The sequence below is a fragment of the Paenibacillus sp. 2KB_20 genome, assembly GCF_052115765.1.
Taxonomy (GTDB): Bacteria; Bacillota; Bacilli; order Paenibacillales; family Paenibacillaceae; genus Paenibacillus_AQ.
In genome coordinates, this window is record NZ_JBFRHH010000008.1 from 1 (window position 1) to 57,671 (window position 57,671).

Genomic DNA, 57,671 nt, shown 5'->3' on the forward strand with positions numbered 1-57,671 from the left:
CGGCTGGATGCCGCGGCAGCCGAGCTGCGCGCAGCGGCGGCGCTGCTGGCGCCGCACCCCGCGCTGGCCTCGGCCGCGCGGGATCTGACCGCCCGCGCGGATGCGCTTGCGGGCGGCTCGTTCACGTTGGCGCTGTTCGGCGCGTTCAGCGCCGGGAAGTCCTCCTTCGCCAATGCACTGCTTGGCGAGTCGGTCCTGCCGGTGTCACCGCACCCGACAACGGCGGCGGTGAACCGGATTCTGGCACCGGCTGAAGGGAAATCCCATGGTACCGCAGCCGTGCGCATGAAGAGCCGCGATATGTGGTGGGACGATCTGAAGTACTCCTTCAGCGTGCTGGGTCTCCAAGAACCGAATCCGGGGAATTGGCGAAGCGTGGCTGAAGAATTGAATCCGGCCGGTATTCACCCGGCCGGCTTGCCGCATTACGGGTTTCTGAAGGCCGCCGCCGCGGGCTTTGATGTGATGGAGTCCAAACTGGGTACGACAGAAACAGTAGAATTGGTGGAATATCGAGGCTATGTGGCGGACGAAACCAAATCCTGTTTTGTCGACGGGATTGATTTGTATTACAGCTGTCCGATGACAGAGCAAGGGATCGTGCTGGTGGATACGCCTGGAGCCGATTCCCTGCATGCTCGGCATACGGGCGTAACGTTTAATTATATTAAGAATGCGGATGCCATCGTATACGTAACGTATTACAACCACGCCTTCTCCAAAGCGGATCGGCAATTCCTGTCCCAGCTGGGCAGGGTTAAAGACAGTTTTGCTCTGGATAAAATGTTTTTTATCGTCAATGCCGCAGACCTTGCACAATCCGAAGAGGAGCTGGATGAGGTGGTGAAGCATGTTCGTACCAACTTGACATCCAGTGGGGTAGGCAGCCCGCATATCTTCCCTGTTTCCAGTCTGGCAGCGCTGGATAGTAAGCTCTATGGGGATGAAACAAAATTGAAGGAATCGGGGTTCCCTGTATTCGAAGGAGCGCTTAGCCGATTTGCGGTTGAAGAGCTGCCAAGGCTTTCAGAGCGCGCGGGTTATGATGAACTGGCTTCGGTGAGGGATCGAATCAGGGCATGGGCCGATATGGCAGCCCAGGATGAGACCACGCGTGAGCGTAAAATCGTGGAGATGGAAGAGGTTCATCAACAAGCCTTATCCCGCCTTGCGGCTTTGACGGAGATTAACATGTTCCGCGATATCGCGCAGGAAAGCAGCGAACTGCTGTTTCATGTACGGCAGCGGCTGGATTATGCCATGAACCGTTTCTTTCAGGAGTCGTTTAATCCTTCCGTGCTCCGGGAGGATGCAGGTCACCTGAAATCGGCCTTTGCGGCATGCGGACGTGATTTGATGCGGACGCTATCCTTGGAGCTGGATCAGGAGCTATGGGCAACAACGCTTCGATTAGAGATGGCCGGTCGCAAATTAACCGAAGAAGCAGCGCTTAAAGCAGCAGCGGATATCAAGGGTATGGGCGAAGGCTTGTCTCTTGCTATCCGGCGGGATAAGGACTGGTCACCGCCGGAGCTGGAGGAAACGGAATTGCAAATACAGGGGGACTGGTTGTCCTTCTGGCCGACCTTTAAGAACCCGAAACATTTCTTTGAGGGCAGCGGAAGCTCCAAGCTTCGTGAAGCAGCAGAGCCGAAGGTGAAGGAAGCCGTGGCGAGTGTGGTGAGCATTCGGGAAGAGCAGCTGACGGACCACTATGTTCGGATGAGTGAGCGTTCATTGCAGCATCATGGATCGGTGTTGGAGGAACAGCTGAAGGAATCCATGGCTGCCATCCTCGGTTCGCTTCAGGACGGTCAATCTCCGTTGATGTGGAGTAAGCTGGCAGATGAGTTGGATGTTATGATTCAGGCAGCTCGGTAATGGCGGATTTTATGCCGTCAAGAGCATGTATGCATAACGAATAGTATAGATGTTGGAGTCTGGAGCTCCTAGACGCATAACGATTTTATGCAGGTGAACTCCAATCATACACTCCTCAATCCAAAGGCGTTCCCTATGCCATCATGGCGGGGCGCCTTTTTTCCTATGTTTATCCGGGCTAATGAAGGTCAAGAGGATGGTATGACGTATTTTAATCCGCTACAACGTTCGTGACTAGGATGAAATCAGCTTAGGATATTACCCTTTTGTAAGCATGTTCAAAAAAGTCGAATAGAGTGGATGAAGCCTGATGGTTGAAGGGACTGACAATGTGATTATATCCCCTAGTATTAATGAGAATTCCCGATGATTTCATTATGAAACAAAGATAAGTTCTACTATTTGCCCCCTTTAGGTCCTTTTGGCTCATTTATGACGGTTTTCCCTCTTTGCCGCGGGTTCAGCTCGATGATAAACTTCATAAATGCTACATAACCTGAACGAAAATAATCCAAAGGAGGATAAACATGAATGTTCTCAGGCAACTGCAGGGCTTCTTTTGGGAGAAACGAAGTTATCTTTTTCTTTCCATGCTGTGTCTGGCGATTGCAACCGCTTTAGGACTTGTCTATCCGCAGCTGTTGAAGGTGCTGATTGACGATGCAATCAAGCTGGAGAATTACGGCATCGTACCGCAGCTGGCGCTCACTGTGCTGGGTGTGGTCATCCTTAAAGCTTTCATGCAGTTTTTGCACGGATTTTTTGGAGGGAGGCTGGGTAACTACCTGGCTTACGCGTTGCGAAACGCCTGCTATGAAAAATTGCAATTTCTATCGTTCCGTTACTATGACACGGCTCGGACCGGGGATTTGATGTCACGGCTGACAGGCGATTTGGAAGCCATCCGAATGTTTATCGGCTTCGGTTTCGCTCAGCTGCTCAATCTGGTATTGATGGTGACTTTCGGTTCCATCATGATGTTTACCATCAGCTGGCAATTGACGCTGGTAACTTTGGTAGCGATGCCATTTTTGGTTGTGGCAGCTCTAAAATTCGAATCCAAGATCCATCCGGCTTTCCAGGAAATGCGTCTGGCACTAAGCTCGCTGACGACCGCGGTTCAGGAGAATATTACGGGTGTTCGTACCGTTAAATCTTTTGCTCGCGAGCCGCACGAAGTGGAGAAATTCTCTGAACGGAATGAGCGTTACAAAACCAACCAGATTTTTGCCTCTTCACTATGGGCACGGTACTTCCCGATGATGGAGCTCTTTGCGAATATCAGTGTCGTCATTTTGCTTGCCATCGGCGGAGGGATGGTTATTCAAGGCTCCATGACGGTAGGGGAACTGGCAGCTTTCTTTACTTTGATTTGGTACATAATCGGCCCGCTTTGGGGGATCGGGTTTCACATTAATAACTACACGCAGTCCAAGGCATCGGGTGAACGGGTGCTGGAGCTGCTGAATCAGCCGATTGATGTTGAAGACCGTGAGCGTGCGGTAGATTTGGTGTCAAACGAGGTGAAGGGCCATGTCGTATTTGATAATGTCACCTTTGCTTACGGTAACAAGATGGCAGCAGTCAAAGATATTAATCTGGATGCTCGTCCCGGCTCCGTGATCGGTTTGCTTGGGGGAACGGGGTCCGGTAAGTCGACCATTATTCAACTCTTGATGCATGCCTATAATGTGAATCAGGGCAGCATCAAACTAGACGGCATGAACATTAATGATATTAAGATCCGGAGTCTGCGCAGTCAGATTGCCACGGTCTTCCAGGAGACCTTCTTGTTCTCGTCCAGTATCCGCAACAATATTTCTTACGGCATGAAGGACGTTAGCATGGAAGAAATCATCCGTGTTGCCAAGCTGGCCAAAGCCCATGAGTTTATTATGGAAATGAAGGATGGTTACGATACCATTGTCGGTGAACGGGGGATGGGACTCTCTGGCGGACAGAAGCAGCGGATTGCGATTGCACGTGCCCTTCTGAAAGATCCGAAAATCCTGATCCTGGATGATGCCACCAGTGCAGTGGATATGGAAACCGAGCATGAAATTCAGTCCGGCTTCCAGGAAGTCATGAACGGCAGAACGACTTTTATTATCGCTCACCGGATCTCTTCCTTGCGTCATGCGGATGAAATTCTCGTTCTGGATGAAGGAAAAGTCGTGCAGCGCGGCAAGCATAACGATTTGATTGCGGTGCCGGGGCCTTACCAGGATGTATACAAAATACAATATGCGGACCTTATTGCGAAGCAAGCTCAAGCAGGAGGTACGCAAGGGCAGGTGCAAGCATGAACGCCAATGTAAATACTGAACCGCATCAGAAGCAAAAGATTCCGAGGCCGCGGAAGCCCTCGGAAGAAACCAATGAACGTTTTGTATACAAGGACGACGATGCAATTGAGAAACCGTTTAACTGGATGCAGCTGACACGTCTGATCTCGTATATGAAACCATACGCGAAACAGATTCTCCCTTTGATCGGGCTTATGATGGTCATCGGTACCATTACGAAGCTGGCCATTCCGTTCTTGACCAGTTTGGCCATTGACCGGGCTATCGAACCGAAGAGTGGGAATCCAAGTCTGACCTTGTTGTATCAGATTACAATCGCGGTTCTGGCGATGTATATCATTCAATGGGTTGCTGGGATATTCCGTATCAAGTTTACGAATATCATCGGTCAGCGGGTCATTTATGACCTGCGGGCGGATCTATTCCAGCACATTCAGCGCCTGTCCTTTAATTTCTTCGACAAGCGTCCGGCTGGATCTGTGCTGGTCCGGGTTACGAATGATGTTAACTCCCTGCAGGATTTGTTTACTAACGGGGTTGTCAACCTGATCATCGACTGTGTGCAGTTAGTAGGTATTGTGGTCATTCTTCTATTAATAAACTGGAAGCTCGGTCTTGCTGTTATTGTCACGGTACCGATTATGTTCTTCATCTCGACCAAACTCCGTGTACGCATCCGGCGTGCATGGCAGGATGTACGGATTCGGAACTCGCGGATTAACTCCCACTTGAATGAATCGATTCAGGGGATCCGCGTGACCCAAGCTTACACCCAAGAAGAAGAGAATATGAAGTTCTTTGACAACATGAATTTGGACAGCAAAAAGTCCTGGGATAAGGCTTCTGCCATGAACCAAGGGTTTGGGCCTCTTATCGAAATTACCGGTGGTTTTGGTTCACTGATCTTGTTCTGGCTTGGTGCCGTGTTAATCCAACAAGGCGAGCTTACCATCGGTCTGTTAATTGCCTTTACCCAATATGTAGGGAACTTCTGGGAGCCGATCAATCGGCTTGGCCAAATGTATAACCAATTGCTTGTCGCCATGGCTTCCTCTGAACGTATTTTTGAATTTATTGACGAGAAGCCGAGCATTGATGATCAGCCTGGGGCGAAGAAATTGCCGACGATTAAAGGGGACATCAAGCTGGAAAATGTGGTGTTTGAATATGAAAAAGGACGCCAGGCTCTCAAAGGCATCAATCTGGACGTGAAGGCAGGTCAGTCAATTGCGCTGGTCGGTCATACCGGATCAGGCAAGAGCACCATCATTAATCTGCTCAGCCGATTCTATGATATTACCGATGGTAAATTAACCATCGACGGATACGATATCCAATCGGTAACGGTTGAAAGTCTTCGAAATCAGATTGGGATCGTGCTGCAGGATACCTTCATATTCTCGGGCACGATTCGGGATAATATCCGGTTTGGCCGTCTGGATGCTACCAATGAGGAGATTGAGGATGTAGCCAAGGCGGTCGGCGCACATGAATTTATTGTCCAGATGCCGGGCGGTTACGATACGGAGGTTGAAGAACGCGGGAATATGCTGTCTATGGGCCAGCGGCAGCTGTTGTCCTTTGCCAGAGCGCTCCTTGCCGATCCGCGGATTCTGATTCTGGATGAAGCAACGGCGAGTATCGATACCGAGACGGAGTTGAAAATTCAGGAAGCTCTTAAAGTGCTGCTTCAGGGCCGAACCTCCTTCATCGTGGCCCATCGTTTGTCAACGATCCGCCATGCCGATCATATCGTCGTGTTGGATCATGGCAAGATTATCGAAGAAGGAAATCACAGCCAGCTTATGCAGAAGCAGGGTACGTACCATGGGCTGATTGAAGCACAATACCGATTTTTGTAAAAACGGCTTAACAAAGGTTTAACAAAACCGACACAAATGTAAAAAAAATGTCGCTTGATACTTGCAATCTTCTTCATAAACTTACAAAATAGAAGTAGAGTTTACTCAGAATTCATAGAAGAAGGGAAGCATGAGGGTATAATGAGCATCGAAAGCGTATTATCTGCGCCTGCACTGCTGATTCGAAACTTTGAGAAGAATGATTTGGAAGCTGTCACATCCTTGATGCGCGAACTGAATTATCCGACCACGCTGAATGTCATGCGGGAACGGATGGAAGCCATGAACGACAATCCATTATACGGCAATCTGATTGCTGAGGTTGATGGTGTTGTTGTAGGTATGATCATGCTTCGTCAAGTCAAATCCTTCACTATGACCGAACCGGTCACTCAAATTACTTCGGTTATTGTAACCTCAAGCTGCCGCGGCCAAGGGATTGGCAAAAGATTGATTCGCGGTGCAGAGACATGGGGAAGACAGCATGGTAGCCACCTCTTGTTTCTCACAAGCGGCAACCGGGAAGAACTTGCTCCCGCACATGCATTTTATGAGCATATTGGATTTGAAAAGGCTGGATACCAGTTTAGTAAAAAGCTGTAGTCTTGGTCTTTTCATTAACCCATCCCATTTTTTGGGGTGGGTTTTTTCTTGTTTGGCCTGAAACCCGATTGGGGCTCTTTTATATAAGTAGGTAGGAATTCAAGGAGGATTTTCCAACAATTGTAGGATGGCCGAAGATATCAAATGTGTTACAATGTGTTCGTACGAGATTACAAAAATGTAACTATTGTTTGATCGTCCAGCACCTTTAGAAATTCATCTTAGAACGGGCGGTCAAGCAAACTCACAACTATGAGCATAGGAGATGAGCATTCATGAACAACCATTGGATAAAGAAAATCGCAGGCGGCAGCATCGCTGCTGTATTGGCTGTCGGTATCATGCTGCCAACGACGGCGTCTGCTGCACCTGCCGAGAGCAATAATTATGTAAACTGGCAACAAAAGATCCAGGAATTCCTGGAGAGCCAAGGCTTGGAATCACAGTTTAAATGTGTGGTTCAGCAGCCGCAAACCGAAAAGCCTCAGGCAGACAAACCTGTTGAGACTCCGCAAACCAGCAAGCCAGAAACGACTAAACCAGAAACCACAAAACCAGAAACGACTCAACCGGAAACCAGCAAACCGGAAACAAGTAAGCCTGAGACCAGCACTCCATCTACAACACCGTCCCAGCCTTCCGAATCTGCGGGTACTACGGAGAAATCGGATTTTGCTTCCGAAGTTGTCACATTGGTGAACAAAGAACGTGCGAATGCAGGTCTGAAGCCGCTAACGGTCCATGCTAAGCTGACAACCGTGGCGCTGGATAAAGCGAAGGATATGAGTGATAACAATTATTTCAGCCACACTTCGCCGACGCATGGTTCTCCATTTGATATGATGAAAGCTTACGGTATTTCATACGGCTATGCCGGTGAGAATATTGCTAAAGGGCAACGTACACCACAGGAAGTCATGAACTCATGGATGAATAGCCAAGGTCATCGGGAAAATATCCTGTCTCCGAACTTTACCAAAATCGGTGTTGGGTATTACAACGGATATTGGGTTCAAGAATTCATCAGTGAATAAGCACTTATCTTGTTTCATCTAAAGGGCTGCCCCGGTCACGCATCGAAAGAATGCGTCCGGGGCAGTCTTCTTTGCGTGTTTTGATTTGCAAATTTTTTATAGAAGTCTTAAGGTAATGTACATGAGGAATTTTGTAGGGGGAATGTCATGAAATCATCTGCATGGATATGGCGAATCACTGCCTCCGTGTCGGTTATTGTAACGATTGTGCTTATTCTTGGTTTTGTGTATGCGTTTAAGGATATTAATGATCCGCAAGGACAGCCCTTACTGACTGGTGGGGGATCCGAGGCGTCCGAAGAAAAGACAGCACCGGAGAAGCCGGAGAGCGCTCCGTTACAATCGGTTTTGCCGAATGATTTAAAGGTAGCTGCGATTGGAGATTCACTGGCCAAGGGAACGGGGGACAATACCGGGAGCGGTTTTGTCCGCCGAAGCGTGGATCAATTAAATGGCGATGGACGAACAGCGAGCCTGCTAGCGAATCTGGCCATAAACGGAATGACTACCGAAGGACTCCTTCCCAAGCTGGACGACAAGGGGATACAGTATGCCTTGAAGCAAGCCAATGTCATTATGCTTTCGATTGGAGGCAATGATATCTTTCAAGGCAGCGGGCTGATGGAAGGGGCGGCGGATTCTGGTGAATTGGAGCTCGAACCTGCTAAGCTGATGGCTGCATTGCCGCAGGCATCTGAACGCCTGCAGGCGATTCTGGAGAAAATTCGCCTCATTAATCCGGATGCGCGAATCGTTTATATCGGTCTGTATCATCCCTTTTCCGATTTGGAAGACTTGTTGATACCCGGCAATGTTGTGGTCTCTGCATGGAATCATGCGGTCATGGAGATCGTGAACCGGGATCCCAATATGACATTGGTCCCCACGTTCGATCTGTTTCAGCACAAGCTGGGCGAGTATCTGTCCTCGGACCATTTTCATCCGAACGGGGCAGGATATCAGGCGATAGCGGATCGAATTGTAGAGGGTATGCTGTAGGCATGATGAGGATGTCATATGGGGAGTTGGAACTCGATGAATGAACAAGCTCAAGAAATCGTACTATCTGTCCAGCATGTAAAAAAGAAAATCGGTCGAAAATGGATTATACATGATGTGTCGTTCGACGTGCGTGCAGGCGAAATTTTCGGGTTCCTGGGGCCGAATGGGGCAGGAAAGACGACTACAATCCGCATGCTTGTGGACCTGATTAAACCGTCCTCTGGCAGGATCGAGGTCTGCGGTTATGATGTGAACCGCCAGCAGGAGCAGGCGCTGCATTATATTGGGTCCATCGTGGAGAATCCGGAAATGTATTCGTATATGACGGGATGGGAAAATCTTGAGCATTTTGCACGAATGCAGCCCGGCATTGACCAGCAGCGAATACAGGAAGTTGTGGATACAGTGAGATTGGATCGAAGAATTCATGACAAGGTGAGCACATATTCACTGGGTATGCGGCAGCGGCTCGGGATAGCCCAGGCCCTGCTTGGCAGACCGAGGCTGCTCATTCTGGACGAGCCGACGAACGGTCTTGATCCGAAAGGGATCAAAGAGATGCGACAGTTCATACACCAATTGGCCGAAGAAGGGCTGGCTGTTTTTGTCTCCAGCCATCTACTGAGCGAAATTCAGCTGCTATGCCATCGCGTGGCGATCATCAGCAGCGGAAGAGTGCTTGCGGTTGGCGAGGTCGAAGAGTTGATTGCCGGCAGCAGTGATCATGTTATCTGGGATCTAAATCCTGCCGCGCAAGGGAAACGAATATTGCAAAAGCTGGATTATTGCCAAATTGTCGACCGCCCTGAGGAGGTGCTCGACGATAATTTGCTTGCAGGCATGTCTTCGGACGCTATTGTAACTCGTATGAGCGCTACATACACGTCTAGAGCTGTGGAACGGCTGGTAGCCGCGGGAGTACAGGTCCGGGAGGTTCATCGGATCAATCCTACGCTGGAGCAGCTATTCCTGCAGATGACGGAGGGTGAGAGCATTGAGTAACCTGTTGCCCCTGATCAAGAACGAGTGTATCAAAATTATCAAACGAAAGCGGTTCTATGTTGTCCTGCTCGTTCTTCTTGTTCTGGTTCCCATGTTTACCTATGCCCAGATGAAGTCGGCTGAACGAAGCCGGGACAAGTTCAACAGTGACTGGCGGCTTGAGCTTCAGCAGCGAATCACGGATAATGAGAATTCACTTAGCAGTGACCGGGTACCGGATGAATGGAAACGATATAGGCAAATCTTTATTCAGCAAATGCAGTATTATTTGCAGCATGATGTGAATCCTAATCAACCAAACGGGGTTACGTTCACACGTGAATTTTTGAATAATGCGATATCTCTGTTTATCCCGCTGCTCATTATGGCCATCGCTTCGGATATCGTTTCCGGCGAACGGACAACCGGTACCATCAAGATGCTGCTGACAAGGCCTGTGAAGCGATGGAAGGTGCTGCTGAGTAAACTGATCGCCTTGATCATGTTTACGTCTCTTATTGTCGTTTCCACCTTTGTCATAGCCTATCTGATCTCCGGTCTTGCCTTCGGATACAAGGGGTTTGACATACCGGTATTCACGGGATTCCAAATTGTTGGTTCTGATGTGGATATGTCTGGCGTTCATGCTGTTCCTCAGTGGAAGTATTTGCTGATGCAGGGCGGATTGGTGTGGTTTGTCGGCGTATGTGTCGGTATGCTGGCCTTTATGGTGTCCGTGCTGGTTCGAAGTACAGCGGCGAGCATTGTGATTATGATGGCCGCATTAATTGCCGGAAATATTCTGACGAATATGGCATCGGCGTGGAGCAGCGCGAAATATTTGTTCATGGTAAACCTGAATTTGACCAATTATTTAGCCGGCAATTTGCCGCCAATTGAGGGGATGACTTTGAATTTTTCCCTTGTGGTATTGGCCCTCTGGGCAATTTGTGCGGTTATTGTTTCATTCAGTGTCTTTACGAGAAGGGATATCTTGAATTAAAATGGACAAAGCATGAAACATTTGTTTGCATTTTTTAGAGAACAGCGTTCTTCTAAAATATTGAAATGTAGAAATAGAAATACACTAGATACGTGAAATTGAAGGAGGAGCATGAATGGTCGAACAGATCGATATGTTTGCAGAGTCATCGAAGAACGGCGGTAACAACCGTTCAGGATACGATGCTGACGACATTCAAGTGCTCGAAGGCCTCGTTGCGGTGCGCAAACGGCCAGGCATGTACATAGGGAGCACAAGCTCGTCAGGCTTGCATCATCTGGTATGGGAAATTGTGGACAACGCCGTAGACGAGCATTTGGCCAAGTACTGCTCGAGAATTGAAATTACATTGCATAAAGACGGGTCCGCGACGGTATACGATAACGGACGAGGTATTCCAACCGGAATGCACAAGACAGGCATCCCCACCCCGCAGGTTGTATTTACGATTTTGCATGCCGGCGGTAAATTCGGCGGTTCCGGATATAAGAAGTCCGGCGGTCTTCACGGCGTTGGCGCATCTGTGACCAATGCGCTGTCCGAGTGGCTGGAGGTGGAAATTTACCGTGATGGTAAAATTCACCGCCAACGGTTTGAATACTGGAAGGACAAAAAAGGAAAAGAGCATGTCGGGGAACCGGTAACGGGCCTTGAAGTGCTTGGTAATACGAACAAAACCGGGACGAAGATTACGTTTAAACCGGATGCACGCGTGTTTACCACGGGAACGCACCTGAACTACGACACGCTTGCAGAGCGCTTACAGGAAATTGCCTTCCTGAACTCCGGACTTCGTATTGTATTGAAAGACGAGCGCAGCGGCAACGGGGAAGAGTTTTTCTATGAAGGCGGCGCAAGCCAGTTCGTGCAGTTCTTGAATGAAGGCAAAGATGTGCTGCATGATGTGATCCATTTTTATGCGGAGAAGGATGATATCGAAGTTGAAATCGCCCTTCAATATAATGCAGGCTATACCGAAACGTTGGCTTCATTCGTTAACTCCATCCCGACGCGCGGGGGCGGTACGCATGAGACGGGTTTTAAGACAGCGTATACCCGTGTCATGAATGATTATGCCCGCAAGAACAATCTTTTGAAGGAAAAGGACAAGAACCTGGAGGGGAATGATCTTCGGGAAGGCATGATGACCGTCATCAGCGTTAAGATGGCTGAGGTCGAATTTGTCGGCCAGACCAAGGACCAGTTGGGAAGCGCCTCTGCGCGCAGTGCGGTTGACAGCATTGTCACGGAGAAGATGCAAATCTTCCTCGAGGAGAATCCGCAGATCGCACAAACGCTGTTAAAGAAGGCCATTCAGGCCTCCAAAGCGCGTGAAGCGGCCCGTAAAGCAAGAGATGAGATGCGCACCGGCAAGAAGCGCAGCGAAAGCTCCAATCTGGGCGGCAAGCTGACGCCGGCACAGTCCAAGGATTTTACGAGAACCGAGTTGTTTATTGTTGAAGGGGACTCCGCTGGCGGCTCTGCGAAGCAGGGAAGGGATTCGAAAATCCAGGCTATACTGCCTCTTAAAGGGAAACCGATGAATCCGGAGAAATCGAAGCTGGCCGACATCCTGAAGAATGATGAATACCGTGCAATTGTAGCGGCGATCGGAGCAGGAATCGGTACGGAGTTCACCGCCGGGGACAGCAATTATTCGAAAATTATCATCATGACCGATGCGGATACGGATGGCGCTCACATTCAGGTGCTGCTGCTTACGTTCTTCTACAGGTACATGAAACCGCTGATTGATGAAGGCCGCGTCTATCTTGCGCAGCCTCCACTATATAAAATCGCAAGCAAGTCCGGAAAGCTGGAGACGGTACGGTATGCTTGGACAGAAGGGCAGCTGGCTAATTACTTGAAGGAATTCAAGAACTATGAACTTCAGCGTTACAAAGGATTGGGCGAGATGAACCCGGAGCAATTATGGGAAACGACGATGAACCCGGAAACACGGACATTGCTGCAGGTACAAATCGATGATGCTGCCAAAGCGGAGCGTCGTGTGTCTACGCTGATGGGGGATAAAGTAGACCCTCGCAAGCGGTGGATTGTAGAAAATGTCAACTTCGCGGAGTTTGAGGAATAGAAGGTGAAGGAATGAGTTTATCGGAGCAATTTTTACCGGCTTATCTGGAAGAGGTCGTAGGTGACCGATTTGGCCGGTATTCCAAGTATATTATTCAGGACCGGGCAATCCCGGACGTCCGTGACGGCCTGAAGCCCGTTCAGCGCCGGATTCTTTATGCCATGTACGATTCGGGTAACACACCGGATAAACCATATCGTAAATCGGCGAAAACGGTCGGGGATGTCATGGGTAATTACCATCCGCACGGGGATTCTTCGATTTATGAAGGTATGGTTCGGATGGCTCAGCCTTGGAAGATGGGGCATGTGCTTGTAGATGGTCACGGAAACTGGGGCTCCCAGGACGATGATCCTGCAGCAGCGATGCGTTATACCGAGGCCAGATTGTCGCGGATTGCCATGGAGCTGCTTCGGGATATCGAGAAGCGGACCGTGCTGTTTAAGGATAATTTTGATAACACGGCTAAGGAACCGGTTGTGCTGCCTTCACGGTACCCAAACCTGCTAGTGAACGGAGCTAGCGGGATTTCCGCAGGCTTCGCGACTGAAATCCCGCCTCACAATCTGCGGGAAGTGATCGATGCTTGTATTGCTGTCATGCAGAAGCCGGAGATTGAGCTGGCCGAGATTATGACCTTTATCAAAGGTCCGGACTTCCCGACCAGTGGTATCATTATGGGCGGCGAAGGCATTTTGGATGCCTATCGGACAGGCAAAGGCCGCGTTTATCTGCGGTCGAAGACGGATATTGAATCGCTTCGCGGCGGCAAGCAGCAGATTGTCATCACGGAAATTCCTTACCAGGTTGTTAAGTCCCGGCTTGTTACCGCTATGGAGAACATACGACTGGAGAAAAAGGTCGAGGGCATCGCCGAGGTTCGCGATGAGAGCGGAAGGGAAGGACTTCGCATCGTCGTTGAGCTGAAGAAGGATGCCGACGCAAACGGGATTCTTGCTTATTTGTTCAAGAAGACCGATCTGCAAGTTACGTACAACTTCAATATGGTTGCGATCGTGAATAAAACCCCTCAACAGCTGGGGCTTAAAGACATGTTATCCGCCTATATCGAGCATCAGCGTGAAGTCGTCACGCACCGGACGCAGTACGAGCTGGAGAAAGCAGAGGATCGGGCGCATGTATTGGAAGGCCTGGTGAAGGCATTAAATATACTGGATGAGGTCATTGCGGCGATCAAAGCGTCCAAGAATCGCCAGGATGCCCAGAACAATCTGCAATGGATGTTTGGTTTCACGGAGCGACAAGCCGATTCCATATTGACTTTGCAATTATACCGCCTTACGAACCTTGAAATTCATTCGCTGCAAAAAGAGCTGGACGAGTTGACGAAGAAAATCGAGGGCTTGCGTGCGATACTGGACAGCGATAAGAAACTGATTGCCGTCATTCGCAAAGAGCTGCTTGAAATTCGCGAGAAGTACGGCATCGACCGGCGTTCGGTCATTCAGGAAGAAGTGGAAGAGATCAAGGTTAATCTGGAAGTGCTGGTTAACGCCGAGGACGTGCTCGTAACTCTGTCTAATGAAGGCTATATCAAGCGTACCAGCATGTTATCCTTCACCCGAAGCGGCGGTGAGCTGGAAAGCTCAGGCGTTAAGGAAGGGGATTACATCACCCGACTGTTTGAAGTCAATACTCTGGAGAATCTGCTCATATTCACGAGCCGTGGACAGTATTTCTTATTGCCGGTTCACCAGATTCCGGAATACAAATGGAAAGATGCTGGTACGGCCATCGTGAACGTGATTCAGGTGCCGAAAGAGGATCACATCGTATCAGTCATTCCGGTTTCGAACTTTGAAGAAGAGGGCAAATCCCTTGTGTTCGTCAGCCGCAAAGGTCAGGTGAAGCGCACAGAACTCAAGGAGTATGTCACCAAGCGGGCTGGCGCTGTTGCGGCAGCCAAGGTTGCTGCGGAAGATAGCATTATCCAGGTCGTCGTAAGTGATAGCAGTAAAGATATTGTGCTGATCTCGAGAGAAGGGATGAGCATCCGGTTTAATGAGCAGGAAGTCAACGCCATGGGACGCGTATCCGGCGGGGTCCGGGGAATCCAACTCCGTGACGGGGACGAAGTCGTTGCAGCGTTATGGGTGGAGAACGATGAGGGTGAAATTTTAACCATCACGGATCTTGGCTATGGTAAGCGCAGCTTGGTGTTGGATTACCAGACGCAAAGCCGCGGCGGAAAAGGAATGGCTACGTTTGAGTTTAAGGAAGGCAAGCGGGTGAAGCCTAACGGCAGCGCCATTGTCGGTGCTTTCTATTGCCGTGAACCGCTGCAGATTATGGCGTACAGCGAAGACGGGCAAGCTTATCTGATTCAGACGGAGAAAGTTCCGATCGCGGAACGTAAATCGATAGGCAAGCTGCTTGCCGATGTTGGCAAGCAAGGACAGATTGTTGATGTGGTAAGTCTTCCGCATGCGGAGTTAGGCAAAGAAAGTTAAACAAGAATGAATGAACATCCTTCGTTTAGGTAGTTTCAAGTTTGTTGTAAGATAGATGGATGAAAAGCACCTTCGATGATATTTGTCGAGGTGCTTTTGCTATATTTTGTGTTTGCGTAATATTTGAACTGTTATTTATACTATTTGACATATGTCCGTCCATGTCGAAGTGAGGTGAACCTTGAAAAACGCCGTCATATAAGGGATGGCGGGTTTTGTCGGTTGGTTGGAAATTATATTTTTTAACGAAAAAAGAAGGATATTAGGAGGTTCCCCGCGAAAAGTTAATCCTATAAACTATTATGGAATCATGACTTTGGTTCAAAACGAAATCCATTCATCGAAGTACAGTGCAACATCCACGGATGGTATCCGATGTTTGATCATGACAGACATAATTGAAGGGACGGGATAAACATGCATACTGCCGAATTCGCCAAGGTGTGGTCCAAGCTGGCTAAGGACTATAAGCTCCATATGGAAGCCGGATTAGCACCGACATTGACGGAATCGCAATTGATGGTGCTGGAGGTGCTTGCTGAGCTAGAGCGAATGAAACCTTCCGATTTCATTCCTTACCTGGCTACAAGTCCGGCAGCCGTGACGATGCTATTGGACCGGATGGAGAAGAATGGATTGATCAAACGGGAACGGGACGAAAATGACAGACGGATCGTCTGGGTGACGATATCCTATAAAGGGCGAGAGGAATATACGCGCGGGTTACAAGTTAGGGATGAGTACCTTTCCCAAATTCTGAATCGTATATCCTCGCATAATCAACAGCTGCTTATCTATCTATTAGGGAAGATTAATACAGCTCCAAAGGAAGTTCTGGTTGAGGCGTGAGTTCTTGATGCTAACGTTGACGTTGCAAACGTAGAGAAGCCCCTGGGCGACTGCATACGGCAGCTACCTTGGGGGCTATTACATATCTTCATTCTATTGAACATCAAGATCATGGTCACACCACGATTTCGAATGTTCACAAGACGTAATGGGATTACTTAAGCAACCACAAAGCCGCGACGTTAGAGGGTTCCCAACCAGGTAGGGGTGTGTGGGCTTGGCGGCACTCATCGGTATTGCCTCCATATGTGACTAAATCAACTAAATAATGTTAAAATAATATATTTACTATTCTTTGGTATTCTTTGATAAAAGTAAAGGGATAATATAATATCATAGAGGGATAGAATATTACAATATTTTCCACGGTGAAACAGAGGCATGAAAAAACGAAATCCAAGGATGGATTTCGTTTTTTTTGAGTTCTATTGTATAGAACCGTTATGTGACCTCCAGCTTGTCCATGGAGAAGAGACTCCAGGGATAGACGGATGCCGGCATGGAACGGATGGCGATTTCCTCTTTGGTAACGGGGTGCGGAAATCCGACCAATACGGACCATAAGGCAATCTGCTGCCCGGCTTTGTTCACCTTGCTTCCATACTTCTGATCTCCGAACAGCGGATGTCCCGCATGGCTCAGCTGTACACGGATTTGGTGTGGCCTGCCCGTGTGCAGCTCGATCAGGACGAGGCTGAAGCCTTCCGCCGTTTGGAGCACGGTGTAATCCAGAATGGCCTCCTTGGCCCCGTCGGTACCTTTAGAGGTGACATGGACGGTGTTGGTTTTCACATCTTTATACAGCATATTTACGAGCCGACCTGAGGTTTTCGAAGGAATCCCGTGAACGACCGCTACATACTGCTTGCGGAAGCTGCGATTGCGGACGGCTTCCGATAATCGGGATGCGGCTTTGGAGGTCTTGGCAAAGACCATCGCTCCGCCAACCGGACGGTCCAGACGGTGAACCAACCCCAAAAATACATTGCCCGGTTTATTGTAGCGCTCCTTGATATCCTGTTTCAAAATCGTCAGCATGTCGGGATCGCCGGTAGCATCCTCCTGGGAGGGGATGTTTACTGGCTTGGTTACACCTAACACATGATTATCCTCGAAAATTATCGGCACTACCGGATATGCTGCTGGTTCCCGCTTGCTCATCGAATCAGGACTCCCAGCGACCCAGGATGCCGCATGGCAGGTTCATACCGGATCGGGTAATCGGCAATCCGATTTCACCCGCACTGATGATACCGCCGTATTTCGGCTTCATGGTCATGGTCAGCATGTTATTCAGAACGGTAGGGGAGATGCCGGTCGTATAGGAGTTAATCAGCATAAACAGCGGATTATCCGATACAATGCTCATGCAGCTTTCGAGAAATGGGTACAAGCTTTGTTCAAGCTTCCACGTTTCTCCACTTGGACCGCGGCCATAAGATGGAGGGTCCATAATGATCGCATCGTATTTGTTCCCTCGACGCTGCTCTCGTTGCACGAATTTAAATACATCATCCGTAATATAACGGATAGGACGGTCGGCGAGGCCGGACAATGCCGCATTTTCCTTGGCCCATTGAACCATCCCCTTGGCAGCATCCACATGCACAACCTGAGCTCCGGCCGAGGCGGCCGCGACGGTTGCTCCCCCGGTATAGGCGAACAGGTTCAGCACGCTGACCGGACGTCCGGCTGAGGCGATCTTATCCATCATCCAACGCCAGTTGGCTGCCTGCTCCGGAAACAAACCGGTATGTTTAAAATTGGTTGGTCGAATATGAAATTTTAATTGGTCGTATGAGATGGTCCACCGGTCCGGAAGCTGCTTTTTCATGTCCCATTGCCCGCCGCCGGACGAACTGCGGTGATAGTGTCCGTGAACACTGCGCCATTGTTCATCTTCACGTTCAATCGGCCATATGATCTGCGGATCCGGACGTCTGAGAATCACGTCGCCCCAGCGTTCCAGCTTCTCCCCGCCCCCGGTATCGATGACCTCGTAATCTTGCCAATCCTGAGCTACATACATGTTGAAAACCATCCTTCAAATAGTCATTTAGACTTTATTGTACAACATATCAGAAGCTGAATGCCACCAAGTATTGCCCGGCTTGACCAAACCTATTCGGATGATATGGACTTTGAAGCTCGACTTACCCCAAATCTTCGAATGCGGAGTGGAAACGGAATTCGCCATGCAGGTGGTTGAGAGCGCCTAGCTGAAGCTCGGCAACCATGAACACTTCATCGGAAACCGTGAATTGCGTTAAGTCGATCCCATAGGTTCTGGCCTGAACAAAGCCGTAACGGGGATAATACGCCGGATGGCCGAATAGAAAAACAAGGGGATAGCCATGCGAGAGGCACCGCCGTTTGCCTTCTTCAATCAAAATTCCGCCGATCCCTTGACGTTGATAATCCGGAAGCACAGCCAGTGGCCCTAGCGCAGCTACGTAATGGCTATGAATGCCGTCAATAAGGCTGGCCTGGCTGAACATAATATGTCCCTTGATGATCCCATCTTCTTCTGCAACGATTGACAATTCCCGTTGAAAGGTTTTGTCTTCCCGCAGCCGTTGTACTAGAAGCGCTTCTTCCTGTCCGGGAAAAGCCTGAGTGAGAAGGTCCTGGACCTTCTCATGATCGTTTATGGTTTCTGTACGTATGTTCATCGTGATCTCTCCTCGCAAATCCTGTGGATTTTTTATAGATATCCTGCGACTCATCCCAAGAGCTTCGTTACTCCGGCTTCGTTTCAATCTGCAGTCCTTCAACGTGCTTGCGGTTCATCAGTTTACGCTTCTTCAGGTTCTCTTTGCTCTCAAAAACGATATCAAGATTATAATCCTCCGGGTAAAGATCCTTGGCGGCAATATAAGGTTTCAGTCGTTTGTGGTTAATCTTCAGTCGATCCTTCTGAATCATAACACCGATATTTCCTCTACCGTCCATGGTCTCATACACGGTTCCGCTACGTTTCAAATAAGGCACATAGACACGATCGCCAAGTTGATAGAGGGAAGAGGGAGAATCCTCATCTACATCTACATCTACATCTACATGATCTTGAACAATCACTAGCTCATCCTGTTCGCCTGTCGGTAAGGTAACGTGTTCTGCCAGACTCGCTTCTTCTGCCCATGCTTTGGGCTCTGAGCGAACATCATCTCTAAGGACTTTGTCGCCTCTTGCAGCTCCCGCTTCCGTGATTTCACGTGATCTGGTTATAATCGACTCCGGAATACCCAGCTTCGCGGCAATGACGAAGGCATAACTGTGACCGGCTTCACCGATCCGCAGACGATAGAGGGGCTCAAGTGTGTCAGCGTCAAATTCCATGCGGGCATTCTCAAAGCCGGCTGTGCGCTCGGCAAAATTTTTGATTTCTGTAAAATGGGTGGTGACTACAACCGTTGCTTGACGTTGACTCAATTCCTCCAAAATGGCGATCGACAATCCAACGCCTTCACCAGGGTCCGTTCCGGACGCCATCTCATCGAGCAGTACGAGCGTGGACCGGCTAGCCGTCTGTAAAATGTCGCGGATGTTGCGTATATGTGCAGAGAACGTGCTGAGGGCATGCTCCAAGCTTTGTCCGTCTCCGATATCGACGGAAACCTCGTCAAAGATGGCGCAATGGCTGCCATCCGCTACAGGAACCAGCAGACCGGATTGAACCATGACCGTAATGAGTCCAACCGTCTTGAGCGCTGAAGTTTTGCCGCCGGTGTTAGGTCCTGTAATGATCAGGGTTTTATACCGCTTCCCGATGGTAAAGTCCAGCGGTACCATGGTGGAGCCGATTAAAGGATGCACCGCGGATTTTAAATGGATGAACCCTTCCTGGTTCAGGCTCACATTGCGCCCGCCGATAGAAATGGCATACTTGCCTCTGGCTATGATGTAATCGTAGACTCCAACAATGTCGGCATTGGTTCTCAGTTCGAATTGATATTGCTCGGCAAGTGCGGTTAAATCACTCAACACCTTTGTTTCTTCCCGAACTTCATCGGCGTGCAGGAGAGTTAATTCCATCTGAAGTGCCTGCAAGTCGGAAGGCTCGATGAATACGGTCTGTCCGCTGGCCGATTCATCCAGAATCGAGCCATTCACGGATTTACGGTGCTCCTTCTTGATGGGCAGCACGTAACGTCCTCCGCGTTTGCTGATGACATGCTCTTGCATGATCCCTTTGTAACGGCTTATCAGGCTGTCGAGCTTGCGCTTGATCCGTTCCTCGGTCATGATGATTTTTTTGCGGACTTTTGCCAGATCTTTGCTGGCGCTATCCACGACACGTCCGCCGTGAATGCTGCGTTCGATTTCGGACAGAAGCGGACGCAGTTCATACATGGAAGAGGCGTAGGAACTGATCAATGGAGCAATGTCGTTCTTGGCATTCATATATTGAATGAGCTGGCGGCAGCTTCTCAGATATTGGACCATATTCCCGAAATCACGCTCAGACAGGACATAGCCGGTACCGAGCAAATCCAGGACCATTTTTATTCCCTCCAGTGAAGGAATAGGTACGCTGGCTCCGGTATGGAGCAAAGTTTTGGCTTCTACCGTTTCATTCAATTTATTGTGGATGGCTTTCATCTGGGTGAGGGGGGCCATCTTCTGAATATGCTCGACTCCCAGATACGATACGGCAAAGCGTTCAAGCTCGGTGCGTATTCTCTCATACTCCAATTTGTTTAATGCGAATGGTTTCATGGGCTTCATTCTCCTTTTGATTTATAAAATGGATGGCATACAATGCAAAAAAGGGCGGAAAGCGAACTACTAAGGTTCGCTTTCCGCCCATAGACCGTTATTCCGATGGCATGGCGTTATGGGACAGCTCCAAATAACCCTTTTGCATAAAAGAGGGGAGACCCAAAAAATCCGCGCTGAACTCAGCACGGATGACCATATCATATCTGAATAAACCCTAAAGGGGCTTCAATTGATATCCGCAGTTCTTAACTAATTCAACGGATGAAATGAAAATCCATCAAAAAATAAACATATCCCAATACAGGAAATGCCCAAAATTTTACATTTCGATCCATATGAAATTTGGTTAGTTAAGAACGACCACCGACATCAAAATCTCTCCTTTAGATAAGAGTATAGAACAACTATATCCATAAATATGGTCCCAAGTCAAGGCCGAAAAGCGGATACGGTCCCTTGAAAAACTGTGATATGATGGAATTGTTATGCAGTTGCTATTCATTAGTAAATGCTGTCGTCAATCACGAGAGTAAAAGACACGAGAGGAGTTGTATCCATGGGGAAGTTGCTGACACGAAGTGAGGTTCCAATCGAGGCAACCTGGAATCTGGATGATTTGTTTGTCTCGCAAGAAGAATTCGAAGCGGGGTTAAAAGCGCTTGAATCGCAAGCTGCTCAATTGACACGATTCAAAGGTAGGCTGGGAGAGGGGGCATCTATTCTTCTGGAATGCTTGAATGAACAGGAAGTTTTGATGGAAAGCATCAGCAAAGTTGGAGCGTATGCCAGATTACGGCAATCGGAGGACGGAACCAACCCGGCTAACTTGGCGAATTCGGCCAAAACGGGCGATGTTCTCTCACGCATCCAATCCTCTCTGACGTTTATTGTATCGGAGCTGCTGGATCTCGAAGATGGCGCCATCGAACATTACATAACGAAGGAAGAAGGGCTTGTTCCATATGCCCGAAGCTTGAAATTGTTGCTGGAAACCAAACCTCACCGCTTGAGCCCTGAGACGGAGAGCGTGCTAGCATCGCTAGGAGAGGTGCTTGGGTCCCCTTACCGCATCTATTTGCGCAGCAAGCTGTCGGATATGACCTTTGACGATATTCGAGTAAATGACGAAACCAAACCGGTCTCGTTCCGTTTGTACGAGAATTCTTACGAAATGTCCGAGGATACGCAGCTTCGACGCGAAGCCTATGCTTCCTTCACGAAGTCACTGCAGGGATCGCGCCATACCTTTGCAGAGGCTTACGCCACCGAAGTGAAGAAGCAAGTGGTGATGTCCCGGCTTCGCGGGTATGATTCCGTAACGGACATGCTGCTGAAGCCGCAGCAAGTGACCATGGAGATGTACAACAATATCCATGATACAATTCTGACGGAGTTAGCTCCGCATATGCGGAGACTTATGAAGCTGAAGAAGCGTGTGCTTGGGCTGGATCAAATGCTGTTCTGCGATTTGAAAGCGCCGATGGATACGGATTTCAATCCAAGCATCACTTATGAAGAAGCTTGCTCTACAATTTCCAGTGCTTTGTCGATACTGGGTCCTGAATACGGCGAGATCGTTCAATCCACGTTCTCCAAGCGCTGGGTGGATTATGCCGATAATATTGGTAAATCTACAGGCGCGTTCTGTTCCTCCGTATACGGAGTACATTCTTATATCCTGATGGCATGGGCGGACAATATGCGCAATGCCTTCACGTTAGCGCATGAAGTCGGGCATGCCGGTCATTTGATGCTGGCTGCTAGCCATCAGCGTATCACCAATGCGCGTCCTTCCTTGTATTTTATTGAAGCGCCTTCAACGATGAACGAGCTGCTGCTAGCGGATCACTTGCTCAGTCAATCCGAGGATAAGCGGATGCGGCGCTCTGTTATTCTTCAGCTTCTGAGCACGTATTACCATAACTACGTGACTCACCTTCTGGAAGCGGAAATGCAGCGGCGAGTATACAGCCATGCGATGGCTGATGAGCCGATTACCGCAGATAAGCTATCTGAGCTAAAAGGTGCCGTGCTATCCGATTTCTGGGGTGACGCGGTCGAGCTCGATGAAGGAGCGAAGCTTACCTGGATGCGGCAACCGCATTATTATATGGGTCTTTATCCATATACTTATGCCGCAGGACTGACCGCATCAACAGCTGCAGCACAATTGATTCGCGAGGAAGGACAACCGGCTGTAGACCGCTGGCTCCAAGTCCTTAAAGCCGGAGGCAGCAAGAGTCCGCTGGAATTAATGGCTATGGCGGGAGTCGATATGTCCACTTCTGAACCAATCTCCAAAGCGGTAGCTTATGTTAGCTCATTAATTGACGAATTGGAGTCCCTGTACGAGGAATAGTACCAATTGAATATAGGAGAAAAGGGTGGTCAACAGCTCATTTGCTGAAGATCACCCTTTTGTTTGTGGAAGATATTGGAGGGACTCTCAAGTTTATTTGTCCGTGTTATCATCATTCAGCGTATGAGTCGGGATCGTAAAATAGAAGGAGGAACCGACATGTTCACGACTCTCGACGCCGATGACCCCTCCCATCAGCTCGACGAGTTTTTTACTGATTGCAAGCCCCAGTCCCGTACCGCCGTATTTGCGATTCAAGGAGGGGTGAAGCTGCGAGAAAGAGGTGAATAGCTGATGCTGCTGTTCAGCAGGGATGCCAATTCCCGTATCCCTTACTTGAAAAGCAAGCGTGAATTCCTGGGTGCCCGTCCTGGGCAGTCCCTCGACACTCATCATGATGCTGCCCTCATGTGTGAATTTGATGGCATTGCTGATGAGATTAACAAGCACTTGCCGCAGCCGCAGGGCATCGCCGATGATCACATCGGGTACCGTGGAGCTGTTGATGCTGCAGGATAACGATAACCCTTTTTCTTTGGCTTTGGCCGAGAATAGATCAACGACGACCTCAAGCAAGGAACGCAAATCGATCGGTTCATGAATGAGTGTCATATTGCCGGCTTCGATTTTGCTGAAATCAAGGATCTCGTTTAGGATGTGCAGCAGCGAACTGCTGCTCTCCATCAGAATATGGGTATAATTCTGTTGGTCCTCGTCAAGCTCGGTCGTTCTTAACAGCTCAATCATCCCGATGATGCCGTTCATCGGCGTGCGGAGTTCATGGCTCATCATGGTCAGAAACTCCGTTTTCGCTTGATCTGCCCGTTCGGCATTCTCCTTCGCCCGGATGATCTCTTTCTCATCGGTTATATCGCGGAACAACATAACGGCGCCTTTGCGCTCTCCTTGATCCCAGATTGGGTTGACCTGATAATTTGCCAGAAAGCTGGTTCCGTCGCCTCGCCAAAGCACAATTTCGGCTCTGGACAGTGGTACTCCTTGTTTGACGGCTCGAACTAGCGGAGAATCGTCCCCCCGATAAAAAGTGCCGTCATGGCGAATTTCTTTGATAATCTGGTCGCAAGGTCTTCCGATGGTGGTAGCCGGTTCATAATCCAGCATCGCTGCGCCTGCCGGATTGATAAAAGCGACCTCTCCGTGAATGTCCAGTCCGATAATGCCTTCGGATACCGTATTCAGCAAAAGAGTGAGCTCGCGGCTAAGTTTCTTAATCTCTTCCATGGTTCGCATGCGCTCAGTAATGTCCCGGGTAATGCCATAGACGCCGACCACTTCGTCATCCACGAAAATCGGTATGTTGATGGTATTGATGTCGATAGGATGTCCATCCTTATGAATTATCGTCAGATCATAGCTCTGCGGTATGCCTTCTGTCGCCTGATTAAAATGATACAACGTTCGAGCCATGTCATTTTCCGCTACAATCGGTCCGAAATACATTCCGATCAACTCGTCCAAGGAATAACCCGTCAGGTCCTGCAAATTTTGATTGGCCGTTAAGTAGTCGCCATCCAAATTCATGGAGTATACCGCCGACGGATTATATTCAAATAGAGAACGATATCGCTGCTCGCTTTCTTTAAGTTTAAATTCCATCAGCTTTCGTTCGGAAATGTCGCGGGCAATCGAAATGATTTCGTTCTTTTGGCCGTCCTGCGTGCTAATGTACCTGCAATTGACTTCAAACCAGATGTGCCTGCCATCCTTATGTATATAACGGAAGGTGATCGGTGTGAGCAATTTGCAGTCCAGGCAATTCTTGAAATAGTCCTGAAGCGGTATGATATCCTCAGCGTATACATAATCGAATATACTGGTGCCAACCATCTCATCCGGACGATATCCAAGCAGAGAATAACAGGAAGGTGAACAATAAAGAAACGTTGAACAGCCTATGGTGCTGCTCGATATGAAATCAAGGGAATTCTCGGTTATGAGTTTGTACTTATTTTCATTCTCCAGCGACTGCTGTTCAATCAGCACCTGCTCGGTGATATCCTGCGCCATGCCAACCATCTCCATGGGTCTGCCTTCATTCGTAACGGAGACTTCCCATTGAGCTCGAATGGTTCGGATTTGCTTGTCCTGAAGCTGGATCCGGTAGATGATTTCATTCGCCTTCCCTTGAATGGCTCTGCTCACCGCCGCCTCCAGCCGCTCGCGGTCCTCCGGAACGACCAATGACAGCAGCGTGTTATGGTTTGGCTCGGTGGCACTGATCTGATATCCGTAAATTCGCCTCATCTCATCGCTGTAGGTTAGCGTATGCGTGATCAGGTCCCAACGCCAGGAACCGATCTTGGCAATCCGCTGTGCATGGGCCAGCGTATCCTCATCCGTTTTTCGTTTGGTAATATTTCGTCCAATGGCGAGAACCTTGTTAATCTCACCCTGAGCTCCCCGAATCAGCTGAAAATACGTTTCCAACCATAAATAATGCCCGTCCTTATGGCGAATGCGTCGAACGAAGCTGTTTTCCTCTGAAAATAGTTTGCCCGGTTCTTTTATTTGCTCGGAATCGACTTGATGATAGTAATCGATCCGGCATTGGCCCGTCATTTCCTCTTGGGTGTATCCGAGTATTTCGGTCACAGAAGGTGAGATATACTCGATGATGCCGTCAGCGTTGCTGATGGATATAAGATCTTGTCCGCTTTTGGAAATAAGTGCAAGCAGCTCATCATTCTTAATGGTCCGCGGCAAAGATAATTCCTCCTGTATGGTTCGGGGTTCAATACAGCACAATATCCATGGAGTCTCTCCAGGGGCAGGATGTTTTAACAGGGAAATAGTCACTGAGACATGGACTTGATTTCCGTCACGGCGGATAAAATAAGAGTTACTTTTGAGCGTGGTCGTTTGGTTATATGTGAATGATTGCAATGTTTGTTGAATCGGTAGGTTGGATAGAATTTGGATTTCGGAAGGTTTGAGCTGAAGCAGGTCTGAACGTTTGGTTTCGCTAAGTTCGCAAAAACGATCATTAACCATCGCCACAGGCTCGTCAACCGCAGAAATCAGGATCGCCCCAATAGGCAATGTATCAAACATTTGTTCCCAGACCCAATGTTCCGCTGTTTGCCTCATGATTATAGTTGCCTCCCTAACTTAAGCTATACCATTCGATCATAGAGGATAAGATCACTCTATCGCAATCGAAAATACCTAAGTATAATTTGAACTTGGAATTAAGGCGCGTAAAAGCCAACCGATAAGAGGAGCATTCTTATGGCTGGCGAGTCTAACTTTACGAGGGGGACACCCGATTATCAATGCCATATGTTATTTTTAGCATCGTTTTTTATTTGTACAACAGTACACGATCGTCGATGTTTTTATCAAAATAATGCCCGGCATAGGAGCAAGCGGGGATGATTTTCAAATCTTCTTCCCGAGCGTACCCTATTACTTTTCGAACGAGTTCGTCGGCGATTCCTTGCCCGCGCAGGCTGGGTGAGATATAGGTGTGATCGATACTGATCACTCCATTACCTTGAGGCGAGTAGGTGATTTCGGCTACCGTTTTTCCGTCATCATTAATGAAAAAGCTGCCCGATTTTGACTGTATATTTTGTTTGTCCATGGTGTTTAATCCTCCTTCATCTGGTTGTACTATACCCGTATCTACGATGCATTAAACGGATTTCACATAGGCGAACACCCTTGACGGGATATTTGCATACAATGCGGATAGAAGAGAACGAAGGAGGAGCATCATGAACAATTATTCAACGCAACCGCAAATGCTGTTTCAATGCGATCACCATCTGGTACATTCCATGAAGAAGCATAGAGAAAGCGCCCATGCTGCTATGAAAAATGTGATGAATCGCAAGGTAAGAGTGCATACGATGGATGATGAAGCCATCGAAGGCGTCGTCATAAACGTAGACGCAAAAAATGTTTACATTCTTGTAGAACAAGGCAACAGAGGATTCTTTCCTGGATATCCGCCCTTTGCGCCATACGGGCCCAATCCTAATGTAGTATTGCCGCTAGCATTGTTTAATCTTTTGGCTGTCAGCTTGTTGTGGTAGCAAACGAAGAACCTGCAGTCTGGTCTGCAGGTTCTTTTTTTTTATGATAAATTTTAGAAATCTGCATTTACATACATACAGTATGTATGATAAATTGGATTCATCCCATTGTAGAAGGAGATGTTTTCCATATGGAGCTGCAAGGATTTTATCCTGTGATCATGACAGACAAGATCGCCGAAAGCGCAGAGTTTTACACACGGTTGTTTGGATTTGAGATTGTTTTTGAAGCGGATTGGTATATAAGCCTGAAGAAGGGAGACCTGGAACAAGGCGCCTATGAAATGGCCATTTTGTCCAAAGACCATCCCACGGTACCGTCCGCTTTTCAGAAATCTGTACAGGGATTGATTCTTAATTTTGAGGTGGAGGATGTGGATGCCGAGTACCAAAGGCTGATCATCCACGAAAAGCTGCAGCTTCATCAGGAGATGCGGGATGAGGAATTTGGTCAGCGGCATTTTATTATCAGTGACCCGAATGGGGTACTGATTGACATGATCAAAATCATTCCGCCTTCCCAGACCTTTCTGGAGCAGTATAATGAAGAAGTGTGGTCACCTAACGAGGTTGACTCTAGAGAATGATGCATAGGGGAGAACAACGCTAATTATGAGAAGAAGTAAAAGCGAAACCCACGAGACAATACAGCTGCTGCTGAAGGTAGCCAGAACACAATTTACGGAAAAAGGCTATGCCAATGCGGCACTAGAGGAAATTGCCGACGAAGCTAACGTTACCCGCGGCGCTCTGTATCATCACTTTAAGAATAAACTAGGTTTGTTCCTGGCTGTGCTTGAATTAGTACAATCGGAAATTGCACAGCGCGTGGAAACGGAAGCGGGTAGCTCCGAGGATCCCTGGGAGCAGCTCCTGTTTGGCTGCCGTGCTTTCATTGCTGCTGTGGTAGAGCCGCAGAATAAGCGGATTATGCTCATTGACGGTCCTAGTGTTGTAGGTTGGGAGGCTTGGCGCGAGATGGACGAGTTGCATTCGATGAGTCATTTGCGGGAGCAGTTAACTTTGATGCAGGAGCAGGGAATGATGAAGAAAATCCCTGTTGATGCGATGACCCATGGCTTGTCTGGCGCATTAAATGAATGCTCGCTTTGGGTCGCTCAAATGCCTGCAACCGATAAAGGCATCGAGGAAACGATGGATGTGATTGCCGGCATGTTACAAGGGTTTCGAGTAAGAGACTAAAGTACATGATAAGGTTTACCCCTAGTATGGACCGGTTTTCCAACAAACCTTACAATTTGCACGAATGTTGTAAGCTGGAGAGGTACAGCAATAAATCCATGAAATGGGAAAGGGGTTAACCATGAAACCAATGAAACCGTTGAAGGAATTTTTGGAAGAGCATCAAGATCATCCAATCGAAGCCATCGGAAGCTATATTTCCGAGTACATTGAACATAACTGGCAAACCGTACTTACCGTAAATCAGGAAAAACTGATGAGGGCATACAACGAGGGTGGAGATGCAGCGTATGGGACGTTTTTGAACCTTTTATTCTTGCCCATTCATAGACAATTAAAAGAATTAGGAATACGACCTGAACCGAAATTCCCCGGTGAGTTTGACATCTCAAGAGAATGGGGAAGCCAGGAAGGGACGGACCAACAGCGCTGGATGTGGAGCACGGTTTATTCGCCAGAGCAGGAGCGACTAGGCACCATCGTCACCGTCGTATATCACGATCATACACAGTTTCGCGTCCCAAGGCAGCCTCGCATCATAGCTTTGCAGGAGACAGAAAAAGAGGAAGTCGTCGCGGCTCTTTCGCTCAAGTCCCCGAATTTTAAGGAAGCACTCGAATTTACGGTTGAATATGAAGCATATCTTCGGAGTTTGCAGGAGTAGGAAGTAACGATGCAGCGGATGCAGCGCGGATTTTTCTGCCCACCAAGGAGATGTCTTCGTCCTAGTATAAGATTTCAGATGGTTCTCACGAGCCTATAAAAAAGCGCCTTGAGCAGGATGAAAATATCCTGAGACAAGGCGCTTTTAATATTTAGATTGAAGACAGCTGATCAACTGTTAGGTCTAACCAGTCTAATTCCGCCCTTGTCAGCTGGATGGTTGAACCCTCATCACAGGATTTTAATTCTTCGGCTGATTGCGCACCGATCAGCGCACAGGTTGGGAAGGGCTGGTTCAGCACGTAAGCGAGCGCAATCTGAATGGCTGTCACATGTTTAGATGCCGCCAACTGCTTTGCACGCTCTAATCGCTCCCAGTTCTCATCGCTGTAGAACACCCGCACAAGATCCGCATTATCTCGAATTTCAGGCGTGAATCGGCCGGTAAAGAATCCTCTCGCTTGGGAAGACCAGGAGAACAACGGGAACTGCTCGGATTCATGCCACGCAATTGTCTCTGCATCGGCAGACACGCAGCCTTTCCAGAACGGCTCGTTTGGTTTGGCCAGACTGAGATTCGGGCTGCTGAAGGAGAAACCGACCAATCCATTCGCCTCGGCATAGGCATTGGCATCCCGGATGCGCTCCCATGTCCAGTTGGATACCCCAATGGCGCCAACGCTGCCATCGGCAATGTATTCGTTCAGAGCCTCAATAACTTCGCCTGCCGGAACCTCAGGGTCGTCACGGTGAAGCGCGTACAGATCGATGAAATTCGTCTGCAGTCTTTCAAAGCTAGTTGTGATGTCACTCTTGATGTCTTTTTTATTTACGCGCGGGCCATTATGGTCATGATGAGCACCCTTGGTCAGTATGACGATCTGATCCCGGTTACCTCTTTCCTGCATGTATCTGCCGATCACTTCTTCGCTTTGACCTCCAGCGTAGATGTGGGCGGTATCAACGGAATTGCCGCCAATAGCCAGGTATGCATCCATATTCGCGGCTGCTTTCTCATATGAATCATGATAGAAGTAGTCCGTTCCTTTCATTAGCGCAGAGACGGGTTTGTTTAATCCCTTGATTGATATATATTTCATATTCATATCCTCCTTGGGTGTATTTACAATACAATTCGCTTCCGTTCATGGGCAGATTGCAGGCAGGCGTCAATGACTTTCATGTTGTGAATGGCGTCCTCTGCGGAGTAGCGGAGAGGTTTGTTGTTCAAAATAGCTTCAGCCATGTGGTCGCCTTGTTCGCTGTATGCGTTTGCACGAGGAACCTCGATTTCTTTACGTCCTTCGCCGGTCGTTAAGAAGAAGTTCGCTCCGTCCTCAGGCAGGCTATAGGCGTAAGGGACTTCAATCAGGCCCTCCGTACCCACAATTTCAAGCGGGTTACGATAAGCCGCCCACATTCCGCAATCAAATGTCAGGGCTACATTGCCTTCAAATTCAATCAATCCGGATGCCATCATGTCGACATGGTCATGCTCAGGGGAGAAGAAAGCTTGAACAGTAACGGCTTCCGGTTCTTGACCCAGCAGGATGCGTGCGGCATTGATTGGATAACAGCCGATATCATAAATCGAACCGCCGCCCCAGTCTTTGCGAAAACGGACATTCCCGTGATTGGCGGAGCTGTTGAAGGTAAACGCGCTGCGTATGCCCCGAATGTCCCCGATGGCACCGGCGTCGATCATTTCCTTCATCAAGTCATACCGCGGGTGATAGCGGTACATAAAGGCTTCGGTCAGCACTACCCCGGCTTTAGCCGCTGCTTCTGCCATTTCAGCTGCTTCTGCTTCTGTCAACGCAAGGGGTTTTTCGCATAGAATGTGTTTACCGGCTTCCGCCGCACGGATGCTCCATTCTTTATGTAGATGGTTAGGGAGCGGAATATAGATAGCATCTATAGAAGAATCCTCGAGCAAGGACTCGTAACTGCCGTATGCAGTCGGAATATTCAGTTCCTCTGCCGTTTGCGCCGCCTTTGCCTGGTCGCGGCTCGCAATAGCAACGACATCATTGAGACGGGATTGCTGTAAACCAGGTATGACCGAGCGTTTGGCAATGCTGGCGCAGCCAAGGATTCCCCAACGAAGTTTTTGAGTCATGTTCATCAGCTCCTATGCAACTTATTAAGATTATATTGCGATTATAAAAGACAAGAATTAAAATTGATATAATATTATTTTGTAGTCTAATACAACAATATTGTCATTTGAGGAGTATTATGATGAAACGACAAAGTCATCTGTTAACCCTTCCGCAAATGCCATTCTTCTGCCTGCCCGAATCAGTAGGGATATACCGGGATGAACTGGACCATACCGTTACGCGGGCAGCCGGGTCTCTGAACAATTTTAATATTCATTATGTGGCTTCCGGTAAAGGGTATGTTGAAATCGAAAATGTAGTTCATACGCTTGGCCCAGGGGAAGCCGTGCTATATTTTCCTATGCAGGCTCAGCGTTATTACACCAGCGAGGACGATCCGTGGGATGTGCGGTGGTTCCACTTTTATGGCAGCGGTCTGCAGAACTATTTCATCGAACGTGGATTTCATAAAAGCCAGCTGTGGAGCATTCGGCAGCCGTCAGCCTTTGAGGAAGCGCACGAAGCGCTGTTATGTGAGGCGGAGACCCACCGGATGCTCAAGCCAGCGCAGCTGTCCACGCTAACGTATTCCTTGTTAGCCGTATTCGTGGAGCAGGCGTCCGCATTATCGGACAATAAATCGAACAACTCGGCCAACCGGATTCTTGAACTACTGCCGATCATGCAGCAGGAAGCGGCACAACCGTTTATTTTGGAGGAGTGGGCGGACAGACTTGGCGTCACCACCTACTATTTCTGCAAATTATTCCGCAATGTTATGGAGATGACCCCGATGGATTTTGTGACGCGCTGCCGTCTTCAGATGGCAAAGCAGTGGCTGCTCGACCATAAAGAAAAAACCATCGGACAAATTGCAGTGGAAGCGGGCTATCCGAGCGTCAGTTACTTTAACAAGCGATTTATGGAGCATGAAGGTATGACGCCATCTTCCTATCGTCGCTTATATGGGGTATAGTTATGGATATCACGTCGCCAGGTTAGGTGAGAACTCGACTTAGGTCCAGGTCCTATTCACACCTATAGTCGGTTATGGAAACGGCTTGCCTCTACTACAATGGAATTAACGAAGGATTTGACGAAATCCGGATTCAATGAAATATGTAATCAATGTATGTGGGGGAAAGCCAAATGTCCGATAACCAAAATATATATGTTCTACTGACCGATACGGGTACGATGTTTACCAAACTGATTAAACGAATTACTGCCGCGCCCTATAATCATGCTTCGCTGGCGCTGGACGAGAACTTGAATGAAGTGTTCAGCTTTGGGCGCAAATGCGCCAACAATCCCTGGGTTGGGGGATTTGTTGAGGAAGATGTATACGAAGGAACCTTCCGTCACTTTCCAGGTACGCGCTGCGCTCTGCTCCGACTGGAGGTCACAAGGGAGCAATTTGAGGCGGCAAGAAGCGTGATTCAAAATTATAAGGATGAAGAGGATGCTTACGGGTACAATCTCATCGGTATGTTTGGCGTGCTGATGGGACTTGATATTATGAGAGAAAGATCCTACTTCTGTTCACAATTCGTAGCGGAAGCGATGAAGCAAAGCAGAATCCATTTATGGAATCGCCCTTCCTCCGCAGTAACTCCGAATGATTTCTTTCAGCATCCGGCATTCGAAGTTATTTATGAAGGTATGTTATATGACTATCCATTGCTTGATCAATCCAGGTTGGCTGGATTCCAATACCCGTTCCAAACGGCTTCAAGTTGAGTTGACTTTTGAGTTGATTTGTTGCATATCGAACCATAACTTCTGCCCTCGGCAGAAGTTATTTTTGTATGGTGCGATTCTTGAAGTCGTCATTTTAATTGCGCATTTGCTCGTGCAATGATAGACTCGATTTTTTGTTCGTGACTGTAAATGCTTTTCTTTTTCATCAAGATCTGACCGGAGAGCGTCAGCAGCCTGGAAAGGGTATCTCTGGTTCTGGCCGATTCATTCGCCTTTACTGCTGCTTTGAAATTTTTCCACTCGGTTGTCATCAGTTTATTTGGCGTTGAGATTGCGCTTTTATCGCCCTTGATCTTGCTTTTGTAGGAATCAATCTCGGACAGGATAGAGCGGACCTTTGCCGCTTTGGAAGTTTTCTCTTTCTTGGCTGCCGTAAGTGCCGCCTGCTTATTTCGGATATCCTCACGTCCCAGGGTAACCAGGATCTTCATGCCACCGGCCTGTGACTGCAACATCTTGGAGAGCGTTTTGTCTTTGAGTTTCTTAGCAACGGCGATTTGCTTATTGAGAGCGGTATAGGTATTAAACAGCGGCTGGTACTTGGTTTTGGCTGCTTGGAGCTGATCCTCCAGCTTGCGGATTTTGTCCTTATCGATTTCGCTGATTCTTTTGCGGGTTTCCGAAGTTTTGGATTCATTGGCATAACGAAGGGAAGAGATTCGATCATCCCAATCCATCGCTTGCTTTCGTTCCGATTTAAAATTATCGTACTGATTGATGAGTTTGGTACGTACGGTTCCACCGGCCCGGTCCGCCGTGGCATTCAATTGGGCTTGGACCGCATCGGTGAACTCGATCGCAGCTGCATTCGCGAGAGGCATGGGGATGAAAGTGAGAAATAGTGCCATAACAAGGGATGAGGTCAGTAATCTTCTAAACATAAACATCGCTCCTTAACATAACGAATAATCATCATGAGCGGCAGTCGCATCATGACAGGATGGCCGGACTCACGACAAAAAGCACCCGTTAGAAAGGCGCATTCAACGCCAGACTTACGGGTGCTTCCTTCGTAAGAGCTCCGATTCACTTTTTGTAAATATACAGGTGAATTTTGGTTTTGTCAAACGCTTATTCCCCTGAAATGAGCGAAAATCCTCCAAGAATGGTCATCCAAGCCTCCAAATCTCCCTCCCATGTAGGCCCTTTCGGTATTTGCTTGATGAGCACCCGATCCGAGAAAGAAGGAAGAGTAACAATACTTGGACTGCTGCTAATCATGACAAATAAGAGGGTTACGTTCGGATTGGAGTAAGTTTCGCGAATAACCTGATCAATCGTCTCAGCATCCTTTTTATGCGGGATGATCCGCACGAGCAGCGTCTTTTGTTCAGAATTCAAGCAGCGGTTAAAGCGTTCGATTCTTCGATCCAGCCGTTCGCGAAAAGCGGGGTAGTCATATAGCGGCTGCTCCTCCGGGTTGTTCTTGAAATCATGGAAGGATAAACAGGAGGATCGTTTGTCGCGTACATAATAACAGTTCACGGATTTACCATAAATGTCCAGGTTATCCCGGAGCATGAAATCACTGATTTGATGTTTAATCACTTTGCAAAATTCACGGGTCGAAGCGAAGTTGAACCAGTCCCACGGACCTGCTGCATGACGCAGCTTGTTTCTTCTTAGCTGGGCGGCAACTTGACAGTTGTGACCCAGACTGAAAATGGCATCAAACTCCATAGGGGTTGTCATGCTACCAGACCTCCTTGAATCTATCATTGGATATCATATGCAAATTGATAGAGTTGGTATGGAGTAGTGACCAAGGAAAGATGTGGGAGAGCTTAGCCACCGTTTAAGCTTAACGGTAGAAGGGAGTGAAACTTTGAGAGAAGGGGAATATTTAGGCGCCTTCTAAAGGTGCAAACAACATGTGAATCCTCATCTGCTACTATACCAATGTATTTTTCGTCTTCCTTATCCGTATGTTATATTAAAATCAGAATATTCAAAGGAGGATTATTGCATGCGGCAAAAAAGATGGATTTGGGTACAAAATTTGAAGGAAATCGCATCATTGACCCTATAAACTGCGTATTCCCCTAAATTTATGGGGGCAACTACCAAGTGGAAGAGATTACTCAACCAAGTCAAAAATTACGGATCACAAATTTGAAAGGCGCGTTTGCCTGGCTGGGATTTTTGGTGTTTTTCAGCGTTTTGAATGAAACGGTGTTTAATGTGGCACTGCCGGATATCGCCAGGCAATTTCATGTGGAGCCATCGACAGCCAATTGGGTCAATACAGGCTTTATGCTGTCGTTTGCCATAGGTTCGTTTGTGTACGGAAAAATATCGGATCTGTACGGGATCAAAAAAATGCTCATTATAGGCATCGTAACGTACGGCAGTGGGTCTATGCTGGGAATAGCGGCACATGCCTATTTACCTGCTGTGATTGCAGCAAGATTTATTCAGGGGGCGGGAGCCTCTGCCATTCCTGCGCTGGTCATGGTCATGATTGTGCGTTATTTCGATGCAAATCATCGCGGAAGAGCTTTTGGTCTTATAGGATCGCTGGTCGCAACGGGCGAAGGAATCGGGCCTGTCATCGGAGGCGTTGTTGCCCATTATGTGCACTGGTCCGTGTTGTTTGTTTTTCCTCTTATGACTCTTGCAACGATTCCGTTCTTTTTAAAAGTGCTGCCGGATGAAACCGAACAGAAAGGGAACATTGATGTTACGGGAGCAGCTCTGCTCTCCATTGGCGTAGTGCTATTTACCTTGTTTACGACCAATGAACATTGGATGTATCTGGCTGGCTGTTTAGCAGCGCTCGTATTATTCGCCGCACGTATCAAGCGGGCCTCAAATCCATTTATCGAACCCTATTTATTCGTAAGGAAGAAGTTCATCGCCGGAACGATCTCGGGCTGCGTCATTTTGGGCATAGTAGCCGGATTTCTGTCCATGGTTCCTTATCTGATGAGAAGCGTCCATCATTTGTCTACGGACATGATTGGCGCGGGTATTATATTTCCTGGTGCCATGAGCGTCATGCTGTTTGGCATGTTAGGGGGTTTACTCGTCGATAAGAAAGGTCATCATTTTGTGTTCTATATAGGAGCCTTGATGATTATCGGTGGTTTTTTAACCATGGCTATGCTGGCGGATCAATCACCTTGGATTGTAACAGCTATGCTGATTTTTGTGTTTGGAGGCCTTTCTTTTGTGAAGACGGTGATTTCAACCGTTGTTTCCAATTCTCTGGAAGAGAAAGAAGCGGGAGCAGGGATGGGAATGCTTAATTTTGCATGCTTCTTATCGGAAGGGATCGGAGTCGCAATTGTAGGAGGTTTGCTTTCCAGACGATTGCTGGATTTTCCGCTTCTTCCGATGTTATGGAATGCTGAGGCAGACTTGTACAGCAACTTGCTACTTCTGTTTTCGTTGGTTATCGTAGCTGGAAGTATGATCTATACATTGGCTTTTATCGGAAAAAGAAGCAGCCAAATCTAACGCCTAGAAGCACATATGTGATCCAAATCCCGCTCTCTCTTGTAACAACGGAGAGAGCGGGATTTTTGGGTAACAAGCCTTTTATACGTCATGGTTAGCTGCCACTTCTGTATTGACTAACTCACGGATAACACCTATATTGTACGAATAATAAATGGAAGGAGTTGTATTATTTAAAGAAAAACTGCATTCCAGTCTAATTTGCTGCCAGAACTAAATATTGGGGGAGAGCAATGAGGCGTAAACGAACCAATTCTCGCTTATTCTATCAATTTCTACTGTCGCATGTACTGATTTTTGCCATACCGTTCATCATACTTAGCAGTGTCGTGTATTATAATGCGGTCGTACGATTCAAAAGTGAAATTGAGGCATCCAATGTATACAAGCTGAACCAGGTTAAGAATACGTTCGACTTATTGGCACGCGGTCTGGACAACACGGCCTCAAGGATTTCGATTGACTCCGAATTGACTCCATTCGTAGTGAAGAGCGGGAAATACAAGGAAATTGAAGCGGTAGATGAGCTGGGCAAATATAAGGCAAATAATACGATAGTCGATGAAGTCGCACTTTATTTTCATGGGGATGAGCGGCTGTATACTTCGTCCGGAATCAACTCATTCGATACATTTGCAAAGCGTGTATACGGATTTAGTGACCTGGACGGGATTCGCCTGGACGAGGAAATGAGCCGACTTCAGATCCCAGAAATCCGTCGTATCCAGACTACGGTCACGGGCAGCAGCCAACAGCAAAACGTGCTGATGTATATGTTCCCGATTCCACGCAATAGCCAAGCGCCTTACGGCACGGTTAGCTTCTTCATTCGTGAATCGATGCTGACCGACCTGGTTGGTCCTATTTTAGGGGACTTTAATGGTAGCGTTTACATTTTGGATTCCAAGGACAGCATTCTGGCTTCAAGAAGCCATGAGAACGACCTGACAGAACAGGAAGCTAAACAGTTACTAGTTTCCAAGACCCAGGATGGCATTCATGATGCCAAGCTAGGCGGCGAACATTATTCTCTAATGCAGGCTAAATCAAAATGGACGGGTTGGTCTTATGTCATCGTTATGCCAACCGACCAGTTTTTGGGAAGGGTACTGGAAATGCGGACCTTTGTATTGCTCATTTGTGGTGCAGTTGTCGCCTTCGGGATTCTGATCGCCGTCCTGCTCTCGACTAGACAATATCGTCCGATCCGGAACATTGCAGACTATGTACGGACTTTACAAGTATGGACGCATGGAAACGATAACCGCCGCCATAATGAGCTCGACTTGATCCGCGATTCCGTTCAGGCTACGCGCGAACTGATGAAGAGAATTGATGAACAGCGTCCGATTGTGCGTGAGCAGTTTTTCGTCCGACTGATATTAGGTTTGATCAAGGATGAGGAGGAGACGATAGCTTTTTTGTCTCGGGAAAATTTGTCGCTTCCCGAAGAGAACTGCTTTGTGACCGTTATCCCGATGGACGGGAGTGAGTATATATCCACGCAGAACCGGGAAGAGCTGCTGCGGCTGCTGTCCGAGATATCCATGACGGATGCAGTTGGGTATGGAGTGGAACTCATACCAGATCAGTCCCTCGCCATCCTGATTAGCACGGGCTGCAACGAATCATGTCTGCGCCATGTCCAAGAGGAAATTGCAGGCGAAATTGCTCGGCTGTTCGAGCACTGCTGCGGGTTTCGGCCAACGGTGGGCGTGGGCAGCCCGGTATCCGGGCTGATTCATGCGAATCGGTCTTACATTGAAGCTTCAGCTGCTATGGAGCAAAGTGGTCGGATTCACAAAGGGGAGATCGTATATTTCGCTGATATGTCCGAATGGCAGGAAGGCAGTGAATGGTACCCGATCGAAGAGCAAATCCGCCTTGTGCAAAGCATGAAGCAGGGAAACAATGCAGCAGCCAAAACCGCGCTGGTTAACATCGTGCACGATTTAGAAGGAAAAGAAGTATCCTTGTTTTACTTCCGCTGTATGAGTTTTGATCTGATCAACACGTTCCTTAGAACGATGAATGAACTGAAACTGAGTATTCCTCAAGAGTATCGGAGCCATTTGGCGGAATTTACGACCTTGAAACAACTGGATGCGGGGATGACCGGACTCATTGACCTCATATGCGATTATGTGCAGGCCAATAAAGAAAGCAAGAACACCGCCATGGGAGCAGAGATTTTCCAATACATTGAGCAGCACTACCAGGAATATGACCTGAATTTGGAGAAAATCGCCGATCACTTCCAGATGTCCATTTCCTATTTCAGCCGTTACATGAAGGACCAGACGGGTTATACGTTCACTGAATATGTTACCCATCTTCGCATGGAGGAGGTCAAACGGCTGTTAAAGCACAGCGATCTGGCGATTAAAGATATTGTTGCCAGCGTTGGCTATTCGGACGTCTCCAATTTTATGCGCAAATTTAAAAATACAGAAGGTATAACGCTTGGGCAATACCGGAAACTGTATTCGTGAGTACAAAGCGGTAAATCTTCGTATAAACTTTCGATAAAACGCGTGTTTCTACTCGAAATTTTCGATTCGAGAGAACGCGCTTTTTTTGTCCATTAGCTTGGGGTCAGGGGAGAGGTAATCCTTAATAAGGAGGGCTGATACAGAATTGTAAAGAATCGACAAGCCACAGCAAGAATAACAAATTTACACGAATCCGCCTTGTCATGGCAGGCAATGTAAAAAGGAACAACCCCAGAACAATATCTACAGATTTACGATTACATCTTCGAACAGATAGCATGAGATTTATTAACTGTGGTTCACAAGTTCAATTTGGGAAAGGGGTTGGTTGGTTCATGACAGCCAAGACACTGCTTGCTACCAAAAGTGCGGAACGCGGGCTCAGGAAAAGCAGATGGAAGACGGTTCTCAAAAATTGGGAGTTGTATATATTCGTTCTGCCCACGATGGCCTATTTTATTGTATTTCATTATTTCCCGCTGTATGGCCTGCAGATTGCCTTCAGGGATTATGCCCCCAGTTCGGGGATATGGAACAGCCCATGGGTTGGTCTTGAGCATTTAAGGCGTTTTTTCGATTCTTATTATTTTTGGGATCTGATCGGGAACACGGTTGGCATCAGCTTGTATGAAATGATCGTTGGGTTTCCGATCCCGATTATAATCGCGTTAGCGCTTAATGAGCTGAAGAACGGGGCGTTCAAGAAGTGGGTGCAGACCGTAACGTATGCGCCTCACTTTATATCCGTCGTCGTTATGAGCGGCATGATTATCGCCTTTCTATCTCCGGGAACAGGTTTAGTCAATTTGGCCATCAAGGCTTTGGGTGGAGAACCTGTACAATTTCTGGGCGAACCGGGCTGGTTCAAGTCTGTGTTTGTACTCTCCGGTGTATGGCAAAGTATGGGCTGGGGGACGATTATTTACCTGGCGGCGCTGGCTGGAGTCGATCCCCAGCAGCATGAAGCGGCGATGATTGACGGAGCCACCCGGATGAAGCGCATATGGCATATCAATCTTCCGAGCATCCTGCCTACGATGGTGATCTTGCTCATTCTGAACGTAGGGAGCTTTATGTCCGTCGGGTTTGAAAAAGTATTCCTGCTGCAAAATCCACTGAATTTGGAGTCGTCAGACGTTATCTCCACATACGTATACCGAAGCGGGCTTGTGCAAGGCCAGTTCAGCTTCTCGGCTGCGATTGGCTTGTTTAACTCGGTCATTAATTTCATATTGCTGCTTACCGTTAACCGGATCGCCAAGAGAGTAAACGAGACAAGTCTATGGTAAAGGAAGGTGGATAACAACCATGAAAAGGAAACTTAGATCGGACAGAGTGTTCGAAATCATCAATTTCATATTTCTGTTCTTCATCCTGATCATCGTCTTATACCCGCTCGTATACGTTATCAGCGCTTCTATCAGTGATCCTGTCTATGTGAATCAGGGGACGATGTGGCTTTATCCCAGAGGCATTACGTTTGAAGGGTATCAGCGGGTGTTTCAAAATCCGGAGATTTGGTCCGGTTACAGAAACACGATTTTGTATACGGTTGCAGGAACAGCCATCAACCTGCTGTTTACCGTTCCAGGAGCCTATGCGCTCTCCCGCAAAGATTTGAAAGGCCGCGGGATTATGATGGGTTTGATCGTGTTCACGATGTTTTTCGGAGGCGGACTGATTCCATCCTTCCTGCTCGTCAGCTGGCTTGGAATGCTGAACACCGTGTGGGCGCTGCTGATTCCTAATGCAGTTGCAGTCTATAACCTGATTATTTGCCGCACATTTTTTCAAACCAATATTCCGAAAGAGCTCCAGGAATCCGCCGAAATCGATGGCTGCTCCAATACCGTTCTGTTTTTGAAAATTGTGCTTCCGCTCTCTGCTCCGATCATCGCGGTCATGGCCCTTTATTATGGGGTGACTCACTGGAACAGTTACTTTAGTGCGATCATTTACTTGAAGGACCGCAGCTTGTATCCGCTTCAATTAATATTGCGTGAAATCCTCGTACAGAATCAGATGAACGATACGATGCTGATGACTGGAGACGACATGGAAGCGATGGCCAAACAGGCCCGGATTGCCGACATCATCAAGTATGCCGTCATGATCGTGTCCAGCTTGCCGATTATCGTCATCTATCCGTTTATGCAGCGCTTTTTCATGAAAGGTGTGCTGATTGGCTCCGTCAAGGGTTAACGGGACATCTGGAATTTCACAATGATCAACAATATAAGCTCATAGAGAGGGGAAATAAAGAAATGAAAAAATGGTTAAAAGGCAGTTTCTGTATCATTATTAGCAGCGCAATTCTGTTAGCCGGGTGCAGCACAGGCAATAAAACGAATCATGCTGGGAATGAAAGTGGGGGAGAACCGAAAAACTTCAATACTAGCGGCTACCCGATTGTAGGTGAGAAAATCACGTTGACGATGATGGGGGCGAAAGCGGCCATTCACGGGCCTTGGGAGGACATGGTATTATTTAAGGAAATGGAAGAAATGACAAATATCCATTTTAATTTCAATACACCTCCAGCAGCTAACTATCAAGAGGCTAAGAATTTGGCGTTCGCAAGCCAGCAATTGCCGGATGTGTTTTTCAACGCTGGTCTTACACCTGACGATGAAGTTACATACGGCAGCCAAGGTTATCTGGTTCCGCTGGAAGGATTGATCGAGGAGTATGCGCCGAATTTCAATAAACTCATGAAGGATAATCCGGATATCAAAAAGTCGATCACCACCGTGGACGGGCATATCTACTCCCTTCCGCTCATTATCGATGAGCCTCGTGCGTTCGTTCCGAGCAGATTGTGGCTGAACGGGGACTGGATGGAGAGTTTGGGGATTACAACGGAGCCAACGACTACGGATGAACTGTATGAGCTGCTGAAGCGGTTCAAGAACGAAGACCCCAACAAGAACGGCAAAAATGACGAAATTCCGATATCCAGTGAGAAACTGGGAGGCTTCCAGAGCGTGCTGCTGCCAGCATTCGGCTTGCTTGGCCGTGAAGTGGAGGTAAAGGACGGGAAGGTCCGCTTTAATCCGGTGCAGGATCAGTACAAGGAATATCTCGCTTACTTAAACAAACTGTTCACAGAGAAGCTGATGGATGAGGAAACCTTTGTACAGACGTCCCAGCAAATGACGGCCAAAGGCAATTCGAACCAAATCGGTGCTTTCCCACATTCATCTCCAGATCTCGTCCTGAAGGTGGATAAACCGGAAGACAATTTGAAGCACCCCATGCTTGGGACGCTGACCAGTCCGGTCAACAGCGAGAAGCTGGCGATGAAATCATCGAAAATTCGCCGCGGTACATTCGCGATTACGAGTCAGAATAAGTATCCTGAGGCAACGATGCGGTGGGTCGATTATTTGTACTCCTCCGAAGGCAGCAAGCTCGGGATTTACGGAAACAGCATCAAATGGCTGGATGACGCCAAAACGAAGTGGGAGTTCGATTTTCCTGAAGGAATGAACAGTGAGGAATATCGGGCGAAGTTAACCCCGGACTGTGGCGGACAGCTGCCATTGATCAAGGAAAGAAAATTTGACGCTATGCGTGATAACGGCAAAGGGCCGGATTATAACAAAATGGTGGACGAGAAGTTGAACCCTTATGCGGTTCAGGCATACCCCGATGTGTATTTCAGCAATGATGAGCAAAAAAGGCTGAATATCATTAAGACGGACATTAAAACCTATGTCGATCAAATGGAAGCGAAGTTTGTTGTTGGCCAGGAGCCGCTCACGAAGTGGGACGATTATGTGAAGATGATTAACAAGATGGGTCTGGATGAAATGCTGAAGATCTATCAGGATGCCTATGACCGCTGGAACAAGTCGGAATAATTAGGATGAAGAACCGTGATTCATGATTTTATTTCAGGTTAATTTATTTAGTGTCACGGAAGTATTTCCATACCGGATTGGCTACCATAAGGCTAGTCGAGTGCGATCGGCACCCGCATTATAAAATGACTACCATTCTGGAGGGATAAACATATTTCACTATACGGTAGAAACGGATAAGTCAGTAGACGATGCCATTGCTGCATTGGAACAAGCGTTGGCCGAAGAAAAGTTCGGAGTGCTATGGCGATTCAGCATTCAAGACAAATTGAATGAGAAGGGCATCGAGTTTGATCAGAAGTACGAAATACTGGAGGTATGCAATCCGGTTGAGGCGAAAAAAGTGTTGAGGGAGAATGACTTGGCCGGGTATTTCCTGCCTTGTAAAACCGCCGTTTATGAGTTGGAAGGGGGAACGAAGATCGGGCTCCCGAGACCCACGGCGCTTATTGGCATGGTGGAGAATGAATCCTTTGAATCCCTGCGGGGCATTGCCCAGGATGTGGAGAAACGGCTTATCGCTTGTATCGATAATAGCAAATAAATTCTCGCATTTGGCGTGAGTGAAAAAGGATGCTGGCACGTTTGTGCTCTGAACGATCAAGTTGATTACATCCATGGCATTTTACAGAAGAGGCCACCTTCTAAAGGCTCTGACAGAAGGTGAAGCCTCTTCTGCTTCTATATAAAGGGTTACAACCTGCAGGCTCACATGTTGCTCCATTTATCAGCGGTTTACGGTCTTTTCCTGTGGCGTACATTCGTTGACAGAACACGGGTCTGGTGGTATCCTCCAATCAAAGACGGGGTTTATCCGGATCAAAATAAATCAATCCGTATTTGTCCCCTTGGCGAGGGAGTGAGCTCTCCCAAGCGGAACGGTTACGGCAGCCATTTCTAAATACCGTAAGCCTTTAAGCTCTTCGCATGAAGAGTTTTTTTTCTTTTATATTACAACGAAAAGAATGTGATGACAGATGTTGGTTCGATTACGAACCCAAATGAACGGCTTGCTTCAACAGCATTTATCCGGGGAGTCGATGGACTACCGGCAGATTTTCGCTTTATTTTTCCCGATATTGATCGACCAGGCATTCATCATCGGGTTGAACCTGGTCAATACGGCCATGATCAGTTCTTCGGGCGTATCGGCGGTCAGCGCCGTGAACATGGTGGACTCCCTGAACATCTTCCTGATCAATGTGTTCGTAGCGGTGGCAACCGGGGGCACCGTCGTTGTCGCGCAGTATAAGGGAAGCGGCAATGCCTTGATGGTATCCCGCGCTTCTGCGGCCACCGTTACATCGGTGGCGATGATCGCTTTAGCGATCGCGCTGCTGATCATTGGGCTTCACCAGCCGGTGCTGAATCTGCTATTCGGCTCAGCGTCACCCGAGGTGCTGGAGAGTGCGCGGGTTTATCTGATCGGAAGCAGTACTTCCTTCATCGGAATTGCCATCGTGCAGGCCGTTTGCGGCGCGCTGCGGGGGATCGGCAAAACCCGCGCATCACTGGCGTTGTCGTTGATCATGAACCTGCTCTACGTTCTGCTGAACATCGTTTTCATCACCCTGCTGAATATGGGCGTTATGGGCATGACGTTGGCCATTAACATCGCCCGGTTTGCCGGTGCGGCCTGCGCGCTCTACTATCTGTTCAGAGTGGATGCCACGCTGCATATCCGCCTGCGGGATTTGTTTCACTTCCCTGTATCCATGCTGCGCAAAATTATGTTTATCGGACTTCCGTTTGCAGCTGAGCAGATGTTTTTTAACGGGGGAAAGCTCTTAACTCAAGTGTTTATTGTCAGCTTGGGTACGTACGCCATTGCAACGAATGCGATCGGGTCTTCGCTTGCGGCCGTTTTCCAAATTCCAGCCAGTGCGTTGTCCTTAACAATTGTGACCGTCGTCGGTCAATGCATCGGCCGTGGAAATATAGCGGATGCCCGGAAGTTCATCAAATCTTTTCTATGGCTGGGTGCAATCTCGCTGGCCTTGATGGGTTTGATTTTGATGCCGCTCTACCGGCCGCTGGTTGGGTTGTTCAACCCGCCTCCGGAAATCGTGAACGATCTGTTCGTGGTACTGTTGATCAACACCCTCGTTCAGGTTCCGCTGTGGTCGATAAGCTTTATCCTGCCATCTGCATTGCGTGCGGCAGGAGACTCGCGTTTTACCTCGATCACTTCGATGCTGACCATGTGGCTGTTCAGGGTGATTCTCGGTTATATTATGGGGATTGTTCTGGGCTGGAGCATTCTCGGCGTATGGCTGGCCATGAACTGTGAATGGGGCGTGCGGGGAGCGGTCTTCCTATGGCGCTTCCGCGGCAAGAAATGGTATGCGCACAAGCTGATTTAAGCTATTATCTATTTCATATAAAGCAGAAAAGCCCCGGATTTTCCGGGGCTTTTTGCATGTTGTTTTTTTATTGCATGCAGTATGTCCATCGATTCCAGACCGATTTAGTTAGGAAGGACTATGATGGCTTATAAACCGCTGCGTACGTTTTCCAGCCGCCGTCCAGGTTCTTAACGCTGAATCCATGCTCGTTCAAAATACGCGCCGCCAAATATCCACGCAGCCCAACCTGGCAGGTAACGTACAGGGTTTCATTCTCTGGCAATTCCTTCAGCCGGTTGCGGAGGTCGTTCAACGGAATGTTGATGGAACCTGGGATATAACCGGCTTCTCTTTCCTTAGGCTCACGGACGTCGATCAAGGTTGCACCGTTTCCTACCAGATCGTCGATCTCGTCCCATTGTACGGCTTCAACCAAGCCATCCAGCATGTTGGATGCGACATATCCTGCATAGTTGACAGGGTCCTTGGCAGAGGAATAGGGGGGAGCGTAGGAAAGCTCCAGCTCCGTCAAGTCCCACACGCTGAGATTCCCCTTGATCGCTGTCGCAATCACATCGATACGTTTATCCACGCCATCTGCTCCAACGGCTTGTGCGCCATAGATTTGTCCAGTTTCCGGATGGAATAACAGCTTTAATGATATCGAATACGCCCCGGGGTAGTATCCGGCATGTGACGAAGGATGAATGTGGATAACCTGGTAAGGTGCATTCATCTGCTTGAGGCGTTTTTCATTGGCACCTGTCGCAGCAACCGTCAGATCAAAGATTTTGGCGATTGAGGAACCGAGTGTGCCTTTGTAACGGTTGTTTTTTCCATAAATATGATCTGCAACAAGGCGTCCCTGCCGGTTGGTAGGACCTGCGAGCGGAATGATCGTGGGACTCTGAAGGATGAAATCCCTCACCTCGATCGCATCTCCGATGGCATAGATGTTCGGATCAGCCGTCTGCAAATACTCGTTCACTCGAATCCCCCCGCGATCATTGACAGGAAGAGCTGCATCTACCGCCAGTACATTCTCGGGACGAACACCAATAGAAAGCAAAATCATATCGGTTGTTATTTGTTTCCCGCTGGAAAGTTCAATTCGTTGTCCGCCGTCATGGAATGCCCGAACACCATCCTCAAGTATTAAACGGACTCCTTTTTCTTTAAGATGCGAATGGACGATAGCAGCCATCTCGTAGTCGAGAGGAGCCATAACCTGATTAGCCATTTCAATGACAGTCACCTGAATGCCGCGATCGGCCAGATTCTCCGCCATCTCAAGTCCGATAAACCCGCCGCCAACAACAACGGCTTCCTTGGGGTTGTCATTATCTACAAATTGTTTGATTCGGTCCGTGTCCGGGATATTGCGCAATGTGAATACGTTGCGAGATTCCGACAGGCCGGGAATATCCGGCACAATCGGCTTCGCTCCGGGCGACAGGATCAGGTAATCATAACTCTCCGTGTAGGTTTCTCCGGTTTTAAGGTTTTTAATCGTAACCATCTTCTCATCACGCTGAATGGACGTAACTTCACTTAGATTCCGTATATCCAGCTGATATCGGCTGCTGAGGCCGGGTACGGTTTGAACCATTAGTTTATTGCGATCCTGTATAGTTTCTCCTATATAATAGGGCAGGCCGCAGTTGGCAAACGAAATATATTCACCGCGTTCTACTAAAATAATGGTAGAGCTCTCATCCAATCTCCGTAGTCTGGCTGCTGCCGAGGCCCCTCCAGCTACGCCGCCGACAATGACGATTTTTTTGCTCATGGTCTATTCCTCCCTGAATTGGCGTATATTATGAATTGAATTTGTATACCCTATGGGGTATCATAACATATAGCAGCCATGCTGTGTGTGACAAATATCAAACAGGATAAAACAAGCGGTGAACAGACTAGTCGTTATGGATATGTGGCATCTTGCTCTTGACAATATACCCATAGGGGTATATATTGATATCATGTAAAACAATATGAATTCTAGGTTAAATATAATAACAAAGTATATGGACAGGAGGGATTCGAGATGAATTACAATGATCAGATGAAGAATCGGGTGAAACGCATCGAAGGTCAGCTGCGCGGCATCCTGAAGATGATGGAGGAGAACAAAGATTGCAAGGACATCATAACCCAGCTGTCGGCAACTCGGTCGGCTATAGATCGGACGATAGGCGTCGTAGTCAGCTCAAACCTTGTCGAGTGCGTACAGAAAGCCGAAGAGAGCGGGCAGGACACAGAGAAGCTTGTGGTAGAAGCGGTAAATCTGCTCGTAAGAAGCAGATAATCGAAGGACCTAACGCTTTGATCCATATCAAGATGGAAACTACAACATGATTGACACGACATTCAATATCATTTAATATACCCCTATGGGTATTTAATTTATAATAAATATTTTTTCATCACTTCTAAGGAGGAATTATAGTGAACGCGGATAAAGTATTGGATGCAACAGGCTTGGCATGTCCTATGCCAATCGTGAAAACGAAGAAAGAGATGAAGGATATGGAACCAGGTCAAGTGCTTGAGATTCATACGACCGATCAAGGCGCCAAGAGCGATCTGGCCGCATGGGCCAAGTCGACAGGCAATGAATTGCTGGATCATCAAGAGGACGGCGGTGTGTTAAAATTTTGGGTTAAAAAGGGCTAAATTTTTTAAGTTCCATTATACCCATGGGGGTAAGGGTAAGCCAATTTCATTAATCATTTCACAGGGGGAGATCATAACGTGACAGAACCAAAAAAGACAACGATCGTATTATTTAGCGGCGATTATGATAAAGCCATGGCTGCCTATATCATCGCAAACGGCGCTGCCGCGTATGACCATGAGGTAACGATATTCCACACCTTCTGGGGGTTGAACGCACTGCGTAAGGAAGAGGATGTGCTGCTGCCTAAGAAAAAGAGTTTTATGGAGAAAATGTTCGGGAAAATGATGCCGCGCGGGTCCGATAAAATGGGACTCTCCAAAATGAATTTTGCCGGAATGGGTCCCAAAATGATTAAGGGTGTGATTAAGAAGCACAATGCCGTTCCGCTGCCGCAATTGATTGAGATGGCACAGGAGCAAGACGTGAAGCTGGTCGCATGCACCATGACGATGGATCTGTTAGGTTTGCAAAAGGAAGAATTGCTTGACGGCATTGAGTACGCGGGTGTTGCGGCGTATTTGGGTGATGCCCAGAATGGCAATGTGAACTTGTTTATCTAATGGAATAGAGGCGATTATGCCTCTATAAAGAGAGAAATTCAAGATGAATATACTCAATATCATGTTCATTGCACTCATTGTCCTGTTTTTCGTATGGAGAACTCTCCCGGCCAAGGGAGTCAGACAAATTACCGCGTCACAGCTGAAGCATGAGCTGAAGGACACAAACAAACAGTTCATTGATGTCCGTACACCGGGTGAATTCAAGGGAAATCACATTCGGGGTTTTCGAAATATTCCGCTGGATCAGCTTCTGCAGTGCAGCGATTCGCTTTCCAAGGATCAGGAAGTCGTATTGATCTGCCAGAGTGGTATGCGAAGCAATAAAGCCAGCAAATCTTTGAGGAAGTCAGGTTTTGAGAAGGTGACCAATGTCAAAGGCGGCATGAGTGCCTGGTCCTAAATTTGTAATAGGGAGTTGTTTATCAGCATGAGAGAGATTTCTCCAAAAGCAGTTGAGCAGAAGCTGAATGATGGGGTTATTATGAATATTATCGATGTGCGAGAAACGGAAGAAGTCGCAGAAGGGAAAATTCCGGGCGCCATCAACATTCCGCTGGGTTTGATTGAATTTCGCAAACAGGATCTTGATCCATCAAAGGAATATGTCATGGTTTGCCGATCCGGTGGCCGCAGCGGCCGGGCAACGGAATACTTGGAGGGTCAAGGCTATCAAGTTGTCAACATGACGGGCGGCATGCTTGCATGGGAAGGCAAAACAGAGTAGCTGTGTTCACATTTGAGAAAGAATAGGTGTGTTTGGAGCACCTTTTTTTTGAAATAAAATATACCCCAGGTGGTATATGAAAAATAATGCGATGGAGGTTCGATATTATATGACAGCAATTGAATCCAATGTAAAGCTTGACGCAAAAGGGCTGGCATGCCCGATGCCCATCGTCCGCACGAAAAAAGTGATGAAGGATCTGGAAGCGGGTCAAGTGCTGGAGGTTGAGGCAACCGACAAAGGGTCCAAGGCCGACATGAAGGCATGGGCTGAAAGCACAGGACACCAATATCTCGGAACGATTGAAGAGGGTGATGTTCTGAAGCACTATTTGCGCAAAGCTTCCGGCGAAGAAACGACAGAACGAACCTATCCGCATGTAGCGGATCATGCTCAGTTGGAGGAGAAACTGCAGTCCGGCGCGCCAATCGTTGTTCTAGATGTGAGAGAAGCGGCGGAATTTGCCTTTGAGCATATTCCGAATGCGGTATCCATGCCGCTTGGTGAACTGGATAAACGTATGGATGAGCTGAACAAACAGGATGAGATCTACGTCATCTGTCGTACCGGAACCCGCAGTGACATGGCAGCCCAGAAGCTTGCAGCTAACGGCTTTACAGGCATTGTGAACGTCGTGCCGGGCATGAGCGGTTGGGATGGACAAACGAAGAGCTTGAACGATTGATCTAATGGTTAAGAAGCCCGCCTGTTTAAAGCATGCTGCGTGATTCCGAGCTTTAAAACGCAGGTTGAAGCATTTATAGATGATTACTGAACTTACAAGGAGGAATAACAACATGACAGTAAGAGAAATGAAAGCACAAGAGGTGGCCATGAAGGCGATTCAGAAAGAGAGCCTGTTCATATTGGACGTAAGGAACCCTTCGGATTTCGAAGATTGGAAGATTGAAGGCGAACGAATTCAGCATTTGAATATCCCTTACTTTGATTTGATTGACGGGGTGGAAGATATTCTGGATCGGATTCCGTCCGATCAAGAAGTACTCGTAGTATGCGCCAAGGAAGGATCGTCGGTGATGGTGGCTGAGATGTTGGCCGAGCACGGCCGGAATGTCGCGTACTTGAAAGGCGGAATGAAAGCCTGGAGTGAACACCTTGTACCACTGAAAGTCGGCAACTTGGCAGACGGCGGCACGCTTTATCAGTTCGTTCGAATAGGAAAAGGCTGCTTGTCTTATATGGCGGTATCGAACGGGGAAGCAGCATTGTTTGACCCAACCCGCATGACGGAGGTTTATCTTGAATTTGCTGAGAGCATTGATGCAGAAATTAAACATGTGTTTGATACCCATCTGCATGCGGACCATATTTCCGGTGGTCGAATGATTGCCAAGCAGACGGGGGCAGTTTACTGGCTTCCGCCGAAGGATGCCGGCGAGGTTGTGTATAAGTACGAACCGCTGGAGGATGGTAACGAGGTGATGATTGGCAGCACAAGAATCCGTATTGAAGCGCTCCATTCCCCGGGGCATACCATCGGCTCCACTTCGTTTGTTATCGATGATCAGTACCTGCTGACAGGCGATATTTTGTTTATCGATTCTATTGGCCGCCCGGACCTGGCTGGTCTTGCACAGGATTGGGTTAGCGATTTGCGGGAGACGCTTTATGCCCGTTATACCGAATTATCGGATGATTTGATCGTGCTGCCAGCCCATTTTATGATCATGGAAGAACTGAATGAGGACGGAACGGTTGCGAAGAAACTTGGGGAACTTTACCGGGAAAACCATGGTCTGAATATAACCGATGAAGCAGAGTTCCGAACGATCGTAACGAAGAATCTGCCGCCACAGCCTAATAGCTATCAGGAAATCCGTCAAACGAACATGGGGAAATTGAATCCTGACACGGACCAGCAGCGCGAGATGGAGATCGGACCGAATCGGTGTGCGGTGCGTTAATTCTGACCAGACCATCCGTTCTTTATAGATGGATTAACAAAATATGCACGAAGGATGCTCAGTTCAGAAGTCAGAACAAGATGGAGCCTGGAACAACACAGATTATAAAGAGAAGGGGAACCATAAGGGTTCCCTTTTCTAAAGAAGTAAGGGGGCAACAGGATGGAACTGAATATAACCTTCATCATCACGATATTTTTAATCGGATTCATTGGCTCATATATTTCCGGGATGGTTGGCATTGGCGGCTCGATTATCAAATACCCGATGCTGCTGTATATCCCGCCGCTGTTCGGTCTTGCGGCATTCACGGCACATGAAGTGTCGGGCATAAGCGCCGTACAGGTATTCTTTGCCACGATCGGCGGCGTTTGGGCGTACCGTAAGGGCGGATATCTGAACAAGACGCTTATTATCTATATGGGGTCAGCCATATTGCTGGGCAGCTTTATCGGCGGCTTCGGCTCCAAGATGATGAGTGAAGGCGGTATCAACCTCATCTACGGAATACTGGCACTTATTGCAGCCGTTATGATGTTCATTCCTAACAAAGGCGTGGACGATATTCCGCTGGACCAGGTCAAGTTCAATAAGTGGCTCGCCGCTGGACTGGCTCTTGCGGTCGGAATCGGAGCCGGTATCGTCGGAGCGGCCGGCGCCTTTCTGCTCGTTCCGATTATGCTGGTTGTATTGAAAATACCAACCCGGATGACCATTGCAACCTCGCTTGCGATCACCTTCATCTCATCCATTGGCTCAACGGTAGGCAAGCTGACGACGGGACAAGTGGATTATATCCCTGCCCTCATCATGGTTGTTGCCAGTCTGATCGCTTCTCCGCTTGGAGCGGCAGCGGGCAAGAAGATGAATACGAAGGTCCTGCAGATCATGCTGGCAGTTTTGATCCTGGCAACCGCCATCAAAATTTGGCTGGACATTCTATGATTGCGGGCTCCAGGTGCATCCTGACTGTCCCTGATAGATCCACTATATTTCACATACAAAGAGGCTATTCCCGAACCATTCGGGGGCCTTTTTGGTGTATTTAAGGAAAAGAAACACGTGATGACTCGCAGCACATCATTTCCTCCTCCCGGTGTTCATATAATGTTCTTCATGGCGTTTGATGGAGGTACGATAGGAATGGGCAATGTACGGAGCACGGTAGATGTGGAAATCATGAAGCTGACTGACTTCTTCATGCAGCGGCAGCATCAAGACGGGTCATGGCATTTTTGCTTTGAGAACGGGATCACGATGGATGCTTATACGATCATCCTCTTTCGAATATTGGATATTCAGGATGAAGGGCTTATTAGACGTTTGCATGGTCGCATTCTTTCCGAGCAGCAGCCTGAGGGCTGCTGGCGATGGTATCGGGACGAAGAAAAAGGTAACTTATCCGCTTCCATCGATGCTTATTATGCACTGCTCTATTCAGGGTACAGTGTACCAACGGACGAGCCGCTGATGCGGGCCAGGCGTTACATTCAATCGCAAGGTGGACTAGGGAAATCCAACAGCATTTTGACGAAGGCGATTCTTGCTGCGACGGGACAGTGCAAATGGCCGGCATCGATCTCGTTCATACCGATGGAAATCATCCTCTTCCCAACGTATTTGCCAATGAATCTCTTTGAGTTCTCGGGTTATTCCCGCGTCCACCTTATTCCTATGCTGATCATGGCTGACCGTAATTTCTCCATATCAACCGATAAAGCACCGGATCTATCCGATTTGTTCGATTCCCGCCAAAATCACGATGAGCCTTCCCCCCAGGAAAATCGGGAGATCGTGGAAAGTATACGACTGGGACTCAGCAGACTGCTCGGGACTCCCCGTTATATCCATGAAGCCGCTCTGCACAAGGCAGAGCAGTTCATGCTCAATCGGATTGAATCGGATGGCACGCTTTACACTTACGCAAGCAGCACGATCCTCATGTTATTTGCCTTTCTTGCTCTGGGTTATGATAAACGCAATCCGCTCATCATGAACGCTGTTCAAGGGTTGACGGCGATGCAGTATCGCTATGAAGATAAAGCAACGATTCAGAATTCACCTTCCACGATCTGGGATACGGCCTTGATTTCCCATGCGCTGCAGGAGGCCGGTGTTCCCGGTGATCATAAGTCAGTACAGCGGGCGACTGCATATCTTGTATCCAGGCAGCAGGACAAAGCGGCCGATTGGAGTGTTCATAACCGGGATACGATTCCCGGCGGTTGGGGATTCTCCGAGACCAACACCCTGAATCCCGATGTAGATGACACAACGGCGGCTTTAAGAGCGATTCACAGCCTATCTCAGACCGATCCTGTATATCAGGATTCATCGGATCGAGGACTGAACTGGGTCCTTTCCATGCAAAACAAGGATGGCGGCTGGCCCGCGTTCGAGAAGAACACCGACAAGGAAATGCTCACATGGCTTGCCATAGACGGTGCCAAATCCGCCGCCATTGACCCCTCAGGAGCCGACCTGACCGGCCGCACGCTCGAATACCTCGGGAAGTTTTGCGGATTCGACATGAAATACGATTTCATCAAACGGGGGGCTGACTGGCTTATTTCTCATCAGGAAAAAAACGGATCATGGTATGGGAGATGGGGGATTTGTTACATTTACGGTACCTGGGCAGCGCTGACGGGTCTAAAGGCTGTGCGCCTTCCGGCAGCCCATGAGGCGCTCCAAAAAGGAGCGGAATGGCTCACACGGATTCAGAATCCGGACGGGGGATGGGGAGAATCCTGTACCAGCGACCGAGTGATGCACTACACGCCCTTAGCGGAAAGCACGCCCTCCCAAACCGCCTGGGCACTCGATGCACTCATCGCGGTTCTGCCGGAACCGTCTCCTGCCGTGGATAAAGGAATAAACAAGATGATTGAATTGCTGCAACAAGATGGTTGGGCGACTACATACCCAACAGGCGCAGGGCTTCCGGGCAACTTCTATACGCTTTATCACAGCTACCGGTACATTTGGCCGCTCCTGACCCTGAGTCATTACAAGAAGAAATACGGGGCTTGAGGAGTTACACTGCGTTTATCTGATAGGAATGGTAATATGGTGTTGTGGAGTTGGGCTTTAGCCCGTACAGAACCATAATGATGTCAAAAAATGAGGTGCTCAAACGATGAATCCATGGAATGAACGATTTCAGGGGGACGATTACGTATTTGGAACGGACCCGAATGTATTTATAGCCGACATGCATAAGAAATTAGGTTTAACGGGCGACGCACTGGCTATCGCAGAGGGAGAAGGACGGAATGCGGTGTTTCTGGCCCGGGAAGGCATGAACGTAACCGTATGGGATTACGCGGAATCCGGCCTGAACAAAGCCAATCAACTGGCGGAAGCCTGCAATGTGCAGATTCGCACAGAGCTTGTGGATCTGCACGAAGCGCAGTGGAAGCAGGATCAATGGGATGAGATTATTTGTGTGTTTGGACATTTTCCCAAGGCATTGAGAACGAGGACTTTAGAAGGCGTGAAGAGAGCGGTGAAGCCGGGAGGATATTTTCTCACCGAAGTGTATTCAACGTACCAGATTCCTTATCGCAGCGGGGGGCCGCAAGATCAGCAGTTTTTATACGTACCTGAGGATTTCCTCGTGTCCTTTGCGGATTGGCGGATTGTCCACTTTTTTATGGGAGAGGTCGTTCGGCATGAGGGCCAGGGGCATCAAGGCTTGTCTCATGTCATTCAGTTTGCAGGCCAGAAACCGCGAACAACGGAATGAAAGCCAGCGGGGAATTAAGAGAGCAGCATGGAAACATCGGACTGATCGCCTTGCTGCACATAGTCGGAGGGTGACAGGCCGATGTATTTTTTAAACATCCGATAAAAATAGGACGTGTCATAATAACCCAAATAGTGGGCGATATGGGTGATCGTCATGTCCGAATGTAGCAGCAGGCTGCACGCTTCGAGCACGCGCAGCTGATGCATATACCGAATCGGGGAAAGACCGTACACCTCTTTGAAGAGGGCTGCGGCATAGCTCGGAGAGCGATGGATTAGCTTCGCTAATCCATCGATTTCGATAGGTTCGCGGTAATGCTCCAACAGAAACGATTTGATGGTATCCGCGTAGTTACGTTTGCTGGGTGCCAGCTCGGTTTTCTCAAGTTCACGGGCCAACGTGCCGATGAGCTCCTGCATAATGCCCTGACAGATCATGGTGCGGTAGCTTTTGCCTCCCCGCATTTCCTCGTACAAGCGCTCGCAACGATGGTAGGCATACTGGATATGGGATAGATTGAATTTCATGCATCGGCCCGCATCCAAGAATGGAATGCCTGTGGAACCTTGATGATCCAATGTAAAGAGAATGGTATGTTTCTGATGGGGAATGCCATTCCAGTTGCTGCCGCTACGGCGCGTCGATCGGGGAATAAAGAGCACGTCTTCTTTTTCGGCAATGATTTCTTCCCCGTTGATCTCATATTTCACTTTGCCTTCTATAACCACAACCAGGACATTGTACTCAATCGTCTCCAGCTGTGTCCGCCAATTCGGAATGTAATCATCAAAATTTACGCTCATCAATTGGATCATAGAACAACACCCCGTAGTGATTTTATACCTATAGCCTAGCACAATAATACTTCTGATGAGTAGCTGTTCATAGCTTTTAATAATCTTCCTAATTGAAAATGGAGTAGAATCGTACAACTTATTTATGAAATGTACATCGACTACGAATAGATGAGTAGCCTATAATTTCAGACAATTGCAGGATTATTGTAAACGCTGACATGAGTCCTAAGGAAGGGTAAGTGAATTCGACAAGAGGAAGGAAACGATGACGATATGAGAGTATTATTACTGGATTTGGATTCGACCAGGCCGGATCATTTAGGCTGTTATGGCTATCATCGGAATACGTCGCCGAATATTGACCGAATCGCGGCGGAAGGCGTGCGTTTTGACAATTACTATACCTCCGACGCTCCATGTTTTCCTTCAAGAACCGCGCTGATGACGGGGAAGTTTGGCATTCATAACGGTGTTGTGGGTCATGGAGGCACGGCTGCTGATGTCCGGCATGAAGGCATGACCAGGGACTTCCGCGACAAGCTGGGGTCGGAGAGTTTTCCCGCTATATTCCGCCGGGCCGGCATGAAAACCGCCTTGATCAGTCCGTTTGGAGAACGACATTCCTCCTGGACCTTCTACGCGGGCTTCAATGAAATGTATAATACAGGTAAGGGCGGCTTGGAGTCGGCAGAAGAAGTATCTCCAGTCGTGCTGGATTGGCTGGATCGTAATGCCGATGAAGATAACTGGATGCTCTATGTGAACTTCTGGGATCCGCACACACCATATCGCGCACCCCAGTCGCTGGGAAATCCTTTCGAACATGAGCCGCTTCCCGATTGGATTACCGAAGAGGTGCTTCAGGAGCATCAGAAGAAGGTTGGCCCGCATGGGGTGAACGAAATTAACATGTATAATAGTGAAGTTTCCCCTGATTTTCCGCGTCATCCCGGAGAGATCAGGACGATGGAGGATTTGCGGACGATGGTGGATGGCTATGATTGCGGCATTCGGCATATGGACGAGCACATCGGCGCCATTTTTGAATTGCTGGAGAACAAGGGAGTAATGGATGATCTGATCGTTATCATTACAGCGGATCATGGCGAGAACATGGGGGAGCTTGGGATTTATGGTGAACATGGCACAGCGGATCAGGGAACCTGCCGCATCCCGATGATTATCCGGGGACCTGGCATCATGAAAGGGATAACGGATCGCAATCTGCACTATCATCTGGATCTTCTGCCTACGATGGCGGAATATTTGAACGTTGCACCGGTTCGAAGCTGGGATGGCATCAGTTATGCGAAGAGCCTGCGAAGCGGAAAAGGCAGCGGCAGGGAGTATTTGGTGGTCTCTCAATGCGCCCATGTCTGTCAGCGAAGCGTGCGGTTTGGAGAATGGCTCTACATTCGAACATATCATGACGGCTATCATCTGTTTGACAAAGAAATGCTGTTCCATATCACCGAGGATGTCCACGAGCAGGACAATCGGGCAGCCCAAAGACCGGATCTTTGCAGAGAGGCCGTATACCTTCTGAATGAATGGCATGATCATATGATGTCAACGATGCCGTATGACGTGGACCCGTTGTGGACGGTCATGAAGGAGGGAGGACCTTACCATGCCAAAGGTCATCTGCCCCGGTATATCGAACGTTTGAAGAACACAGGCCGCGGGGAAGCCGTTCCGGAATTGATGCGCCGCCACCCGCAGGAATTCGTATAATATTATAGTTAAGTGAAGCAGGATAACCGCTCCGGTAGTGGTTGTCCTGTTCTCTGTATCAAGCATAGGACTGGTTAAGTATAGGAGGAACCGAGCATGGGAGAACAACATTCTTGTTGCGCTGGCGTAAGAGCGAAAGTGCAGTTGGGAGAAGCCGATCAGAAGGATCACCAAGGCAGTATAAGAGAAGGCCAATATCAAGACCAGTCTCATCCTGAGCTCCATGCCAACATGATCACGATCCCTGGAGGGACGTTTACGATGGGCACGAATTCGCAAGAAGGCTTTCCGCGTGACGGCGAGGGGCCGGCTCGCAGCGTAACCGTTTCCGGATTTGAGATCTCACCGTATGCCGTTACGAATGAACAGTTTCAACGCTTCGT

At 48.3% G+C, this 57,671-nt stretch carries 49 protein-coding genes and 1 pseudogene (1 of these 50 running past the window's edge); 37 read left to right on the top strand and 13 right to left on the bottom strand.

The window, feature by feature from the left end; all coding sequences use genetic code 11:
* From AB4124_RS22190 to AB4124_RS22240, 11 genes are all read left to right on the top strand, one after another.
* On the top strand, positions 1-1,881 hold a 1,881-nt coding region (locus AB4124_RS22190), incomplete at its 5' end, for a dynamin family protein (protein ID WP_441974207.1).
* A gap of 527 nt (positions 1,882-2,408) precedes the next feature.
* Positions 2,409-4,187, top strand: a complete 1,779-nt coding sequence (locus AB4124_RS22195; protein ID WP_441974208.1) for an ABC transporter ATP-binding protein — start codon at positions 2,409-2,411, stop codon at positions 4,185-4,187.
* Positions 4,184-6,049, top strand: coding sequence for an ABC transporter ATP-binding protein (locus tag AB4124_RS22200; protein ID WP_441974209.1), 1,866 nt, complete (start codon positions 4,184-4,186; stop codon positions 6,047-6,049). The genes AB4124_RS22195 and AB4124_RS22200 overlap by 4 nt, the downstream gene beginning before the upstream one ends.
* Positions 6,050-6,190: 141 nt before the next feature.
* The gene (locus tag AB4124_RS22205) at positions 6,191-6,652 is read left to right on the top strand and encodes a GNAT family N-acetyltransferase (RefSeq protein WP_053493894.1); all 462 of its coding nucleotides are present in this window, start codon (positions 6,191-6,193) and stop codon (positions 6,650-6,652) included.
* A 275-nt stretch (positions 6,653-6,927) separates the two neighbouring features.
* Complete coding sequence (locus tag AB4124_RS22210; RefSeq protein WP_430205694.1) at positions 6,928-7,686, top strand: CAP domain-containing protein; 759 nt, start codon at positions 6,928-6,930, stop codon at positions 7,684-7,686.
* A 147-nt stretch (positions 7,687-7,833) separates the two neighbouring features.
* The gene (locus tag AB4124_RS22215) at positions 7,834-8,685 is read left to right on the top strand and encodes a GDSL-type esterase/lipase family protein (protein WP_430106854.1); all 852 of its coding nucleotides are present in this window, start codon (positions 7,834-7,836) and stop codon (positions 8,683-8,685) included.
* Positions 8,686-8,721: 36 nt separating this feature from the next.
* The gene (locus tag AB4124_RS22220; RefSeq protein WP_441974210.1) at positions 8,722-9,690 is read left to right on the top strand and encodes an ABC transporter ATP-binding protein; all 969 of its coding nucleotides are present in this window, start codon (positions 8,722-8,724) and stop codon (positions 9,688-9,690) included.
* Positions 9,683-10,672: an ABC transporter permease gene (locus AB4124_RS22225; protein WP_339293008.1), complete on the top strand. Its 990-nt coding sequence runs from the start codon at positions 9,683-9,685 to the stop codon at positions 10,670-10,672. The genes AB4124_RS22220 and AB4124_RS22225 overlap by 8 nt, the downstream gene beginning before the upstream one ends.
* Positions 10,673-10,787: 115 nt before the next feature.
* Positions 10,788-12,767: a DNA topoisomerase IV subunit B gene (gene parE / locus AB4124_RS22230; protein WP_076321036.1), complete on the top strand. Its 1,980-nt coding sequence runs from the start codon at positions 10,788-10,790 to the stop codon at positions 12,765-12,767.
* A gap of 11 nt (positions 12,768-12,778) precedes the next feature.
* Positions 12,779-15,238 carry a DNA gyrase subunit A gene (gyrA, locus tag AB4124_RS22235; RefSeq protein WP_430106858.1) on the top strand — a complete coding sequence of 820 codons (2,460 nt, stop codon included), beginning with the start codon at positions 12,779-12,781 and terminating at the stop codon, positions 15,236-15,238.
* A gap of 417 nt (positions 15,239-15,655) precedes the next feature.
* A complete protein-coding gene (locus AB4124_RS22240; protein WP_076321038.1) occupies positions 15,656-16,087 on the top strand; it encodes a MarR family transcriptional regulator in 432 nt (143 codons plus the stop codon).
* 154 nt (positions 16,088-16,241) lie between these two features.
* Here AB4124_RS22240 and AB4124_RS22245 read toward each other — a convergent pair.
* The 5 genes and pseudogenes from AB4124_RS22245 to AB4124_RS22265 form a co-directional block, all read right to left on the bottom strand.
* Positions 16,242-16,334: pseudogene (locus AB4124_RS22245) on the bottom strand (carbohydrate-binding protein); the annotation flags it as partial.
* A gap of 194 nt (positions 16,335-16,528) precedes the next feature.
* On the bottom strand, positions 16,529-17,248 hold the full coding sequence (locus AB4124_RS22250; protein ID WP_441974211.1) for an RluA family pseudouridine synthase: 720 nt from the start codon (positions 17,246-17,248) through the stop codon (positions 16,529-16,531).
* 4 nt (positions 17,249-17,252) lie between these two features.
* Complete coding sequence (locus AB4124_RS22255; protein ID WP_339272253.1) at positions 17,253-18,116, bottom strand: class I SAM-dependent methyltransferase; 864 nt, start codon at positions 18,114-18,116, stop codon at positions 17,253-17,255.
* A gap of 124 nt (positions 18,117-18,240) precedes the next feature.
* The gene (locus AB4124_RS22260; RefSeq protein WP_076321041.1) at positions 18,241-18,759 is read right to left on the bottom strand and encodes a GNAT family N-acetyltransferase; all 519 of its coding nucleotides are present in this window, start codon (positions 18,757-18,759) and stop codon (positions 18,241-18,243) included.
* A 67-nt stretch (positions 18,760-18,826) separates the two neighbouring features.
* Positions 18,827-20,806, bottom strand: coding sequence for an endonuclease MutS2 (locus tag AB4124_RS22265; RefSeq protein ID WP_441974212.1), 1,980 nt, complete (start codon positions 20,804-20,806; stop codon positions 18,827-18,829).
* Positions 20,807-21,365: 559 nt separating this feature from the next.
* On the opposite strand from AB4124_RS22265, the gene pepF reads away from it, so the two are divergent.
* On the top strand, positions 21,366-23,168 hold the full coding sequence (gene pepF / locus AB4124_RS22270; protein ID WP_441974213.1) for an oligoendopeptidase F: 1,803 nt from the start codon (positions 21,366-21,368) through the stop codon (positions 23,166-23,168).
* Positions 23,169-23,261: 93 nt separating this feature from the next.
* Here pepF and AB4124_RS22275 read toward each other — a convergent pair whose 3' ends face one another.
* Positions 23,262-26,276 carry a PAS domain S-box protein gene (locus AB4124_RS22275; protein ID WP_441974214.1) on the bottom strand — a complete coding sequence of 1,005 codons (3,015 nt, stop codon included), beginning with the start codon at positions 26,274-26,276 and terminating at the stop codon, positions 23,262-23,264.
* A gap of 214 nt (positions 26,277-26,490) precedes the next feature.
* Positions 26,491-26,772, bottom strand: a complete 282-nt coding sequence (locus tag AB4124_RS22280; RefSeq protein WP_441974215.1) for a GNAT family N-acetyltransferase — start codon at positions 26,770-26,772, stop codon at positions 26,491-26,493.
* Positions 26,773-26,905: 133 nt separating this feature from the next.
* Here AB4124_RS22280 and AB4124_RS22285 point away from each other — a divergent pair, with 133 nt between their 5' ends.
* The 4 genes from AB4124_RS22285 to AB4124_RS22300 all read left to right on the top strand — a co-directional run bounded on the left by AB4124_RS22285 (position 26,906) and on the right by AB4124_RS22300 (position 29,093).
* On the top strand, positions 26,906-27,226 hold the full coding sequence (locus AB4124_RS22285; RefSeq protein ID WP_339293016.1) for a hypothetical protein: 321 nt from the start codon (positions 26,906-26,908) through the stop codon (positions 27,224-27,226).
* Positions 27,227-27,357: 131 nt separating this feature from the next.
* Complete coding sequence (locus tag AB4124_RS22290; protein WP_441974216.1) at positions 27,358-27,813, top strand: VOC family protein; 456 nt, start codon at positions 27,358-27,360, stop codon at positions 27,811-27,813.
* Between the two features lie 25 nt (positions 27,814-27,838).
* On the top strand, positions 27,839-28,429 hold the full coding sequence (locus AB4124_RS22295; RefSeq protein WP_430130028.1) for a TetR/AcrR family transcriptional regulator: 591 nt from the start codon (positions 27,839-27,841) through the stop codon (positions 28,427-28,429).
* Positions 28,430-28,550: 121 nt separating this feature from the next.
* Positions 28,551-29,093, top strand: coding sequence for a DUF6022 family protein (locus AB4124_RS22300; protein ID WP_098743134.1), 543 nt, complete (start codon positions 28,551-28,553; stop codon positions 29,091-29,093).
* A 151-nt stretch (positions 29,094-29,244) separates the two neighbouring features.
* On the opposite strand, the gene AB4124_RS22305 is transcribed toward AB4124_RS22300, so the two are convergent.
* Together AB4124_RS22305 and AB4124_RS22310 are read right to left on the bottom strand one after the other, a co-directional pair.
* The gene (locus AB4124_RS22305) at positions 29,245-30,192 is read right to left on the bottom strand and encodes an aldo/keto reductase (RefSeq protein WP_441974217.1); all 948 of its coding nucleotides are present in this window, start codon (positions 30,190-30,192) and stop codon (positions 29,245-29,247) included.
* 23 nt (positions 30,193-30,215) lie between these two features.
* Positions 30,216-31,211, bottom strand: coding sequence for a Gfo/Idh/MocA family protein (locus AB4124_RS22310; protein WP_441974218.1), 996 nt, complete (start codon positions 31,209-31,211; stop codon positions 30,216-30,218).
* Between the two features lie 122 nt (positions 31,212-31,333).
* On the opposite strand from AB4124_RS22310, the gene AB4124_RS22315 reads away from it, so the two are divergent.
* Together AB4124_RS22315 and AB4124_RS22320 are read left to right on the top strand one after the other, a co-directional pair.
* Positions 31,334-32,170 (top strand): helix-turn-helix transcriptional regulator, encoded by an 837-nt coding sequence (locus AB4124_RS22315; protein WP_339272273.1) that lies wholly within the window; start codon positions 31,334-31,336, stop codon positions 32,168-32,170.
* A 173-nt stretch (positions 32,171-32,343) separates the two neighbouring features.
* Entirely contained in the window at positions 32,344-32,934 is a 591-nt protein-coding gene (locus AB4124_RS22320) for a hypothetical protein (RefSeq protein ID WP_213645061.1), read from the top strand.
* Between the two features lie 89 nt (positions 32,935-33,023).
* On the opposite strand, the gene AB4124_RS22325 is transcribed toward AB4124_RS22320, so the two are convergent.
* A complete protein-coding gene (locus AB4124_RS22325; protein ID WP_441974219.1) occupies positions 33,024-33,836 on the bottom strand; it encodes a hypothetical protein in 813 nt (270 codons plus the stop codon).
* A 190-nt stretch (positions 33,837-34,026) separates the two neighbouring features.
* On the bottom strand, positions 34,027-34,647 hold the full coding sequence (locus AB4124_RS22330; protein WP_076321054.1) for a DUF1796 family putative cysteine peptidase: 621 nt from the start codon (positions 34,645-34,647) through the stop codon (positions 34,027-34,029).
* Positions 34,648-35,058: 411 nt separating this feature from the next.
* Here AB4124_RS22330 and AB4124_RS22335 point away from each other — a divergent pair, with 411 nt between their 5' ends.
* The 7 genes from AB4124_RS22335 (at position 35,059) to AB4124_RS22365 (ending at position 45,132) form a co-directional block, all read left to right on the top strand.
* Positions 35,059-36,414, top strand: coding sequence for an MFS transporter (locus AB4124_RS22335; RefSeq protein ID WP_441974330.1), 1,356 nt, complete (start codon positions 35,059-35,061; stop codon positions 36,412-36,414).
* 233 nt (positions 36,415-36,647) lie between these two features.
* Positions 36,648-38,906 carry a helix-turn-helix domain-containing protein gene (locus tag AB4124_RS22340; RefSeq protein ID WP_441974220.1) on the top strand — a complete coding sequence of 753 codons (2,259 nt, stop codon included), beginning with the start codon at positions 36,648-36,650 and terminating at the stop codon, positions 38,904-38,906.
* Between the two features lie 335 nt (positions 38,907-39,241).
* Entirely contained in the window at positions 39,242-40,195 is a 954-nt protein-coding gene (locus AB4124_RS22345) for an ABC transporter permease (protein ID WP_441974221.1), read from the top strand.
* A gap of 10 nt (positions 40,196-40,205) precedes the next feature.
* A complete protein-coding gene (locus AB4124_RS22350) occupies positions 40,206-41,108 on the top strand; it encodes a carbohydrate ABC transporter permease (RefSeq protein WP_076321084.1) in 903 nt (300 codons plus the stop codon).
* 62 nt (positions 41,109-41,170) lie between these two features.
* A complete protein-coding gene (locus AB4124_RS22355; RefSeq protein WP_430130047.1) occupies positions 41,171-42,769 on the top strand; it encodes an extracellular solute-binding protein in 1,599 nt (532 codons plus the stop codon).
* 151 nt (positions 42,770-42,920) lie between these two features.
* A complete protein-coding gene (locus AB4124_RS22360) occupies positions 42,921-43,313 on the top strand; it encodes a DUF302 domain-containing protein (RefSeq protein ID WP_441974331.1) in 393 nt (130 codons plus the stop codon).
* 433 nt (positions 43,314-43,746) lie between these two features.
* On the top strand, positions 43,747-45,132 hold the full coding sequence (locus AB4124_RS22365; RefSeq protein ID WP_339293029.1) for an MATE family efflux transporter: 1,386 nt from the start codon (positions 43,747-43,749) through the stop codon (positions 45,130-45,132).
* A 118-nt stretch (positions 45,133-45,250) separates the two neighbouring features.
* Here the strand turns inward: AB4124_RS22365 and AB4124_RS22370 are convergent, their stop codons facing one another.
* Complete coding sequence (locus tag AB4124_RS22370; protein ID WP_441974222.1) at positions 45,251-46,903, bottom strand: CoA-disulfide reductase; 1,653 nt, start codon at positions 46,901-46,903, stop codon at positions 45,251-45,253.
* Positions 46,904-47,161: 258 nt separating this feature from the next.
* On the opposite strand from AB4124_RS22370, the gene AB4124_RS22375 reads away from it, so the two are divergent.
* From AB4124_RS22375 to AB4124_RS22420, 10 genes are all read left to right on the top strand, one after another.
* Positions 47,162-47,422, top strand: a complete 261-nt coding sequence (locus AB4124_RS22375) for a metal-sensitive transcriptional regulator (RefSeq protein ID WP_441974223.1) — start codon at positions 47,162-47,164, stop codon at positions 47,420-47,422.
* Between the two features lie 140 nt (positions 47,423-47,562).
* Positions 47,563-47,790 (top strand): sulfurtransferase TusA family protein, encoded by a 228-nt coding sequence (locus tag AB4124_RS22380; RefSeq protein ID WP_076321090.1) that lies wholly within the window; start codon positions 47,563-47,565, stop codon positions 47,788-47,790.
* A gap of 78 nt (positions 47,791-47,868) precedes the next feature.
* Entirely contained in the window at positions 47,869-48,354 is a 486-nt protein-coding gene (locus AB4124_RS22385; RefSeq protein WP_076321091.1) for a DsrE/DsrF/DrsH-like family protein, read from the top strand.
* Positions 48,355-48,397: 43 nt separating this feature from the next.
* Positions 48,398-48,757, top strand: a complete 360-nt coding sequence (locus tag AB4124_RS22390) for a rhodanese-like domain-containing protein (RefSeq protein ID WP_441974224.1) — start codon at positions 48,398-48,400, stop codon at positions 48,755-48,757.
* A 27-nt stretch (positions 48,758-48,784) separates the two neighbouring features.
* Positions 48,785-49,081, top strand: a complete 297-nt coding sequence (locus AB4124_RS22395; RefSeq protein WP_441974225.1) for a rhodanese-like domain-containing protein — start codon at positions 48,785-48,787, stop codon at positions 49,079-49,081.
* A 109-nt stretch (positions 49,082-49,190) separates the two neighbouring features.
* Complete coding sequence (locus tag AB4124_RS22400; RefSeq protein ID WP_441974226.1) at positions 49,191-49,766, top strand: sulfurtransferase TusA family protein; 576 nt, start codon at positions 49,191-49,193, stop codon at positions 49,764-49,766.
* 112 nt (positions 49,767-49,878) lie between these two features.
* The gene (locus tag AB4124_RS22405; protein ID WP_441974227.1) at positions 49,879-51,006 is read left to right on the top strand and encodes an MBL fold metallo-hydrolase; all 1,128 of its coding nucleotides are present in this window, start codon (positions 49,879-49,881) and stop codon (positions 51,004-51,006) included.
* Positions 51,007-51,168: 162 nt separating this feature from the next.
* Positions 51,169-51,951 carry a sulfite exporter TauE/SafE family protein gene (locus AB4124_RS22410; RefSeq protein ID WP_441974228.1) on the top strand — a complete coding sequence of 261 codons (783 nt, stop codon included), beginning with the start codon at positions 51,169-51,171 and terminating at the stop codon, positions 51,949-51,951.
* Between the two features lie 198 nt (positions 51,952-52,149).
* Positions 52,150-54,039, top strand: coding sequence for a squalene--hopene cyclase (gene shc, locus AB4124_RS22415; protein ID WP_441974229.1), 1,890 nt, complete (start codon positions 52,150-52,152; stop codon positions 54,037-54,039).
* 106 nt (positions 54,040-54,145) lie between these two features.
* Positions 54,146-54,754: a class I SAM-dependent methyltransferase gene (locus AB4124_RS22420; protein ID WP_441974230.1), complete on the top strand. Its 609-nt coding sequence runs from the start codon at positions 54,146-54,148 to the stop codon at positions 54,752-54,754.
* Positions 54,755-54,768: 14 nt separating this feature from the next.
* Here the strand turns inward: AB4124_RS22420 and AB4124_RS22425 are convergent, their stop codons facing one another.
* Positions 54,769-55,572: a helix-turn-helix domain-containing protein gene (locus tag AB4124_RS22425; RefSeq protein WP_441974231.1), complete on the bottom strand. Its 804-nt coding sequence runs from the start codon at positions 55,570-55,572 to the stop codon at positions 54,769-54,771.
* 255 nt (positions 55,573-55,827) lie between these two features.
* On the opposite strand from AB4124_RS22425, the gene AB4124_RS22430 reads away from it, so the two are divergent.
* Both AB4124_RS22430 and AB4124_RS22435 read left to right on the top strand, forming a co-directional pair.
* Complete coding sequence (locus AB4124_RS22430) at positions 55,828-57,288, top strand: sulfatase (protein WP_441974232.1); 1,461 nt, start codon at positions 55,828-55,830, stop codon at positions 57,286-57,288.
* Between the two features lie 96 nt (positions 57,289-57,384).
* Positions 57,385-57,671, top strand: the 5' end (the start) of a protein-coding gene (locus AB4124_RS22435) for a formylglycine-generating enzyme family protein (protein WP_441974233.1). 697 nt of this gene lie beyond the right edge of the window; the window shows 287 of its 984 coding nt (coding positions 1-287); the start codon lies at positions 57,385-57,387; its stop codon lies off the right edge, out of view.

Coding starts and splice junctions, on each gene's coding strand:
- AB4124_RS22325 (WP_441974219.1), bottom strand. CDS start 33,836: ATGTTTAGAAGATTACTGACCTCATCCCTTGTTATGGCACTATTTCTC.
- AB4124_RS22340 (WP_441974220.1), top strand. CDS start 36,648: ATGAGGCGTAAACGAACCAATTCTCGCTTATTCTATCAATTTCTACTG.
- AB4124_RS22405 (WP_441974227.1), top strand. CDS start 49,879: ATGACAGTAAGAGAAATGAAAGCACAAGAGGTGGCCATGAAGGCGATT.
- AB4124_RS22370 (WP_441974222.1), bottom strand. CDS start 46,903: ATGAGCAAAAAAATCGTCATTGTCGGCGGCGTAGCTGGAGGGGCCTCG.
- AB4124_RS22355 (WP_430130047.1), top strand. CDS start 41,171: ATGAAAAAATGGTTAAAAGGCAGTTTCTGTATCATTATTAGCAGCGCA.
- AB4124_RS22250 (WP_441974211.1), bottom strand. CDS start 17,248: ATGAGCAAGCGGGAACCAGCAGCATATCCGGTAGTGCCGATAATTTTC.
- AB4124_RS22265 (WP_441974212.1), bottom strand. CDS start 20,806: ATGAAACCATTCGCATTAAACAAATTGGAGTATGAGAGAATACGCACC.
- AB4124_RS22390 (WP_441974224.1), top strand. CDS start 48,398: ATGAATATACTCAATATCATGTTCATTGCACTCATTGTCCTGTTTTTC.
- AB4124_RS22295 (WP_430130028.1), top strand. CDS start 27,839: ATGAGAAGAAGTAAAAGCGAAACCCACGAGACAATACAGCTGCTGCTG.
- AB4124_RS22195 (WP_441974208.1), top strand. CDS start 2,409: ATGAATGTTCTCAGGCAACTGCAGGGCTTCTTTTGGGAGAAACGAAGT.
- AB4124_RS22305 (WP_441974217.1), bottom strand. CDS start 30,192: ATGAAATATATATCAATCAAGGGATTAAACAAACCCGTCTCTGCGCTA.
- AB4124_RS22275 (WP_441974214.1), bottom strand. CDS start 26,276: ATGAGGCAAACAGCGGAACATTGGGTCTGGGAACAAATGTTTGATACA.
- AB4124_RS22420 (WP_441974230.1), top strand. CDS start 54,146: ATGAATCCATGGAATGAACGATTTCAGGGGGACGATTACGTATTTGGA.
- AB4124_RS22315 (WP_339272273.1), top strand. CDS start 31,334: ATGAAACGACAAAGTCATCTGTTAACCCTTCCGCAAATGCCATTCTTC.
- AB4124_RS22300 (WP_098743134.1), top strand. CDS start 28,551: ATGAAACCAATGAAACCGTTGAAGGAATTTTTGGAAGAGCATCAAGAT.
- AB4124_RS22400 (WP_441974226.1), top strand. CDS start 49,191: ATGACAGCAATTGAATCCAATGTAAAGCTTGACGCAAAAGGGCTGGCA.
- AB4124_RS22240 (WP_076321038.1), top strand. CDS start 15,656: ATGCATACTGCCGAATTCGCCAAGGTGTGGTCCAAGCTGGCTAAGGAC.
- AB4124_RS22210 (WP_430205694.1), top strand. CDS start 6,928: ATGAACAACCATTGGATAAAGAAAATCGCAGGCGGCAGCATCGCTGCT.
- AB4124_RS22285 (WP_339293016.1), top strand. CDS start 26,906: ATGAACAATTATTCAACGCAACCGCAAATGCTGTTTCAATGCGATCAC.
- AB4124_RS22395 (WP_441974225.1), top strand. CDS start 48,785: ATGAGAGAGATTTCTCCAAAAGCAGTTGAGCAGAAGCTGAATGATGGG.
- gyrA (WP_430106858.1), top strand. CDS start 12,779: ATGAGTTTATCGGAGCAATTTTTACCGGCTTATCTGGAAGAGGTCGTA.
- AB4124_RS22205 (WP_053493894.1), top strand. CDS start 6,191: ATGAGCATCGAAAGCGTATTATCTGCGCCTGCACTGCTGATTCGAAAC.
- AB4124_RS22215 (WP_430106854.1), top strand. CDS start 7,834: ATGAAATCATCTGCATGGATATGGCGAATCACTGCCTCCGTGTCGGTT.
- AB4124_RS22430 (WP_441974232.1), top strand. CDS start 55,828: ATGAGAGTATTATTACTGGATTTGGATTCGACCAGGCCGGATCATTTA.
- AB4124_RS22280 (WP_441974215.1), bottom strand. CDS start 26,772: ATGGACAAACAAAATATACAGTCAAAATCGGGCAGCTTTTTCATTAAT.
- AB4124_RS22410 (WP_441974228.1), top strand. CDS start 51,169: ATGGAACTGAATATAACCTTCATCATCACGATATTTTTAATCGGATTC.
- AB4124_RS22320 (WP_213645061.1), top strand. CDS start 32,344: ATGTCCGATAACCAAAATATATATGTTCTACTGACCGATACGGGTACG.
- parE (WP_076321036.1), top strand. CDS start 10,788: ATGGTCGAACAGATCGATATGTTTGCAGAGTCATCGAAGAACGGCGGT.
- AB4124_RS22425 (WP_441974231.1), bottom strand. CDS start 55,572: ATGATCCAATTGATGAGCGTAAATTTTGATGATTACATTCCGAATTGG.
- AB4124_RS22345 (WP_441974221.1), top strand. CDS start 39,242: ATGACAGCCAAGACACTGCTTGCTACCAAAAGTGCGGAACGCGGGCTC.
- AB4124_RS22290 (WP_441974216.1), top strand. CDS start 27,358: ATGGAGCTGCAAGGATTTTATCCTGTGATCATGACAGACAAGATCGCC.
- AB4124_RS22260 (WP_076321041.1), bottom strand. CDS start 18,759: ATGAACATACGTACAGAAACCATAAACGATCATGAGAAGGTCCAGGAC.
- AB4124_RS22310 (WP_441974218.1), bottom strand. CDS start 31,211: ATGACTCAAAAACTTCGTTGGGGAATCCTTGGCTGCGCCAGCATTGCC.
- AB4124_RS22330 (WP_076321054.1), bottom strand. CDS start 34,647: ATGACAACCCCTATGGAGTTTGATGCCATTTTCAGTCTGGGTCACAAC.
- AB4124_RS22365 (WP_339293029.1), top strand. CDS start 43,747: ATGTTGGTTCGATTACGAACCCAAATGAACGGCTTGCTTCAACAGCAT.
- AB4124_RS22375 (WP_441974223.1), top strand. CDS start 47,162: ATGAATTACAATGATCAGATGAAGAATCGGGTGAAACGCATCGAAGGT.
- AB4124_RS22220 (WP_441974210.1), top strand. CDS start 8,722: ATGAATGAACAAGCTCAAGAAATCGTACTATCTGTCCAGCATGTAAAA.
- shc (WP_441974229.1), top strand. CDS start 52,150: ATGGGCAATGTACGGAGCACGGTAGATGTGGAAATCATGAAGCTGACT.
- pepF (WP_441974213.1), top strand. CDS start 21,366: ATGGGGAAGTTGCTGACACGAAGTGAGGTTCCAATCGAGGCAACCTGG.
- AB4124_RS22255 (WP_339272253.1), bottom strand. CDS start 18,116: ATGTATGTAGCTCAGGATTGGCAAGATTACGAGGTCATCGATACCGGG.
- AB4124_RS22200 (WP_441974209.1), top strand. CDS start 4,184: ATGAACGCCAATGTAAATACTGAACCGCATCAGAAGCAAAAGATTCCG.